This window comes from Micropruina sp., from assembly GCF_047606665.1.
Taxonomy (GTDB): Bacteria; Actinomycetota; Actinomycetes; order Propionibacteriales; family Propionibacteriaceae; genus Micropruina.
On sequence record NZ_JASGEF010000027.1, the window covers coordinates 1 to 57277 of the forward strand.

A 57277-nucleotide genomic window follows, 5' to 3' on the forward strand; every position below is an offset into this window, starting at 1 on the left:
AGGGCCGCCCGCACTCGCGGGCGGCCCTCTTCGCGTGCGCCTGGCGTTGCCGGATGCCGAACCGCGGCGGGATCTGGCGGCGGCGCACGCATTACCCTGTGGCCATGATCAGCGACATCCATGTCGGACGCACCTACCCACCGACCGCGCCCTACCTGGTGAGCGCCGCCAAGATCGCCGAGTTCGCGACGGCGCTCGGTGACGCGGACAATCCCGCCTACGCCGGTCCGGACGCCGTCGCCCCGCCCACCTTCGCAGCGGTGTTGTCCTCGGCCGCCTGGGGCGCCATGTTCGACGATCCCGAGTTGGAGCTGTCGCTGAGCAGCACCGTGCACACCGACCAGCGGTTCAGCTGGCGGCGTCCGCTGCGGGTCGGGGACGCGGTGACCGCCACCCTGACTATCGACCGGGTCCGGGCCCGCGGAACCAGCGCCTTCATCGCGATCACGGTCGCCCTGGACGCCGACGGCGAGCGGGTCTGCGACGCCGCGTCCACCCTGCTGCACAGCTGGCCGCAGGAGAAGGTGGCATGAACGACATCGAGGTCGGCACCGTCCTGCCCAGCATCACCGCCACCTTCACCCGCCAGACCTTGGTCCGCTACGCGGGTGCCTCCACCGATTTCAACCCGATCCACTACTCCGATCGGGCGGCCGAAGCGCTCGGCCTGCCCGGCGTGATCGCCCACGGCATGCTGACCATGGGCACCGCGCTGCGAGTGGTCACCGACTGGTGCGGCGACCCCGGCCGGGTGCTCAGCTACTACGTCCGGTTCGTGAAATCGGTCACCGTCGACGACACCGCGGAAGGCTCGACGGTCACCTTCGGTGGCACCGTCACCAAGGTTGAGGACGGCGTCGCCACCGTCACCATCGAAGCGCTGTTCAACGGCACCAAAGTGCTCGGCGGCGCGAAGGCGGAGGTGCGCGTTGACTGATCTGCTCGCCGGCAGCACGACCCGGCTGGCCGACCACACCACGCTCCGGGTCGGCGGACCGGCCCGCCGCTGGATCGAGGCCACCACCGAGGACGAGCTGGTCGCCGCCGTCCAAGCCGCGGACGCGGCCGGCGAGCCGCTGCTGATCCTCGGCGGCGGCTCCAACGTGCTGGTCGGCGACGACGGCTTCGACGGCACCGTGGTGCACGTCGCCACCAAGGGCATCGAACTGGCCGGCGGCTCCTGCACCATCGACGAGCCCGGCGCCGCGATGTGCGGCGGAGCCGTCATCGAAGTCGCCGCCGGCGAGAACTGGGACGACTTCGTCGCCCACGCCATCGCCCAGGAGTGGCGGGGAATCGAGGCGCTCTCCGGCATTCCCGGCAGCGTCGGCGCCACCCCGATCCAGAACGTCGGCGCCTACGGCCAAGAGGTCGCCGACTGCCTCTGGTCGGTGCGCACCTGGGACCGCCGGACCAACAGCTTCCGCACCTTCGCCGTCGGCGACTGCGGCTTCGGCTACCGGACGTCGCGGTTCAAGGCCGAGCCCGGCCGCTACGTCGTGTTGAGTGTCGCCTTCCAGTTCCGCCAGGGCACCTTGTCCGCGCCGATCCGGTTCGGCGAACTCTCCCGCCGGCTCGATCTGGACGCCCGCGGCCGGGCCCCGATGACCGACGTCCGGGAGGCCGTGCTGGAACTGCGCCGCGGCAAGGGCATGGTGCTGGACGCGGCCGATCATGACACCTGGAGCGCCGGCTCGTTCTTCACCAACCCGATCCTGGACGCCGAGGCGGCCGCCACCCTGCCCGAAGGCGCCCCGCGGTTCCCGCAGCCCGACGGACGGGTCAAGACCAGCGCCGCCTGGCTGATCGAGGCCGCCGGCTTCCACAAGGGCTTCGGCACTCCGCCGGCCACCCTGTCGACCAAGCACACCCTGGCCATCACCAACCGCGGCGGGGCCGGCAGCGACGACCTGCTCGCCCTGGCCCGCCGGGTCCGCGACGGCGTCCGGGATGCCTTCGGCGTCACCCTGGTCCCCGAACCTGTCTTGGTGGGCGCGGCCCTGTAGGTTGTGCGCGACCAGCGCTGACGCACCGATAAACTCGCCCCCATGTCCCTCTTCAGCGCAGTTCCGCTTGCCCCGCGCGACCCGATCCTGGGCCTCACCGAGGCTTTCGTCGCCGATACCAATCCGAACAAGGTCAACCTCGGCGTCGGCGTCTATCAGGACGCCACCGGCAAGCTGCCGCTGCTGGAATGCGTCCGGCGGGCCGAGCAGCGTCTGGCCGAGGACCCGAAGCCCCGCGGCTACCTGCCGATCGACGGGCTCCCCGGCTACACCAAGGCGGTCCGCGAACTGGTCTTCGGCGCCGACTCCCCGGCGGTCGCCGCCGGACGCGTGGTCACCGTCCAGGCCCTGGGCGGCACCGGCGCGCTGAAGATCGGTGCCGACTTCCTGCGCCGCTTCGATCCGGACGCCAAGGTACTGATCTCCGACCCGTCCTGGGAGAACCACGAGGCCCTGTTCAGCCGGGCCGGTTTCACCGTCGAGACGTACCGCTACTACGACGCCGACGCCAAGGGGGTCGACGTCGAGGGCATGCTCGCCGACCTGGCCGCCGCGCCGTCCGGAACCGTCGTGGTGCTGCACGCCTGCTGCCACAATCCGACCGGCTACGACCTCACCCCGCAGCAGTGGGAGCGGGTGATCGAGACGGTGACCGCCGCCGGCCTGGTGCCCTTCCTCGACATGGCCTACCAGGGCTTCTCCGAGTCGCTGGACGCCGACGGCGCCGTCGTCCGCCGGTTCGCCGAGACCGGCCTGCCGGTGCTGGTCTCCACCTCGTTCTCCAAGAGCCTCAGCCTGTACGGCGAGCGGGTCGGGGCGCTGTCGGTGGTCTGCGCGGACGCCGAGGAGGCGGCCCGGCTGCTCTCCCAGGACAAGATCGTGATCCGGACCAACTTCTCCAACCCGCCCACCCACGGCGCGCAGCTGGCCGCGACCGTGCTCGCCGACCCGGAACTGCGGGCGCTCTGGGTCGACGAGTTGGCCGCCATGCGCGACCGGATCAAGGCGATGCGGCTGCGGCTGGTCGCCGGCCTGGAAGCCGCCGGCATCACCGACATGGGCTTCATCGCCACTCAGGTCGGCATGTTCAGCTACTCCGGCCTGACCAAGGACCAGATGGTCGCGCTGCGGGAGCGGCGCGGCGTCTACGGCACCGACAAGGGCCGGATCTGCGTCGCGGCGCTCAACGACGGCAACGTCGACCACGTCTGCGCGGCCATCGCCGACGTCCGACGGGCCTGACCCACGCGGAGTAGCGGGCTCGGTTCGACGCGCCCCGGCAAGCCCGCTAGAATCCTTGTCTTGGTGGCCTCACCTCAGATGGCCCATGCCCCACAACGCTCACCAGGCGTACGGGCGCGGGGCTCACGAGGCGCCGGGCGCGATTTGAGGCCGGGCCACCACGAAGGGCAATAGCTCAATTGGCAGAGCAGCGGTCTCCAAAACCGCAGGTTGGGGGTTCAAGTCCCTCTTGCCCTGCTGGGACACCTCGAGTGCGAAGGATGATGTGTGGCGGACAAGGAAAATGCCGAGAGCGACAACGGCGTTCCGGCTGCCCACGATCCGGCACGCGAGGTAGCGCGGGCGGTCGCGAGCAGTCGTCCGGTTCGCAAGTCGGCACCGGACGCCGCCGAAGGCAAAGACGGCAAGAAAGACCACGCCACCCCGAAGCAGCGTGCGGCCGGCACCGCCCGGACGAAGAAGCGCACCACCCCGGCGTCCTTCGTCCGCGAGTCGGCCGGCGAACTGCGCAAGGTGGTCTGGCCGACGGCGACCCAGCTACGGCAGTACTTCGTCGTGGTGCTGGTCTTCGTTCTGCTGGTGATCCTCTACGTGAGCGCCCTGGACCTGCTGTTCGGCTGGGGTCTGCTGCAGATCTTCGGCTGAGCCCCGAGAAGTCAACGAGAGAAGCAATCTGTGTCTGATACGCATGCCACCAATGAGTCCGATTTCGAGATCGACCTCGGGCCGGCCGATGCTGCCGCGCCATCGGACGACTTCGAGGTGGACCTGGGCGTCGACTCCAACGACGAGCCCGACGACGGTGTCTCGATCGACCTGAGCGAACCCGAGGAGCCGGCCGACGACGAGGCCGATGCCAGCGACGAGGCGGTGCTCGACGCGCTGCGCGAGCAGCTGCGCGGCCAGGTCGGCGACTGGTACGTGATCCATACCTATTCGGGCATGGAGAATCGGGTGAAGCAGAACCTCGATTCCCGAGTGAAGACGCTCGGCATGGAGGAGTACATCTTCGAGACCGTGGTGCCCACCGAAGAGGTCGTCGAGACCCGCAGCGGCACCCGCAAGACCGTCACCCGGACGGTGCTGCCGGGCTATGTGCTGGTCCGCATGGAGTTGACCGACGCGTCCTGGGCCGCGGTGCGGCACACCCCGTCGGTGACCGGCTTCGTCGCGCACGCCAACGCCCCGGTGCCGCTGTCGCTGGACGAGGTGCACAAGATGCTGGCGCCGGCGGCGCTGGCCAAGGCCGCCGCGGCGGCGTCCGGGCCGAAGAAGCGTGCCCGCAAGGTCGAGGTCGCAGACTTCAAGGTCGGCGACTCCGTCATGGTCGTCAACGGCCCCTTCTCCGGGGTGCACGCGACGATCACCGAGATCAACGCGAACAGCCAGCGGCTCAAGGCCCTGGTGGAGATCCTGGGTCGGGAGACCCCGGTCGACCTGACGTTCAACCAGATCGCCAAGGTCTAGTTCGCGAACCCGAAACACAACGAGTTAAGGACCCAACACATGCCTCCCAAGAAGAAGGTAGCGGCCATCGTCAAGGTCGCCCTGAACGCGGGTGCGGCGACCCCGGCTCCGCCGGTCGGCACCGCGCTCGGCCCGCACGGCGTCAACATCATGGAGTTCTGCAAGCGCTACAACGCTGAGACCGAACCCATGCGCGGCAACGTGATCCCGGTCGAGATCACCATCTACGAAGACCGCACGTTCACGTTCGTCACCAAGACCCCGCCGGCCGCCGAGTTGATCAAGAAGGCCGCCGGTGTCAAGAGCGGCTCGGCCCGTCCACATCAGGACAAGGTCGGCAGCATCACCGCCGCACAGGTGCGCGAGATCGCCAGCACCAAGCTGCCCGACCTCAACGCCAACGACATCGAGGCCGCCGCCAAGATCGTCGAGGGCACCGCCCGCTCCATGGGCATCACGATCGACGGCTGAGACCGTCCCCACACCCCGCGGCAGGACGACGTCCGGACCGCACCTGGCAGATCGGCCACACGAGGCCGACATCACAAGGAGACCAGAACATGAAGCGCAGCAAGGCTTACCGGGCCGCCGCGGACAACCGCGACGCGAACCAGGTGTACACCCCGGAGGAGGCCCTGGCGATCGTCAAGTCCAACGCCAGCGCCAAATTCGACGAGACGGTCGAGGTCGCTATGCGGCTCGGCGTCGATCCGCGGAAGGCGGACCAGATGGTCCGCGGCACCGTGAACCTTCCCAACGGCACCGGCAAGACGGCAAGGGTCCTCGTCTTCGCCACCGGTGAGAAGGCTGCGGACGCCATCGCTGCCGGCGCCGACGAGGTCGGCTCCGACGACCTGATCGAGAAGATCACCGGCGGCTACTTCGACTTCGACGCCGTCGTCGCCACCCCGGACATGATGGGCAAGGTCGGACGCATCGGCCGCGTCCTCGGCCCGCGCGGTCTGATGCCGAACCCGAAGACCGGCACCGTCACCATGGACGTCGCCAAGGCCGTCACCGACATCAAGGGCGGCAAGATCGAGTTCCGGGTCGACCGGCACGGCAACCTGTGCTTCATCGTCGGCAAGGCCTCCTTCAGCCCCGAGCAGCTGAGCCAGAACTACTTCGCCGCCCTGGACGAGGTGCTGCGGCTCAAGCCGTCGGCGTCCAAGGGCCGCTACCTGAAGAAGGTCACGGTGTCCTCCACGATGAGCCCCGGCGTCGGCGTCGACCCGACCCGGGTCAAGCCCGCCGAGGCCTGAGCGGCAGCCGGCTGACCACCGATCCACAACCACCGGCAACGGCCCGGCGTCCCACCCGGACGCCGGGCCGTTCCGGTCCGCGAGGCATGGGCGACGGCGATTTGGCCGGGTTGGACGCCGTGTCATAGACTGAGCGGAGCCGAAGACCGCTGGTGGCACCACTCGGTGCCCTAAGGATCAACGATCGCCCGCGCAGGTACTCCTGAACAGCTCGTCAATGAGTTCGCCCCGGGTAGCCCTGCGCGCCGGGGTTTTTCCATGTCCGAGGCAATCAACGGAAGTGGGAAGGAGACTCATGGCGAGGGCCGACAAGGCCGCAGCCGTTGCGGAGCTGAAGGACAGCTTCACCAACGCGGCTGCCGCTGTACTGACCGAGTACCGCGGTCTCACCGTGAAGAACCTGCAGGAGTTGCGCAGGTCCTTGGGTGAGGACGCTACCTATGCCGTTGCGAAGAACACGCTGACCACGATCGCCGCCCGCGAGGCGGGCATCGATGGCCTGGAGGCTCAGCTCTCCGGCCCGACGGCGATCGCATTCATCTCCGGTGACGTCGCAGCCGTCGCCAAGGGGCTGCGTGACTTCGCGAAGGCGAACCCGCATCTGGTCATCAAGGGTGGCGTCATGGACGGTCGTGTCCTGGACGCCGACGGGGTCAAGAAGCTGGCCGATCTGGAGTCTCGCGAGGTCCTGCTCGCGAAGCTGGCCGGTGCCATGAACGGCAATCTGGCGAAGGCCGCTGGCCTGTTCGCCGCCCCGCTCAGCCAGGCCGCTCGCGTCCTGGCCGCCCTCACCGAGCAGAAGCAGGCCGGGGACGCCCCGGCAACCGATGCAGCACCCGCTGCGGAGGCCACCGAAGACGCGGCTGACGCTGCATCGAATTAGAACGAAAGGAACACCATCATGGGGAAGAAGATCACGACTGAAGATCTCATGGAGGCCTTCAAGGAGATGACCCTGCTCGAGCTCTCCGAGTTCGTGAAGGAGTTCGAGGAGACCTTCGGCGTCACCGCCGCGGCTCCGGTTGCCGCCGTCGCCGCCGCTCCGGCAGGCGCTGGCCCCGAGATCGTCGAGGCCGAGGAGGAGAGCTCCGAGGTCGACGTCATCCTCGAGTCCATCGGCGACAAGAAGATCCAGGTCATCAAGGTCGTCCGCGCGCTCACCGGTCTGGGCCTGAAGGAGGCCAAGGACCTGGTCGAGTCCGCTCCGAAGCCGGTCCAGGAGAAGGTCGCCCGCGACGCGGCGGCCAAGGCCAAGGAGGCCCTGGAAGAGGCTGGCGCCTCGGTCACCATCAAGTGATCTGAGTCATTCGCACCGATCGGCGGCGGAACCCGAAGGGGTTTCGCCGCCGATTCGCTTTCCGGACGTCCGGACGCACAACAGCGGTGTGGTGCGGTGAGTGGTCTGGTGGGTCACAGCCCAGGACGCCGGTGCGGGCTGAAGCACCAGTAGTCGGCGGCGGAACTCGAGGTTCCGCCGCCGATCTGCCTGCGGGGGTAGGTGTGGCTGGCTTGGGTGGCTCAGAGATACCCGATGCGCGCGCTTACGGGCCAGTCGTCGTATCCGCCGCGCCATGCCTGATTGGACGCGTGGGAGGCGACCGGCACGGTGGAGATGGCGAGCAGCGCCGCGACGGCCACGAGGGCCTTGCGGATCGACTTGTTCATCGTGGTCCCCCGGAAGGATTGGCGAGGATGCTGTTGACAAAAAGGCTATCTGCACTTGACGGATATGTCAACTAGTGGTCAGATTGGGTGGGAAGTCCGGAGGAGGTGCGTTTTGACCACTTCGCTGACCCGGGACGGGTTTGGCGCTCGGCTTCGTGCTACGCGTAAGCGGCTCGGTATGTCGCAGGCAGAGCTTGGTGGAGATCGCTACACAGGAAGCTACATCTCCCACCTGGAGAGCGGACGCCGCGCGGCCTCGCACGATGTCGTCGAGTTTCTCGCCATGCGCTTGGGGGTGACCGCCGACGAGCTCGGCATGGAGCCTTCGCTGCCCGAGCCGATTGACAATCTTGACAACACGCAGGCACTGGAGCACCTGCTGGTGGCCGAACGGGCCTGGTACGACCGTGACTGGGCGACTGCCGGCAAGCTGGCGACCCGCGCGGCGGCGTCCGCGCTGAGTGCGGGGCAACCCGAACGGCACTGGCAGGCGCTCTACGTGCGGGCGCAGGCGGCGCTCGCCGAGGGCGACTTCGCCGATGCGATCCACTTCGCCGAACGGCTGGCCGACCACCAGGTGGCCGCCACCTCGCCGACATTGCGGGCTCAGGCGTTGTCCTTGTCGGCCACCGCGCACCGGGTCGGCGACGAACTGCCGATGGCGCTGGTGCACGCCGGCCAGGCGGTCGAGCTAGCCCGCGAAGCCCCGCCGATCGTGCTGGCCGACGCGCTGATGTGCCTGATCAGCGCCGCATTGGAGGCCGGACGGCCGACTGCCGCGACCGACGCGCTGTGCACCCGGCTGGAAGACGTGCTGCCGCACGTCGAGTCGGCGCACGTCCGCGGAGTGGTCTACTGGGCGCTGGGCACCGCGGCGTTCAAGTCGGGAAACGTGCCGAAGGGCCTGGAACTGCACGATCTGGCCATGGAGTTGCTCAGTCCCCGGCGCGACCTGCGGATGTGGCTGCGGCTGAACCGCTCCGCTGCCAACTGCCGTCTGGACGCCGGCCTCACCGACGGCGTCCGGGAGATGCTGGAAGTCGCACGGGGTGGGCTCAGCTTGATCGGCACGGCCTTCGACATGTTCGAGTTGCGCCTCGCCGAGGCCAAGCTGACGCTGCTCGAGGGCCATCCGCAGAAGGCCGCCGGCATGGTCGAGGACCTGCTGGCCGATCCGGCCGTCCGCCCCGCGGTAATCAGCAACGGCAAGGGCGAAGAGCTGTTGGCCGAGATCGAACTCGACCTCGGACGCCCTGACCGGGCACGCGCGGCCTTCATCCGGGCGGCCGGGCTCTACGGCAAGCAGGAGCAGTTCCGCCGGGCCAGCCAGTGCTGGCAGCGCGCGGCGGAACTGGAGAACGTGACTGTCCAGAATGCGAGCGGCCTTGCGGCCGCGACTTGACAACCCTGTCAAGTCGATGGTTACCTAGTTTCTGTCGGCGACACGACCCCCCCGAAAGTGTCGTTGATGGGCACTGCTGATCGGTGCTCGCCTTGTGAGTTTCCTCCCGTTGCCCGAGGCGAGCACCGATTCGGTGTCTCCGGACGCGATTCGGCCGGTCGAACCACTTCACTTCATGATGCTGCCGGACCATCACCCCACCGGTTGGCGCGGTCAGGTCGAGAGCGGCGAGAGCCTCCGGCCAGCCGGCTGCAGCGACGAGGCAACGCGCCGATCCGAATCCCCACCTACCTGGGCCGCGACCGGGCTACGGTGGCCCGCGGCCGGGCGACGACCGTGACTTGGCAGCGGGCGTCCGATGGACTATAGTGTTTGTTTGCCCATCGCTCACCTACGACCCGTGACTTGACGCGGGCCGTTCTGCGTGCAAAGAACCGGCTTGACGCCGGGTTTCTTGGAAGGACCATCACCTTGGCCGTCTCGCGCTCCGCGTCGAAGAACACCAATGTCGTCTCCGCCTCCGGGAGGATCTCGTTCGCGAAGATCGCCGAACCCCTCGAAGTCCCGAACCTGCTCGACCTGCAGATCGAGTCCTTCGACTGGCTGGTCGGCAATGAGACTTGGCGGAATCGGGTAGCCGCTGCCCTCGCCGAGGGTCGCACCGACGTCAACACCAAGTCGGGCCTGGAGGAGATCTTCGAGGAGATCTCGCCGATCGAAGACCTGTCGCAGACCATGTCGCTGTCCTTCCGCGACAACCGCTTCGAAGACCCCAAGCACTCCGTCGAAGAGTGCAAGGACCGCGACGTCACCTACGCGGCGCCGCTGTTCGTCACCGCCGAGTTCATGAACAACGACACCGGCGAGATCAAGAGCCAGACCGTCTTCATGGGTGACTTCCCGCTGATGACCGACAAGGGCACCTTCATCATCAACGGCACCGAGCGCGTCGTGGTGTCGCAGCTGGTCCGCTCCCCGGGCGTCTACTTCGAGCAGACCCCGGACAAGACGTCCGACAAGGACATCTTCACCTGCAAGATGATCCCGAGCCGCGGCGCCTGGCTGGAGTTCGAGGTCGACAAGCGCGACATGGTCGGCGTCCGCCTCGACCGCAAGCGCAAGCAGAACGTGACCGTGCTGCTCAAGGCCCTGGGCTGGACCAACGAGCAGATCCTGGACGAGTTCGGCGAGTACGAGTCGATCCGGCTCACCCTGGAGAAGGACCACACCGCCAACACCGACGAGGCGCTGCTCGACATCTACCGCAAGCTGCGTCCGGGCGAGCCGCCGACCCGCGAGGCCGCGCAGGCGATGTTGGAGAACTACTACTTCAACCCCAAGCGCTACGACCTGGCCAAGGTCGGCCGGTACAAGATCAACAAGAAGCTTGGCCTCACCGAGCCGTTCGACAAGCAGGTGCTGACCGTCGACGACATCGTCGCGGCGATCCGCTACGTTGTCGCACTGCACGAGGGACGCGAGCAGCTCGGCGATCTGATCGTCGAGACCGACGACATCGACCACTTCGGCAACCGCCGGCTGCGCACCGTCGGCGAGCTGATCCAGAACCAGCTCCGGATCGGCCTCGGACGCCTCGAGCGCACCGTCCGTGACCGGATGACCACACAGGACATCGAGGCGATCACGCCGCAGACCCTGATCAACATCCGTCCGGTGTCGGCGGCGCTGAAGGAGTTCTTCGGCACCTCGCAGCTGTCCCAGTTCATGGACCAGACCAACCCGGTCGCCGGCCTGACCCACAAGCGCCGGCTCTCCGCGCTGGGCCCGGGCGGTCTGTCCCGCGATCGCGCCGGCATGGAGGTCCGCGACGTCCACCACAGCCACTACGGCCGGATGTGCCCGATCGAGACCCCCGAGGGTCCGAACATCGGCCTGATCGGCTCGCTGGCGTCGTTCGCCCGGGTGAACGCCTTCGGCTTCATCGAGACCCCGTACCGCAAGGTGATCGACGGCCGGGTGACCGACCAGATCGACTACCTGACCGCCGACGAGGAAGACCGCTACGTCATCGCGCAGGCGAACGCCGCGCTGGACGCCGACGGCAACTTCTCCGAGGACCGGGTGCTGGTCCGGGCCAAGCACGGCGACGCCGACGAGGTCGCGCCGGCCGACGTCCAGTACATGGACGTCTCGCCGCGCCAGATGGTGTCGGTGGCCACCGCGCTGATCCCGTTCCTGGAGCACGACGACGCGTCCCGAGCCCTGATGGGCGCCAACATGCAGCGCCAGGCGGTGCCGCTGATCCGCAACGAAGCGCCGTTCGTCGGCACCGGCATGGAGTACCGCGGGGCGGTCGACGCCGGCGACGTGACGGTGGCCGAGAAGGCCGGCGTGGTGACCTCGGTCAGCGCCGACATCATCGACGTGGCCAACGACGACGGCAGCTACCGCAGCTACCGGCTGTCGAAGTTCACCCGGTCGAACCAGGCCACCTGCATCAACCAGCGTCCGCTGGTCACCGAGGGCGACCGGGTCGAGATCGGCAGCCCGCTGGCCGACGGCGCCTGCACCGACAACGGCGAGATGGCGCTGGGCCGCAACCTGCTGGTCGCGTTCATGCCCTGGGAGGGCCACAACTACGAGGACGCGATCATCCTGAGCCAGCGGCTGGTGCAGGACGACGTGCTCACCTCGATCCACATCGAAGAGCACGAGATCGACGCCCGCGACACCAAGCTGGGCGCCGAGGAGATTACCCGCGACATACCGAACATCGGCGATGACATGCTGGCCAATCTCGACGAGCGCGGCATCATCCGGATCGGCGCCGAGGTCGGCACCGGCGACATCCTGGTCGGCAAGGTCACCCCGAAGGGCGAGACCGAGCTCACGCCGGAGGAGCGGCTGCTGCGCGCCATCTTCGGCGAGAAGGCCCGCGAGGTCCGCGACACCTCGATGAAGGTGCCGCACGGCGAGACCGGCACGGTGATCGGCGTGCGGGTGTTCGACCGCGAAGAGGGTGACGAGCTGCCCCCCGGCGTCAACCAGCTGGTCCGGGTCTACGTGGCCCAGAAGCGGAAGATCTCCGACGGCGACAAGCTGGCCGGACGGCACGGCAACAAGGGCGTGATCTCCAAGATCCTGCCGGTCGAGGACATGCCGTTCCTGGAGGACGGCACCCCGGTCGACATCGTGCTCAACCCGCTCGGCGTCCCGTCCCGGATGAACGTCGGCCAGGTGCTGGAGACGCATCTGGGCTGGGTCGCCAAGACCGGCTGGGACATCGCCGACGTGGACGAGCCGTGGGCGAACCGCCTCAAGGAGGTCGGGCTGGGCCGGGTCGAGGGCGATGCCCGGTTGGCCACCCCGGTGTTCGACGGTGCCAACGAGTACGAGATCGCCGGTCTGCTAGAGCACGGTCTGCCACAGCGCGACGGGATGCAGTTGGTCGACGCCGGCGGCAAGGCCCAGCTGTTCGACGGCAGGTCCGGCGAGCCGTACCCCGAGCGGGTCGGCGTCGGCTACATCTACATGCTGAAGCTGCACCACCTGGTCGACGACAAGATCCATGCCCGCTCGACCGGCCCGTACTCGATGATCACCCAGCAGCCGCTGGGCGGCAAGGCGCAGTTCGGCGGTCAGCGGTTCGGTGAGATGGAGGTGTGGGCACTGGAGGCCTACGGCGCCGCCTGGGCGCTGCAGGAGCTGCTCACCATCAAGTCCGACGACGTGCCGGGCCGGGTCAAGGTCTACGAGGCGATCGTCAAGGGCGAGAACATTCCCGAGCCGGGCATTCCCGAGTCGTTCAAGGTTCTGGTCAAGGAGATGAAGTCGCTCTGCCTGAACGTCGAGGTGTTGTCCTCCGACGGCCAGGTGGTCGAGCTTCGTGATTCCGAGGACGACTTCCGCTCCGCCGAGGAGTTCGGAATCGACCTGTCCCGCCGTCCGGGTGCCGATTCGTTCGCCGCCCTCGACGAGGTCTGAGTTCACGCTCAGTCGCAACCAACTCAGATCAGTTTTCGAAAGAAGAGAGAAAACACACGTGCTTGACGTCAACTTCTACGACGAACTGCGCATCGGTCTGGCCACCGCGGACCAGATCCGCGAGTGGAGCCACGGCGAGGTCAAGAAGCCCGAGACGATCAACTACCGCACCCTCAAGCCAGAGCGTGACGGCTTGTTCTGCGAGAAGATCTTCGGCCCCACCCGCGACTGGGAATGCTACTGCGGCAAGTACAAGCGGGTCCGGTTCAAGGGCATCATCTGTGAGCGCTGCGGCGTCGAGGTGACCCGCTCCAACGTCCGCCGGGAGCGGATGGGGCACATCGAACTGGCCGCCCCGGTGACCCACATCTGGTACTTCAAGGGCGTCCCGAGCCGGCTGGGCTACCTGCTCGACATCGCCCCGAAAGACCTGGAGAAGGTCATCTACTTCGCCGCGTACATGATCACCGCGGTGGACGTCGACGCCCGGCACCGCGACCAGCAGTCGCTGGAGGCCAAGGTCGAGGTCGAGCGCAAGCAGCTGGAGCAGCGTCGCGACAACGACGTGAACACCCGGCTGGCCAAGCTCGAGGAAGACCTGGCGCAGCTGGAGGCCGAGGGTGCCCGCGCCGACATCAAGAAGAAGGTCCGCGACGGCGCCGAGCGCGAGCTGAAGGCCGTCCGCGACCGGGCGCAGCGCGAGATCGACCGGCTGGACGCGGTCTGGAACCGGTTCAAGAATCTCAAGGTGCAAGACCTCGAGGGCGACGAGATCCTCTACCGCGAGATGAAGACCCGCTTCGGCAAGTACTTCGAGGGCTACATGGGGGCCGAGGCGATCAAGAACCGCCTGGCCACCTTCGACCTGCAGGCCGAGTCCGAGTCGCTGCGCGAGACCATCGCCACCGGCCGGGGACAGCGCAAGACCCGTGCCCTGAAGCGGCTCAAGGTCGTCTCGGCGTTCCTGAACACCGTCAACAGCCCCTCGGGCATGGTGCTGGACGCTGTCCCGGTCATTCCGCCGGACCTGCGTCCGATGGTGCAGCTGGACGGCGGCCGGTTCGCAACGTCCGACCTCAACGACCTGTACCGCCGGGTGATCAACCGGAACAACCGGTTGAAGCGACTGCTCGACCTGGGTGCGCCCGAGATCATCGTGAACAACGAAAAGCGGATGCTGCAAGAGGCCGTCGACTCGCTGTTCGACAACGGACGCCGTGGCCGTCCGGTGACCGGGCCGGGCAACCGTCCGCTGAAGTCCATCTCGGACATGCTGAAGGGCAAGCAGGGCCGGTTCCGGCAGAACCTGCTGGGCAAGCGCGTCGACTACTCGGGCCGTTCGGTCATCGTTGTCGGCCCGCAGCTGAAGCTGCACCAGTGCGGCCTGCCCAAGGCGATGGCCTTGGAGCTGTTCAAGCCGTTCGTGATGAAGCGTTTGGACGACCTGAACCTGGCGCAGAACATCAAGAGCGCCAAGCGGATGGTCGACCGGCAGCGTCCGGTGGTGTGGGACGTGCTCGAAGAGGTCATCTCCGAGCACCCTGTGCTGCTCAACCGTGCGCCGACCCTGCACCGCCTCGGCATCCAGGCCTTCGAGCCGCAGCTGATCGAGGGCAAGGCGATCCAGATCCACCCGCTGGTCTGCACCGCCTTCAACGCCGACTTCGACGGCGACCAGATGGCCGTGCACCTGCCGCTGTCCGCGGAGGCGCAGGCCGAGGCCCGCATCCTGATGCTGTCCACCAACAACATCCTGAAGCCGGCCGACGGGCGTCCCGTCACCATGCCGACCCAGGACATGGTGATCGGCCACTACTTCCTGACCATGGAGCAGCCGGACGCCATCGGCACCGGCCGGGTGTTCGGTTCGGTGGCCGAGGCGATCATGGCCTTCGACCGCAACGAGCTGGCGATCGGCGCCCCGTGCAGCATCCGGTTCCGCGACATCGTGCCCCCCGAGGGCATCGAGGCGCGGGCCGACGGCAGCCTGCTGCTGACCACCACGCTGGGCCGGGCGCTGTTCAACGAGGCGCTGCCGAGTGACTACGCGTTCGTGAACGTCGAGGTCGGCAAGAAGAAGCTGGGCCAGATCGTCAACGACCTGGCCGAGCGCTACCCGAAGATCGAGGTGGCGGCGACCCTGGACCGGTTGAAGGACCTGGGCTTCCGCTGGGCCACCCGATCCGGCGTCACGGTGTCCATCTCGGACGTCCAGACCCCGCCGAACAAGCCGGAGATCCTGGCCTCCTACGACGCCAAGGCGTCCAAGATCACCAAGCAGTACGAGCGTGGCAAGGTGACCGAGGAAGAGCGGCACCAGGAGCTGATCCAGCTGTGGACCGACGCCACCGCGGAACTCACCGCGGCGATGGAGGCCAACTTCACCCGGGACAACCCGATCTTCATGATGGTGCACTCCGGCGCGCGAGGGAATATGACCCAGATGCGTCAGATCGCCGCCATGCGGGGCCTGGTGGCCAACCCGAAGGGCGAGATCATCGCCCGGCCGATCAAGTCCAACTTCCGTGAGGGCCTGTCCGTGCTGGAGTACTTCATCTCCACCCACGGCGGCCGGAAGGGCCAGGCGGACACCGCGCTGCGGACCGCCGACTCCGGGTACCTGACCCGGCGGCTGGTCGACGTCTCCCAGGACGTCATCATCCGCGAGGAGGACTGTGGCACCGAGCGCGGGCTGACCAAGGTGATCTCCGCCGAGGGCCGCAACGGCAAGGCCGTGGCCGCCCGCAACGTGGAGACCGCGGTCTACGCCCGCACGCTGGCGTCCGACGTCACCAACGCCGACGGCAAGGTGCTGCTGCAGGCCGGGGTCGACCTGGGCGACGTGAACATCCGCAAGCTGATCAAGCACGGTGTCACCGAAGTCAAGGTGCGCTCCGTGCTGACCTGTGAGGCGGCGACCGGCACCTGCGCGATGTGCTACGGCCGTTCGCTGGCCACCGGCAAGCTGGTCGATGTCGGCGAGGCGGTCGGTATCGTCGCGGCGCAGTCGATCGGTGAACCCGGCACCCAGCTGACCATGCGTACCTTCCACACCGGTGGTGTGGCCGGTGACGACATCACCCAGGGTCTGCCGCGTGTGCAGGAGCTGTTCGAGGCCCGGACGCCCAAGGGCAAGGCGCCGGTCGCTGAGGCCTCCGGCGTGGTCCGGATCGGCGAGACCGGCCACGGCGGTCGCAAGCTCACCATCGTCCGCGACGACGGCGAGCCCGACATCGAGCACCTGGTGCCCCGGCGGGCCCGCCTCGACTGGGAGGACGGCGATGGCGAGCGGCACAGCGTTGTCGACGGGCTGCATGTCGCGGCGGGTCAGCAGCTGTGGGCGGGCATCCGGGATCCGCAGGACATCCTTCGGGTCAACGGTCTGCGTCGCGTCCAGGAGTACCTGGTGGACGAGGTCCAGGCCGTTTACCGGACGCAGGGCGCGCCGATCCACGACAAGCACATCGAGATCATCATCCGGCAGATGCTGCGCCGGATTACGGTGATCGAGTCGGGTGACACCTCGATGCTGCCCGGTGAGCTCGTCGACCGGAACATGTTCGAGACCCAGAACCGCCAGATGGTCACCGAGGGCCGGATGCCGGCCCAAGGGCGTCCGGTGCTGATGGGCATCACCAAGGCGTCGCTGGCCACCGAGTCGTGGCTGTCGGCGGCGTCCTTCCAGGAGACCACCAAGGTGCTCACCGACGCGGCGATCCACGCCAAGTCGGACAGCCTGGTCGGCCTGAAGGAGAACGTCATCCTGGGCAAGCTGATCCCGGCCGGCACCGGCCTGGAGCGGTACCGCAACATCCGGGTCGAGCCGACCGCGGAAGCGCGGGCCGCCGCCTACGAGCTCAGCTACGACCCGTACGACTATGACATCGCCAGCACCGGCATGTCGGTGTCGCTGGACGAGTTCGACATCGGCGACCTGCGCTGAGCGATCGCTGACAAACGGCCCCGGGGATTCCCGGGGCCGTTTCGCGTTGTCAGCCCGCCCTAACCCCCTCCCTAACTACTTCTGCCCTGCCACATGCGGGAGGGTCGAAGTAGTTAGGGAGGGCCCTGCGGTGGTGGGAGGTGGACGGGGGCCTGTGGCCGTCTCCACCGGCGTCCTAAGGTGGCCTCATGAAGATCGTTGCGCACAGCGACCACGCCGGGGTGGCGCTCCGCCAAGAGATGGTCGAGCAGGCTCGTGAACTCGGCCACGAGGTGGACGACCTGGGTCCGGCCGAAGGTGAGAAGGTTGACTACCCGTATGCCGGCGCGGTGGTCGGGCACAAGGTGGCCGCCGGCGAGTACGACCTTGGCATCCTGGTCTGCGGCACCGGCGTCGGCATCTCGATGGCGGCCAACAAGGTGGCCGGCGCGCGGGCCGTGGTCTGCTCTGAGCCCTACACAGCCCGGCTCTCCCGGCAGCACAACGCGTCCAATATCGTCGCGGTCGGTGAGCGGGTGGTCGGTCCGGGCGAGGCCCGGATGATCGTTGAGGCCTTCCTCACTACCGAGCCGGCAGGCGGACGCCACGCGCAGCGGGTCGAGATGCTGAAGGCGCTGGACACAGACATCAGCCTCGAGGACCTGCGGCAGATGGGTCCCGCCTGCGCCGGCTGAACAGCCCCGATCGACCGCCGGACGGCTCGTGCGACACAGTCGTGTGACGGTCGCCGCACGCGCGATCGACAACCCTGTCATTCTCCTGAAAATGCCGTGTCTACGGTGCTATCGTCCTGCCCGTGACGCAATTACGGATCTCTGAGGCAGCCGCGCTGCTCGGTGTCAGCGACGACACGGTTCGTCGCTGGGCCGACCAGGGCAGGCTCAGCCTGTCCCAGGATGCATCGGGACGCCAGGTCGTCGCCGGTGCGCAATTGGCCTCGCTGGCCCAGGAGGTGGCCGGCAACACCGACGCGCTCGATCCGGCCGCCGGTCATCGCTCGGCGCGCAACCACTTCACCGGCCTGGTCACCAAGGTTACTTCGGACGCCGTGATGTCACAGGTCGAGTTGCAGTGTGGCCCGTTCCGCGTCGTGTCGCTGATTTCCACCGAGGCCGTCCGGGAACTCGGGCTCGAGGTGGGATCTCTGGCCACCGCCGTGGTCAAGGCGACGAATGTGACCGTGGAGGCGTTTCGATGAGAAGACTGGTGGGGCTGTGCCTGGCCCTGGTGCTCGGCCTGGCGGTCAGCGGTTGTGGCAGCGCTCCGGCGTCGAGCGAGAAGACCGTGCAGGTGTTCGCGGCCGCTTCGCTGACCAAGGTGTTCACCGACCTGGGAGCGGCGTTCGAGAAATCCCACCCCGGCACCAAGGTGGTGTTCACCTTCGACGGCTCCTCGGGCCTGGTCGACCAGTTGAAGGGCGGCGCCAAGGCCGACGTCTTCGCCTCCGCCGACGAGAAGAACATGAACAACGCGGTTGCGGCCAAGCTGACCAGCGGTGAGCAGACGATCTTCGCCCGCAACGAGCTGACCCTGGTCGTCCCGCCGAGCAACCCCGGCAAGATCACCGGGCTGAACGACTCGCTGAAGGGCAAGAAGCTGGTGGTGTGTGCGCCCGAGGTGCCGTGCGGCAGCGCCACCAACACGCTGGCGCAGAAGCTCGACGTGACCTTGAAGCCGGTCTCCCAGGAGAGCAAGGTGACCGACGTCCTCGGCAAGGTGACCTCGGGTGAGGCGGACGCCGGCATCGTCTACGTGACCGACGCCAAGGGTGCCGGCGACAAGGTCGAGACGATCGCCATCGAGGGCTCCGAGCAGGTGGTGAACAACTACCCGATCTCGGTGCTGGCCAGCGCGCCGCAGCCCGCCCTGGCCGCAGAGTTCGTGACCCTGGTCACCGCGCAGACCGGCAAGGACGCCCTCAGCGCGGCGGGCTTCGTCACGCCGTGACCCGCACGGTGCCCCGCTGGATCGGGGCACTCGCCGTCGTGGGCGGCCTGCTGATGGCCGTCCCGCTGCTCGGACTGCTGGTGCGGGTGCCATGGTTGCGGGTGCCGGGCCTGCTGGCCAGCCGCGCGGCCCTGGACGCCCTCGGCCTGAGCCTGCGGACCTGCCTGGCCAGCACCGCGCTGTGCCTGGTGCTCGGGCTGCCGGTGGCGTTGGTGCTGTCCCGGCTGCGGGGGCGTTGGGTGGCGGTGGGCCGGGTGATCGCGACGGTGCCGATGGTGCTGCCGCCGGTGGTCGCCGGCCTGGCCCTGCTGGTCACCCTCGGACGCCGCGGCCTGGTCGGCCAGGTGCTCAGCATGGGCGGCATCGAGATCGGCTTCACCACGATGGCTGTGGTGGTCTCGCAGACCTTCGTCGCGATGCCGTTCCTGGTGGTGGCCGTCGAGGGTGCGCTGCGCAGCATCGATTCGGACGCCGAACTGATGGCCGCAACCCTCGGCGCCGGACCGTCCCGGGTGCTCTGGCAGGTGACGGTGCCGGCGCTGCGGCCCGCGATCGTCTCCGGCGCCAGCCTCGCCGCCGCCCGCGCGCTGGGCGAGTTCGGGGCCACCATCACCTTCGCCGGCTCGCTGCAGGGCACCACCCGCACCCTGCCGTTGGAGATCTATCTGCAGCGCGAGGTCGACACCGACACCTCGCTGGCGCTGGCCGCGGTGCTGATCGCGCTGGCCACCGTCCTGGTGCTGGCCACCACTCCGTTCGGCAGGAGGGCACCAGCATGACCGGGATGGAGGTGGACGTCGACCTGCCGGCGCGCGGCGTCCGGGTGGCGCTGAGCGTGGCGCCGGGGGAGACCTGCGCGCTGATCGGGCCCAACGGCGCCGGGAAGTCGTCGGTGCTGGAGTCGGTGATCGGGGTGCTCACCCCGGCCGCGGGACAGATCCGGCTCAGCGGACGGCTGCTCGCCGGCGCCGGCGTCCAGGTGCCGGTGCATCGCCGCCGGGTCGGTTGGCTGGCCCAGCGTCCGCTGCTGTTCGAGCACCTCAGCGTCCGTGACAACGTGGCGTTCGGCCTGGTCGCGGCCGGACGTCCGCGCGCCCAGGCCAGGGCGCGAGCCCTCGACGAGTTGGACCTGGTGGGAGCCCGCGAGCTGGCCGGACGGCGTCCGAGCCAGCTCTCCGGAGGTCAGGCGCAACGGGTGGCGATCGCCCGGGCGTTGGCCGCCGAACCGGACGCCCTGCTGCTCGACGAGCCGCTGGCGGCGATCGACGTCCAGGGCGCGGCCGAGATCCGGCAGGTGCTGGCCGAGCGGCTGCGGACGCTGCGACTGCCGGTGCTGCTGGTCACCCACGACCTGATCGACCTGTGGCGGCTTGCCGACCGGGTGCTGGTGCTCTCCGATGGACGCATCGTCGAGTCCGGCGCGGTGGCGGACGTTCTGGGTCGGCCCCGCAACCAGTTCCTGGCCCACCTCGGCGGGCGCAATCTGATCGCCGGTGTCGCACTGGAGCAGGACGCCCTGCAGGTCGGCGACCTGGTCGTGCACGGGGTCAGCGACACGCCGCTGACCAGGGGAGACGATACGCTGGCGCTACTCGATCCGGCGGCCATCGCCGTCCATCTCGGACGTCCCGAAGGCAGTCCGCGCAACGTCTGGCCGGCGGTGGTCACCGGGGTCGAACCACGGGGGGACGCCGCCCGGCTCAACTGCCGGGCCGAAGGGCATCCACTGGCGGTCGATCTGACTCTCGCCGCGGTAGCCGAACTCGGGCTGACCCCCGGCCTGGCCGTGTGGCTTTCGGTGAAGGCCAGCCAAGTGCTGCTCTACCCCCGCTGACCCGATATCGGCGTCAGGGCAGATCCAAGTCGAGATCGAACGCTTCGACGATGGGCGCGGGCCAGTTCGGCTTCCTGGTCGGCGTGCAGCGTCCCGATCTGCTGGCGGAGGTGGGCCTTGTCGATGGTCGCCAGGTTGTCGCAGTTCACCACCGACTCGTGATCGAGACCGTTGCGGGGCCCCACCAGGACCTCGCTGACCAGGCCTCGGACACGGGAGGTGATCGGCGCGACGGTGACGAACCTGCGATGCTCCCGGACGGCGTCACGGGTCAGCACTAGCACCGGCCTGACCTTGTCGTGCGGAAGATCGGCGAGATGGATCGCATGCATCAGTCGAGTTCCGACCAGGCGGCGCCGGCGTGCTCCTCGGCAGCCTGCTGCCATTGCGCCGACTCGGCGTCTTCTCCGTCGGCGGCGTAGATCGCCGCGTCCGCCTCGGCCCGGCGCCTGCGCGCCTCGCGTCGGAGCACCCGGGTGATGACCGCCGGACGGCTGATGTCGGACGCCGCCGCCTCCTGATCGAGGAAGGCAGCCGCGTCGTCGGCGATCCGGACGGTGATCTGGACAGTCATACCGCAATCATACCGTGATGGTATGGAGCCGGGCCCGAGACCGTCAGCGGAGGTGATGCGCTAGGAAGCCGTCTGTACCATGAGTGCGGCGTTGTGCAAGGGGGATGGTCATTGTGTCGTGGCGGGTGCTGCTGGCCGAGGACCACGCTCGGATCCGCCGCTTGCTGACCGACATCATCGACGCCGATCCGTCCTTCGACGTGGTCGGTCACGCGGTGGACGGCGCTCAGGCCGCCACCGAGTGCGAACGGCTCCGTCCCGATCTGGTCCTGATGGACGTGGTGATGCGCCCCGTGAACGGCGTCGACGGCACCCGGCTGATCATGCGACGAGTACCCGGCACGAAGGTACTCGCACTGACGTCGTACGCACAGTCGGAGTGGCTGGTCGAGATGCTCCGAGCCGGCGCCTGCGGGTATCTCGCGAAAGAGTCCACACCCGAGGAACTCGTCAAAGCGATGACCGCTGTCGTCACCGGGTCCGAGGACTACGCGTTCTCACCCGCGATCGTCAGCGTGATCGGACGCCATCTGTCGGCCCCCGCCCCAGGACCGCCTGCACCCCCGGCTCCCGGCCCACTCGGCGGGGTCTTGACCGATCGCGAACTCGAGCTTGTCAGCTGGCTTGCCGGGGGCCTGAGCAACCGCCTGATCGGCCAGCGGATGAGGCTCACCGAGGCTTCGGTGAAGACCGCATTGAGCCGAATCATGAAGAAGTTGGACGTTGCCGATCGGGTTCAGGTCGTGATCAGGTGTCACAAACTGGGCCTCGTGCACCTCAGCCTCGCACGCGATACCGAACCGCCGCATGCCGGGCGAGAACGAACTACGACGACGAGCTGAGCGGCAGAGTTGCGGTGACTTCCCATCGAGTTCCGCGTGGGCCGACCGCGAGCTTGCCGGAGATCAGGGTCACCCGCTCGGCGAGGCTGGCCAGGCCGATTCCCGACATCGCATCCGGTTGAGCCGGGCGAGTCCCTACCGCTCCGATGTCGTTGCTCACGACGATCTGCAATGTCGTGGCATCGGACTGCGCCATGACGTCGCAGACGGCGTGGGCTGGCGCATGTCGGATCACATTGGCCACGGCTTCTTGGAGGATTCGCTGCGCGGTGACCTGCGTCAGCGAAGGAATCGTGGCGTCGGGGGTGGCGGGGAGATCGACCCGTTCGTTGACGACGAAGCCATGGCGGCGAAGCATCGTGGTCAGCCGGCCGGTCTCGGTAGCCAGGTCGGCAGCGGGCGTCGACCTCCAGTCGTGGGTCGAGACGACCCCGTGGGTGCCGTCGGCAGATGGTGACAACAGGCCGAGCAGCACCCGTAGCTCACCCTGTGCGATCCGTGCGCTCGCACCGACGGACGCCACTGTCGCGCGCAGTGCCTCTGGGTCGTTCACGGTCGCGACGTGGGACGACTCCAGCGAGATCAGGGTCAACTCGCTGGCGACCGCGTCGTGCAACTCGGTGGCGAGTTGACGCTGCAGCTGCTCGCGCCGGCGGACCTCCTCCCGTAGCGCCTGCTCCGCGGCCTCGCGGGCGGCCGCGTCCCTCGCCCGCGCCGCCCGTGCCCGTCGGAGCAGGATGCCGACCGCGACGGCGACCAACTGAAGCAGCGTCGTCGTCCAGAGAAACAACCCCGAGGTGTCGCGTATCGTGCCTATGGCCAGCCAGGCAACAGTCACCGCCAGGTGGGTCGTGAGCCACCACCGGCGCCCCCAGACGATCAGCGTGAGCGTGACCAGCGGCAATCCGAACGCCGCGACGATGTTCAAGTGGGTTGCCGGAGCAAGCGTCATCACCATCCAGACCAGGACGGTGCTCCACGCCGGACGGATCGCCGCTAGCGACAAGGACGCGGTTGACAACACCAGCTGGCAGGTCAACAGAGCCGGCTGGGCCTTGGGCAGGTGAGATATTTCAGGCTGTATCCAGATCAGCCGCATGTCATTGAGGAGGCTAGCTGTCCAGAATGTGGACCATAGAAGGACGAACCACAGTGGAACTCCCCATGGGCCGACCTTTCGGTCGAAGCTCGCCTGCACGTCATAAGGCTAGCTGCAGAGCCAGGGCATAATCACGCAGTACCAGTCCGGGTCGCTGTGATCACTAGCCATGACCTTGTATCCGTTGCCCAGCGCGGCCGCAAGCGTCAACGCCAATACCCCTGCCACGACCCGTCTGCTGACCGATTCCATCTGTTCCTCCTTCGTCGAATTCTGGCACCGCCAGCGGAACGGCGAACCGGAAGAAGAGTAGAGCTCGCGTGGGAGCGGCGTCGCGCCGAGTTTGCGATTGACGACTTTAGTAAGCAGTGGGATGCAGGGGGTGGCGTGCGAGCTGGCGGGTCCGCTAGCTTCCGCAGCATGCGGCGTGACGGTACGCCGCAGGGACGGACTGGTCACCGGCTTCAGTCGGGCCGACCGTCCAGACAGTAGGAAGGATCTCCCATGAGACGACGGAAGTTCTCGTTCGTCGCGGTTGCGGCTCTCACGTTGGTGTTGCCGATCGTCGGCCCCGCCACCCAGTCCCAGGCTGCCAGCTGCGACTTCGGAATCAAGTGGACCTCGACGAGCCTCTCGAATTCCGAGAAGTTTGCCGCAAACGCAGGATGCAAGGGGGTGTGGGCGCACTACACCGCGACCTACACCGACTATATTCGAGGCTGGTACTACAGGGATGGATCCTGGAAGAAGAGTTCGTACGGATGGCAAGTGGTCTTCTGGTCTGGGGACTTGACTCCCAAGATCGTCGGCGACACCACAACCGGGCGCAACAGCAAGGGCCAATCGGCGACTTTTAACCAGGATGTGGTCTACGAATTCTAGTCCGTCGATGACTGCGAATTCGATGGAGCGACGCTCGCCGCGGAGGTGGAGGCCCGAAGGAGTGCGGGGAGCGGGAACAGCCAGGCTACGTCGCCGTCTGGTGGTGGGGCTTACGCTGGTGGTGATTTCCGAAGCCCTGGTTGGATGTGTAAGCGGGCCTCCAGTGCCGGATCCAACCGTGAGTGCGGGCGTTGATCCGCAGGTGATGCAGGACGTGATCGAGGCCACCTTCACGGTTCCCGGTCGGGGTGTTATCCGTGGCCTGCGGGTGACCGAGTTCGCCCGGCAGAACGGTATCCAGAAGTGTGGGGGAAAGGCGGGGCCCAGCGATTCGACTGCCAATCGACCGGACCAGAGCATGTTCCCCGATCTAGAGTTGATCCGTGAACGCGGGTTCGCCGAGAATGGATCGAGTTTGGAAGAAGACAAGCAACTCCAGGAATTGCCAAGGGACTGCAATCTTCTGCCTGACGTTCCGCGAGCCGAGGACTGGCACAATTTGAGCGCCTCGTGGGCGCGTGAGGTCGCTTCACCGGCGTTGGCAGACGCGAGCCTGTCGTCTTTGAAGGGCCCGATGGCTCAGTGTCTGACCGACCGGGTCGGGAAGGAGATTGACCCGGTCGATCCCGCGTCCAGTTTCCTGCGTACTGCCGACGTCACCATGTTGAGCACGGACGATTGGGAGACGGGTGGCGAGGCGCGGTATGCGGCGGCCTACGCCGACTGTGGAAAGGACTACTTCGCCAAATATGGTGAATTGCTGCTGGCGAAGCGTCCGGCTCAAGTGGAGCGGAACCGGGAGCTGCTGAACGAGTTCGCCGCAGGCCTGGTGAAGGCCGGCTATGTCCCGTAGCGGAAAAGGCTGGGTGGCGCTGAGTGGGCGGTTTGCCTGGGTGGTCGCTGGTGTGGCGCTGGCCTCGGTTGTGTGGCTGGTCGGGGTGCTCGCGTTCTCGCTGTCCCCCGAGCAGGCCGCGCAGCGGCGGGCCGCGCCAGAACTGCCGCCGCGGACGGTCGTGGTTCGAGAAGTCGCGTTGCGCCAGGTGGCCTGGTTCCCCTGCGTCCGGCGCGGGGTCACCGTGAACGTCGTCGTGCCGCAGGTGCCCAAGGGCTCGCGATCGGTGGTGACCGGTTTGCCTATGACCAGCTCCGCGGTACGCACCGGAACTGAGTTGGCACGGGTCGCCGCGGTGCCGCTGATCGCGGTCGTCACCGATGCCGTGTTCTACCGCGATCTGCGCGTCGGTGATCGTGGTGCCGACGTCCGTGGCTTCGAGCGGGCGCTGAAGCGGGCCGGCATCATCGCCACCGCCGACGGGGTGCTCGATGCCGCGACGGTCCGAGCCTGGCGCCGGCTCGACTCGACCAGCCCAGTGGACCGGATCAGGCTGCGCACCTTGGTGGCGGTGCCGTCCGGGGCCACCTTGGGGGCGAGAAAGGCCGAGGTGGGCGAGGTGGTCAAGCCCGGAACGGTGCTGCTCGAGGTCACCGCCGGCGCGGAGCAGTTCCGTTGCATGGTGCCCAACGCCGGGTCCGAGGTGACCCCGGCGAACACCACCTTCATGGTGGCCCGTGCGCCGGTGAAGGTGGCCTCGGTGATCGTCCGGCCGCGGACTGCCGACGAATCCGGATACGTGCTGGTCACGCCGAAGGAGCCGGTCAAAGAGAACCAGGCGCAACTCGGGGTGCAATCCGGGGGCAGTGACAAGCCGGTGCTCGCCGTTCCGGTGAGTGCCGTCCGGGTGGACGCCGGGGGACGTCCGATGGTCGTGATCGTCGCAGGACAGACTCAGCGAGAAGTGCCGGTCACCGTGGGGACCACCGCCCAGGGCCTGGTCGCGATCACCGGCGACGGGATCGGAGTCGGTGTCCAGGTGCGGCTTTTCGACCCCTCCGACCAACCCACCCCCTCCCCGGGCGCTACCGGGGCGCCGAGCCCGCAGCAGTCCCAGCCGAGCCCGCGGTGAGCAGGCACACGGGGCCGGTCGGCGACGACGCCGCAGGGTCGAGAGCCGGCGGAGGGGCGCTGATCGAACTGCGTCAGGTCGGATTCGCGGTGACGTCGCCGGTGCCGACCCGGATCCTGCACCCACTCGATCTGGACATCGCCGCCGGTACCGCCGTCGCGATCATCGGGCCCTCCGGTGCGGGCAAGACCACGCTGGCTTCGCTGATCGGGGCACTCCAGCAGCCGTCGGAGGGTTCTTATCGCTATGCGGGATGGGAGATGACCGGCCGGAACCTCGGTGAGTTGGCCTCGTTCCGCTCGCGGAGACTTGGTTTCGTCTTCCAGAACTCGCATCTGATCGATGAGCGGAGCGCGCTGGCCAATGTCGACCTGGGTATCACCGACCCGCGGGTTCCGGGGACGGACCGTCGACGCCGGTGCTGGGAGGCGCTCGACACCGTCGGACTCGCCGAGGTCGCCGAGCGGAAGGCGGCTCACCTCTCCGGCGGCGAACGGCACCGAGTGGCGGTCGCTCGTGCGCTGGTCAAACAGCCTGAGGTGGTCATCGCCGACGAACCGACCGCCGCCCTCGATCAGGCCACCGGCCAGTCGATTCTCGATCTACTCTCCGGGCTGACCGACGGCGGCACCACCCTGATCGTGGTCACCCACGATGCGCGTGCGGCCGGCATGGCCGATCAGGTGGTGTCGGTCGTGGACGGACGGCTGACGTGAGCCCCACCGAGTCCGATCGGGGCGGTCGGCGAGGCTGGTCGTGGCTGCGGGATCGGCTGCGTCCACTGGGGCTGATGGTCGGAGATGCCGCTGCTTCGCTGCTGTCTCGCCCGTGGCACGCGATCGGCATGATGTCGGGCATTCTGCTCGGCGTCGCAAGCGCCACCGCGGCCGTCGCGATCGCCGACACCCAACAGACCCAGATCGATCTGCGGTTCGACCTGCAACGCTCCAGCCACGTCGTGCTTTGGTCTCAGGCGCAGGCGCCGGACGGCTTCCCGCCCGAACAGGTGCTCCTGGTCGCCGGGCTGGAGCCAGTCGACGCCGTGGGGGAGTTCTCGCTGTGGAACACTCGGGCGTCGGTGACGCGTTCAATCGCGTCTCGCACCATCGTGGCGCCGGTCATCGTCGCCGATCCGGGGGGTCTGGACGCCAGCGAAACCACCACGCTGAGCGGAGCCACGCCCCGATTGCTGGCGGCCTCTGGCCGGCTTCCGCTGGCCTGGGTCGGCGTCCGGCTCGCCGCCGAGCTCGGCGTGGCGCCGGTCGGCGCCGGGGCGGTCGCCGCCGACGCCCAGGTGGTGGTCAGCGGGCGTCCGTTCAGCGTCGCCGGGATCGTCGCCAACCGTGCCGGATTCGACTACGTCGACGGTGCCGTCGTCATCGCTCGGGACGCCGCCGGCGACGTGCCGCTGGACGGTGCGGCGAACATTCGCCTGCTGGCCCATGTCCGGCCGGGTTCGGCGGCAGCGGTCGCCGACTACGCCTTGGCCGTCGTCGACCACGACCACACCCTGGCGCTCAAGGACGTCACTCCGCCCGACGGCGAACGGCTGCTCGGCGACGTCGCGGGCGATCTGCGCCAGGTCGGTGCCGCCCTCGGCGGTTTCGTCGGCCTGGTGGGGATGATCGCCATCGCCAATACGCTGATGCTGTCGGTGCACAACCGCAGCCGGGAACTGGGTCTCCGTTCGGCGATGGGCTGGAGCCGGCGCCGGATCGGCGTCCTGATCCTCACCGAGTCCGGCTTTGCCGGCCTGATCGCGGGCCTGACCGGTGCGGCAATCGGATTGGCCGCGGCAGCGCTCTGGTGCGCGTTTCAAGGCTGGGCGCTGGTGGTGTGGCCGGCGCTGCCGTGGCTGGCCACCATCGCAGGCATCGCGGCGAGCCTGGTCGGCGGGCTCATTCCCGCTCTGCGGGCCGCGTCGGTCACGCCCCTGACCGCGATGCGGTCGTGACCAATGCCGGGTCATCTTCTCCGGCCCGCTTTTTGCGCTGACGGACGGCAGCCGGTAACCTCGGTGGTTGTGTTCGGGCGACCGAACCATCGTGTGTGCCCGTCGCGACGGCAGATCGTCCGGCGACGTGACACCCCACAGCGAATCACGTTCGCCAGGACGTGCCTTCAACCACGACGGAAAGTGATACCAGCCGGTGCCCACCATCCAGCAGTTGGTCCGCAAGGGCCGCACTGACAAGGTCAGCAAGAACAAGACGCCCGCGCTCAAGGGCTCCCCGCAGCGCCGTGGCGTGTGCACGCGTGTGTACACCACCACCCCGAAGAAGCCGAACTCAGCGCTCCGCAAGGTCGCCCGCGTCCGGCTCTCCTCCGGTGTCGAGGTGACCGCGTACATCCCGGGTGTCGGGCACAACTTGCAGGAGCACTCGATGGTGCTGGTGCGCGGCGGCCGGGTGAAGGACCTGCCCGGCGTCCGCTACAAGATCATCCGCGGCTCGCTCGACACCCAGGGTGTCAAGAACCGCAAGCAGGCTCGCAGCCGTTACGGCGCGAAGAAGGAGAAGTAATGCCGCGCAAGGGCCCCGCACCGAAGCGCCCGGTCGTCGTCGACCCGGTCTACGGCTCGCCGCTGGTCTCCCAGCTGGTCAGCAAGATCCTGCTCGACGGCAAGAAGACCGTCGCGCAGAACATCGTCTACTCCGCTCTTGAGGGCACCCGGGCCAAGACCGGCGTTGACCCCGTGCAGACCCTCAAGAAGGCCCTGGACAACATTCGCCCTGCCGTCGAGGTGAAGAGCCGCCGCGTCGGTGGCGCCACCTACCAGGTGCCCGTCGAGGTGAAGCCCGGCCGCGCCACCACGCTGGCGATGCGCTGGCTGGTCAGCTTCTCCCGCGCCCGTCGCGAGAAGACCATGACCGAGCGGCTGATGAACGAGCTGCTGGACGCCTCCAATGGCCTCGGCGCCTCCGTGAAGCGTCGCGAAGACACGCACAAGATGGCCGAGGCCAACCGCGCCTTCGCCCACTACCGCTGGTGATCTGAGGCTCTCCGCCCCGCGGACGAATCCGTTCCGGGGGGAGAGCTTCTCGCCTGCCCGCCCACAACACAGAACCAGAGATCGAGGAAGTCACAAACGTGGCCATCAACGTGAACACCGACCTGGCCAAGGTGCGCAACATCGGCATCATGGCCCACATCGACGCGGGCAAGACCACCACCACCGAGCGCATCCTGTTCTACACCGGCATCACCTACAAGATCGGTGAGGTGCACGACGGCGCCGCCACGATGGACTGGATGGAGCAGGAGCAGGAGCGCGGCATCACCATCACGTCGGCCGCGACGACCTGTTTCTGGAAAGAGCACCAGATCAACATCATCGACACCCCTGGGCACGTCGACTTCACCGTCGAGGTGGAGCGTTCGCTGCGCGTGCTGGACGGCGCTGTCGCCGTGTTCGACGGCGTCGCGGGTGTCGAGCCGCAGTCCCAGACGGTGTGGCGGCAGGCCACCAAGTACGGCGTCCCCCGGATCTGCTACGTCAACAAGCTCGACCGGACGGGTGCGTCCTTCGACTTCTGCGTGAAGACGATCCGCGAGCGGCTGAACGCCACCGCGGCCGTGCTGCAGCTGCCGATCGGCGCCGAGGCCAACTTCATCGGCGTCGTCGACCTGGTCGGCCAGCGCGCGCTGACCTGGCGCGGCGAGACCAAGATCGGTGAGGACTACGAGGTCGAGGAGATCCCGGCCGACCTGGCCGACGCCGCCGCGACGGCGCGCGAGGAGCTCATCCAGGTGCTCGCCGACCACGACGACGAGTTCGCCGAGCTGTGGCTCGAGGCCGAGGAGACCGGCGAGGAGCTGACCGCGGAGCAGATCAAGCCGGCGATCCGCCGCGCCGTGATCGCCAACAAGATCACCGCGGTGATCTGCGGCACCTCGTTCAAGAACAAGGGTGTGCAGCCGATGCTGGACGCCGTCGTCGACTACCTGCCGTCCCCGCTGGACGTGCCGGCCATCGACGGCTTCAAGCCGGGCGACGAAGAGACCAAGATCGAGCGGCATCCGTCCAACGACGACCCGCTGAGCGTGCTCGCCTTCAAGATCGCCGCCGACCCTCACCTGGGGAAGCTGACCTTCGTCCGGATCTACTCCGGCGTGCTGAAGGCCGGCACGCAGGTGCTGAACAGCACCAAGGGCAAGAAGGAGCGGATCGGCAAGATCTACCAGATGCACGCCAACAAGCGTGAAGAGATCGAGTCGGTCGGCGCGGGCATGATCGTCGCGGTGATGGGTCTGAAGGACACCACCACCGGCGACACCCTGTGCGATCCGCAGAACCCGGTCGTGCTGGAGTCGATGGACTTCCCGAACCCGGTCATCGAGCAGGCCATCGAGCCCAAGTCGAAGTCCGACCAGGAGAAGCTGTCGGTCGCCATCCAGCGGCTGGCCGAGGAGGATCCGACCTTCCGCGTCCACACCGACGAGGAGACCGGGCAGACCATCATCGCCGGCATGGGCGAGCTGCACCTGGAGATCCTGATCGACCGGATGAAGCGCGAGTTCCGGGTCGAGGCCAACATCGGCAAGCCGCAGGTGGCCTACCGCGAGACGCTGCGGCGTGCGGTCGAGAAGATCGAGTACACCCACAAGAAGCAGTCCGGTGGCTCGGGTCAGTACGCCAAGGTGTTGATCAACCTCGAGCCGCAGGAGGCCGGCGCCGGCTACGCGTTCGAGAACGGCATCACCGGCGGACGCGTCCCGCGCGAGTACATTCCGGCTGTCGACAAGGGCATTCAGGAAGCGATGGCGTTCGGTCCGCTGGCCGGCTACCCGGTCGAGGACATCAAGGTCACCCTGGTGGACGGCGCCTACCACGACGTCGACTCCTCGGAGCTCGCCTTCAAGATCGCCGGTTCGATGGTCTTCAAGGAGGCCGCCCGGAAGGCCGACCCGGCCCTGCTGGAGCCGCTGATGGCCGTCGAGGTGACCACCCCGGACGAGTACCTGGGCACCGTCATCGGCGACATCAACAGCCGGCGCGGCCAGGTCCAGGGCATGGAGGAGCTGCACGGCAACCAGGTCGTCCGCGCGCTGGTGCCGCTGAGTGAGATGTTCGGCTACGTCGGCGACCTGCGCTCCAAGACCTCCGGTCAGGCGTCTTACTCGATGGAGTTCAGCCAGTACGGCGAGACTCCGAAGACGGTGGCCGACGAGATCATTGCGAAGGGTCGCGGCGGGGCCTGAGTTTGACTCTCCCGCGACCGTAGACAAGACTTGGTGGGTCCGCGCCCAGGGGGCGGGGACAGTGACCAGGGACATACACCCAACCCATACGACGCCGCGCGAACCGCGCGTGGCGACATCCAGAAGGAGCCTCAGTGGCAAAGGCCAAGTTCGAGCGGACCAAGCCGCACTGCAACATCGGCACCATCGGGCACATCGACCACGGCAAGACCACTCTGACCGCGGCGATCACCAAGGTGCTGCACGACAAGTACCCCGAGCTGAACGCGGTTTCGGCCTTCGATCAGATCGACAAGGCGCCGGAAGAGCGGCAGCGCGGCATCACCATCTCGATCGCCCACGTCGAGTACCAGACCGAGGCTCGTCACTACGCTCACGTGGACTGCCCGGGTCACGCTGACTACGTGAAGAACATGATCACCGGTGCCGCCCAGATGGACGGCGCGATCCTGGTCGTGGCCGCCACCGACGGCCCGATGCCGCAGACCCGCGAGCACGTGCTGCTGGCCCGTCAGGTCGGCGTCCCGGCGATCGTGGTCGCGCTGAACAAGTGCGACATGGTCGACGACGAAGAGCTCATCGAGCTCGTCGAGATGGAGGTCCGCGAGCTGCTGGACGCTCAGGAGTTCGACGGCGACAACGCTCCCGTGGTCCGGGTGGCCGCCTTCCCGGCCATGCAGGGCGACGAGAAGTGGGCCGAGTCGATCATCGAGCTGATGAACGCCGTGGACGAGTACATCCCGCAGCCCGAGCGCGAGACCGACAAGCCGTTCCTGATGCCGATCGAGGATGTCTTCACCATCACCGGTCGTGGCACCGTGGTGACCGGCCGGATCGAGCGCGGCATCGTCAAGACCGGCGAGACCGTCGACATCATCGGCATCGCCGAGAAGAAGCAGACCACCACCATCACCGGTGTGGAGATGTTCCGCAAGATCCTCGACGAGGGTCGCGCGGGCGAGAACGTCGGCCTGCTGCTGCGCGGCACCAAGAAGGACGACGTCGAGCGCGGCATGGTCGTGATCAAGCCGGGTTCGACCACCCCGCACACCGACTTCGAGTCCAACGTCTACGTGCTGACCAAGGAAGAGGGTGGCCGTCACAAGCCGTTCTTCTCCAACTACAGCCCGCAGTTCTACTTCCGCACCACCGACGTGACCGGCGTGGTTCAGCTGCCCGAGGGCACCGACATGGTGATGCCCGGCGACAACACCGACATGACCGTGCACCTGAACAAGCCGATCGCCATGGAGGACGGCCTGAAGTTCGCCATCCGTGAGGGTGGCCGCACCGTCGGCGCCGGCCGCGTCACCAAGATCCTCAAGTGATCTGACGGCTTCCGCAGGACCCCTCGCCCCTCGGGGCGGGGGGTTTCTGCTTGTTCGGACGCCTCAGGCAATCGATGTGACGAGGCCGCCAACATCTACTACAATATGTCGTAGATGATCGATCAGTGATCAGGCAATGCTGTCGACGGCGCCGGTCACATCCTTCGGGCAGCACTTCAGAACAGGAGTTCCAGCATGACGAAAGCCTCCGGCCCAGCTCGTCTGGTTGCCATCATCTGCATCATCTTCGGCCTGGTCGCCATTGGTGGCGGAGTCACCACCTGGGCCGTGGTGACCACACAGCTCTCCGCGGAGAACATCACCGTCCCCAAGGACTCGCCGCTGGTGCCCGGCGCCAAGGTGCAGGATCCGATCAGCGCCTACGCGCAGGCCGAGATCATCAATCACCACGCCCTGACCAGCAGCGGCGGCAAGACCTACGCCGAGCTCGGCGGGATGATCACCGAGGCCAAGAACGCCGGCGACAACGCGAAGGTCCAGGAGCTGACCAACACCCGCAACACCATGATGAACGCGTCCTTCTTGCGGGCGTCGCTGTTCACCTCGGTGCTCGCCTACGGCGTCTCGCTGCTGGTGATCGGGCTCGGCGTCATCTTCCTGCTGATGGGGTGGGCGTTCGGCTCGCTCGGCAAGCCGCGCGTCTGGCGTCCGCCGACCGGGTCTGATGAGCTGCGGTCGGGCCTGAGCTGGACCGTCGCTCAGTACCGCACCGCAAGGTGGCCGGGGAGATTCTCCCCGGCCACCTTTGTGTCTCACCCTGAGCGGGCGCGGCTGGTCAGGCCAGCCGGACGGCCTCCTGATCCGGCGCCGGAGTGAGCGGAGGCGCCGGATGTCGGGTTCGCCGGCCGAGGATCATGCTGACGAGTACCGGGAGCACGACCAGAAGGGTGTGCAGCTGGCCGAGCAAGGGGGTGGGGAGCGTCCAGCTGGGGTCGCCGAAGGTGTGCCTGAGTTCGGCGGTCACCATCGCGACCGGGGCCAGGGTGACCTGTTGCAGGAAGTGGATGCCGCAGCCGGCGGAGGCCAGCAGGATCAGTGAGGCACGCAGTCGGTAGCGGGTGTAGGTCATCGTCAGGTCGTGCTCGGATGGCGTCGCCGAGCGGCCGATGCGCGCAGGCTCCAGCCCGGAGGTCCAGAGCAGGGCGATCGCACACAGCAGGGCGACGTCGACGAGCAGTGCGGCGGCCATGCTCCACCCGACCCTGGATGCTGGGTTCAGCGGCTGGATGGTGGCGGCCAGACCGGTGCCCACGGTGAGGGCTCCGCTGAGCAGCGCCCAACCACGGGTCGTGCGGAGCCAGGGCTGGCGCAGGGCGAACTGCGCGACGGCGACTGCCATCACGATGGCGGCGACCAGGAACAGCAGGGTCGCCGGCGCGGTGTTCATGCCGGCCAGGCCGAGCGGCAGAGGCGGGAAGAAGGGGGCCAGTTCCCAGTCTTCCCAGCGGCCGAGGCACTCGTGAAGGGCGCCGTCGTCCATGCTGTCTCCTGCATGATCGCACGGTAGATCGTGCAGCAGGGTGGCCACGGCATAGGCCAGGGCCGCCAGGATCAGCAGCACCTCGGTGACCAGGAAGGGACGACGCGCCACGGTCACCAGGTCGCTCCCACGCAGCCAGCCCCGTGCGGCCCGGATGCTCCGGGCGACGGTGCGAGTGTCGCCCAGCCGTCCGATCGCCACCGCGTCGGCGCGTTCGGCGTCCATGCCGCGCCCGGTGAGGACTTCGCTGGACTCTCGCAGGTGGTCGCCGAGTTCGGCGACCACATCGTCCGCGCCGGGAACCCCGGTGAGCTGTCGGCGCAGGTCGGTGCGGTATTCCTCGATCGGATCGCTCATTGGGCACCTCCGGGGATCGCGAGTTCGGCGGGTTCTGCACGCGCCTGCGCGGCGTATTCGTCGAGGGTCACCGGGGGACGGGCGAAGAGTCCGACCAGCAGGCTGACGATCGCGCAGGCTGCGATCCATCCGGCGGTCAGGTAGCCGGTTCCGGGTGGGGTGTCCCAGTTCAGGTCACTGAGGCCGATCATCACCATGTACTCCGCGACGGCATGGGTGAAGCTCGGTGCGGACATTCCGAGCAGCAGCAGGGCGGCGCGCCACTGGGCGGCGGTGTAGCTGATGGGCGCTTGACCAGGCATATTGCGTACCCATCCGCCGGAGCCCTCATCGAGCGGAGCGATCACGGTGGCGACGGCGGCCAGTCCTACGCCGATGAGTACGTCCAGGGGCAGTGCGGCCGCAATCCCCAAATGCGGGTCGGTGGACGGGTCGAGGATTAGCCAGACGGTGTCGGCGGCCATCGCCAGGATGGGCAGGACGGGTGCGAGGATGGCCCAGCGCACCCGCCGACACCAGGGCTGACCGAGGCCGAGTGTCGCCCCGGTCAGGACCAACAGCAGGAGCCCGGCGAGGCGGAACAGGTCGGCGGCCGGGCTCCGTTCCCCAGCCTCGGGTGCGAAGGGGAACGCCCAGGAAGTATCCATCCGGGTCAGGCAGGCGTCCTGGATGGTGTCGGTGGTGATCGCGTCGCCGCCACAGGGCAGCCAGTGCAGGTAGATCGCCACCGCGGCCGCGCCGGCCGCCAGCATCAACAGCCCAGCGGCAAGGGTGAATATCGACCGGGACACCGGCGCGGGATCGCGGCCTCGCGGGTATCCGTGCTGGGCGCGCAGCCCGCCGACGACGGCTCCCGGCGCACCGAAGCGGCGAACCGCCTCGAGGGCCGCGTCGTCCGGTGTCGATCCGGACGCAGCCAGGGCGTCCGCGGTCTCGCGAAGATGGTCCTCGACCTCGGCGACCACCTCGTCGACATCGGTCACGCCGACGAGTCCGCGGCGCACCACGCGGCAGTAGTCGGCGATCGGGTCGGTCATCGCCGGTTCCCGGTGATCGATGCCACCGCGGCGGCGAAGCTGGTCCAGGCGCGATGCTCGTCGGCCAGTTGCCGGGTGCCGTTCTGGGTGAGCCGGTAGGATTTGCGTCGGCGTCCCTTGACCTCGCTCCAGCTGGCCGTGATCAGGCCGGCCTTCTCCAGCCGGTGCAGCGCCGGGTACAGGGTGCCCTCGGGGACGTCGATGATCGCGTCGCTGCGGCTGCGCAGTTCGTCGATGATCGCGTAGCCGTGCAGCGGGTTGTCGGCCAGGACCGACAAAATCAGGAAATCAAGGTGCCCCTTGAGCGCATCGCCCTTCATGCCCAGAAAGACTAGGCATAGGTTGTCTAGGTGTCAATGCGTGAGGGGTCTCGACACGCTCGACCAACGGCACGCTCAGCCCCGGTCGAAGGCGACTCCGGTGAGTTCTTCGGTGGCGTCCCAGAGCGCGGTGAGGGCCTTGGCGGAGCGGGCCGGACGGGGCAGGGGCGCCTTGCCAACTGGACCGGATGTGCCGAACAGGCCGATCGGACCGTAGTAGCCGCCGGCGGCGGCTTGCCGGCTGGCGGCGCAGAACACCACCGGTTGGGCGCCGTCCGCGGGGGATTGGATCGTCCGGGTGAGGCCGGCGAGGATGATGCCGAGCCGTTGCGTCGGCCCGTGTGGGAACAGTTCGCTCATCGCCCAGCCGGGATGCGCGGCGTGCGCGTTCAGGCCCCAGTCGCCGGCGGTACTGTGGCGCTGGAGTTCGCGGGCGAACATCACCATGGCGAGCTTGCTGTTCGCGTAGGCGCGCCGGGATGACCAGCGGTTGCGCAGGTCGAGGTCGGCGGGCTGGAGGTGGCCGTGCTTGGCCACCAGCGAGCCGAGGGCGACGACGCGTCCGCGGCTGGCGCGGCGCAGCGGCTCCAGCAGCCGTGCGGTCAACGCGAAATGCCCCAGGTAGTTGGTGGCCATCACCAGTTCGTGGCCGTCCACGCTCTCTTCGCGCTTCCGGGTGCCGCCGATGCCGGCGTTGAGGACCAGGATGTCGACCCGGCGTTCGGCGAAGCGATCCGCGAACGCGGCGACCGAGGAGAGGTCGGAGGTGTCCAGCGCGGCCACGCTGTGGGTGCCTTCGGGGTGTTCGGCGCGCAGTTCTTGGGCGACCGCCTCGCCCTTGGCGACGTCCCGGACGGCGAGCACGACGTCCGCGCCGGCCAGGCCCAACGCACGGGCGGTGGCCTTGCCGATGCCGCTGCTGGCGCCGGTGACGATCGCCAGGCGTCCCTTGCGGGACGGGATGGTGAGCGGCGTCAGGCGGTCTCTCACCGGGATGCCTGTCGTCTCTGGATCGCCGCCCATTCGTCGCGCAGGCCGACCGTGCGGTGGAACAGCAGCGGCTGTTCGGAGTCGTGGGCGAAGTAGCCGAGTCGCTCGAACTGCACCACCGCGCCCGGTTCGGTCTGCGTCAGGGCGGCCTCCAGCTGGCAGTCGGCGAGCAGTTCGCGGGACGCCGGGTTCAGGTCGTCCAGCGGTTCACCGGTCCGCTCGCCGGGCACGGACGCCGAGAACAGCCGGTCGTAGAGCGCGACCGTGCCTGGCACGGCGTGCCCGGCGGACACCCAGTGCATGGTCGACTTCACCTTGCGGCCGTCCGGCGCGTTGCCGCCGCGGGTGTCGGGGTCGTAGGTCGCGTTGACCTGGATCACGGTGCCGTCGGCGTCGGAGACCACGTCGGTGGCGGTGATCAGGTAGGCGCCGCGGAGCCGCACCTCGCGTCCGGGGGAGAGCCGGAAGAACTTCGGCGGCGGCACCTCGGCGAAATCGTCGGCCTCGATCCACAGCTCCCCGCTGAACGCGACCTCCCGGACGCCGTCCGCCGGGTTCTCCGGATTGTTGGCGACCTCGAAATGGTCCACCTGCCCCTCGGGCCAGTTGGTCAGCACCAGCTTCAACGGCTTCAGCACCGCCATCCGGCGCTGCGCGGTCGCGTTCAAATCGCGCCGCACATACGACTCCAGCGCCTCGATCGACTGCCGGCTGTTGGTCCGGGTGGTGCCGATGTCGCGGCAGAACGTCCGGATCGCCGACGCCGGGTAGCCGCGCCGGCGCAGCGCACGCAGGGTGGGCATCCGCGGGTCGTCCCAGCCGTCCACGACGCCGGTGTCGACCAGGGTCTTCAACCGGCGCTTGCTGGTCACGGTGTGGGTGAACTCGAGTCGGGCGAATTCGATCTGTTTGGGCTGATCGGACGGCAGCGGCAGCTGCTCCAGGTACCAGTCGTAGAGCGCCCGATGGGTGTCGAACTCCAGGGTGCAGATCGAGTGTGTGACGCCCTCGATGGCGTCCGACTGGCCGTGCGCCCAGTCGTAGGTGGGATAGATGTCCCAGCTGTCGCCGGTGCGGTGATGGTTCGCGTGTCGGATGCGGTACATCACCGGGTCGCGCAGCTGCATGTTCTCGTGCTGCATGTCGATCTTGGCGCGCAGCACACGGGAGCCGTCCGGGAACTCGCCGGCCCGCATCCGGCGCAGCAGGTCGAGGTTGTCTTCGACGCTGCGATCGCGGTATGCGCTCTCGATGCCGGGCTTGCCGAAGCCGCCGCGCTGCGCCGAGATGGTCTCGATGTCGGAGTCGTCGACGTAAGCCTTGCCCTGCTCGACCAGGTATTCGGCCCACTGGTACAGCTGTTCGAAGTAGTCGGACGCGTGCAGCACGCTGGTCGGCGTGTATCCCAGCCATTCGATGTCGGCGACGATCGAGTCGACGTACTCGGCCTCCTCGGTGTCGGGGTTGGTGTCGTCCAGCCGCAGATTGCAGACCCCGTGGAAGTCCTCGGCGACGCCGAAGTCGACCACGATCGCCTTGGCGTGACCGATGTGCAGGTAGCCGTTCGGCTCGGGCGGGAACCGAGTCTGGACGCGTCCGCCGTAGACGCCCTGCTGGTTGTCCCGCCGGACGATGTCGCGGATGAAATCGTTGGCGGCAACAGGCTCGGTCATGGCCGTAAACCTATCAATCGGACGCCCGGCGTACCGGCCGGACGAGGTCGGCGAGACCGGGCATCGGGATTCATAGCCGCAAGCCGGGTCGCCTCACAGCCGACCCACAGAGCCGAGCGTTTTCGTGGATGCAGGAGGACACGATGAGCACCAACTACCAGAACTACCCGGCCACCGGCACGGACGCCGTCGAGCGCTACCGCTACCTGTTGCGGACGGCGTCCCCGGACCAGATCGAGCAGGCCCACGCGGAGGCGTTCGCGAATCTCTCGCCCGACGAGCGGCGGGAGGTGTTGCGGGCGCTGGCCACCACCGACGAGGTGCCCTCGGATGATTCGCCGGCCGCGCTCGCGCGTTCGGCGACCCGATTGGAGGTGAGGCAGCCGGGGGCGTTGGACCGGCTGTTCGGCGGCCAGGGCAGCGGGCGCACCGTGCTGACCTCGCTGGCCGCCGGGTTCGCCGGCTCGGCCGTGTTCAACCTGCTGTTCGGCCGTCCGGGCGGACTGTTCGGCTTCGGGCACGGCTGGTTCGGTGGTCCGCCGCACGGCTTCGGCTTCGGTGGGCAGGGTTTCGGCGGTCCGGGTGGCTTCGGTGGCGGCCCCGGTGGCTTCGGCGGCGGTCCCGGCGGTCCATGACGAGCCCCCTTCTAGACTGGGCGCCGTGACCAGCCCAGCACAGCCCCCGGCATGACCCTGCTGGAGCGGCTGTGGGAGGGGCTGACCGGCGTTCAGCAGCCACCCTCGTCGGCGGCGATCTGGTGGACGGCGCTGGCGGTCGTCGCCGCGGTGGCGTTCCGCCCGGCATGGCGGATTCTGCGCCACCTGGTCACCATCGTGCACGAGGGCGGCCACGCGACCGCGGCCGTGCTGACCGGACGCCGGTTGCGCGGAATCAGGCTCCATTCCGACTCGTCTGGCGTCACTCTTAGCCAGGGTCGACCGCGGGGCTTCGGCATGCTCCTCACTCTGATCGCAGGCTACCTGGCGCCCGCGCTGTTCGGGCTGCTCGCGGCCGGCCTGTTGTGGCAGCGGCATGCTCTGGCGGTGCTGTGGGTGGCATTGCTGCTGCTCAGCCTGATGCTGCTGCAGATCCGCAACTTCCACGGGCTGTACTCGATGCTGGTCGCTGGCCTGGCCGTCTTCGCGGTGTCCTGGTGGGGCGCTGAACCCGTTCAGTCGCTGGCCGCCTACGGATTCACCTGGTTCCTGCTGCTCGCCGGGCCGGTCGGCGTGATCGACCTGCAACGCGCTCGGCGCGCCGGCCGCGCGCGGGGTAGCGATGCCGACCAGTTGGCCGGCTTGACCCGCGTGCCGGCCGCGGTCTGGGCGGGCGTGCTGTTCCTGCTCACGGTGGCCGCCCTGGTTGTCGGTGGCTGGCTGATCTGGCCGCGATAGCCGGCGGTGAGCTGTTCGCAGCACGCGACGTCACCCCGCGGTCGGATCCTCGCCAAACGAGCTCATGGCAGGCCGGGGTCAGCGACTGGACCGGGGCAGCGTCAGCCTGACCAGACCGTCGCCGGCGACCAGCCGTCCGCCGACGGCCTCGGCCCGTTCGCGCATCGAGGTCATCCCGACCCCCGGGCGTCCAGGTGCCGCCGATGCCGGGGTCGCGTACCTCCATCTGCCACCCGTCGTCGGTGCGGGTAAAGCCGAGCGTGGCCCGCTGAGCGCCCGAATGCCGGGCCACATTGGTCAGGGCCTCGACCGCGATCCGGTAGGCGGCGGCCTCGGCCGCCGCGCTCAGTCCGGCGACCTGACGCTCGCCCTCGAACTCGACCGCGATGGGCACGCCGCCGACGGAGCGCAAGCCGTTGCACCAGGTTCGCAGCGCCCCGATCAGGCCGAGTTCGTCCAGTGCCGGCGGACGGAGCCCCTCGACCAGTTGCCGCACCTCGACGATCGCCGCTGCGGCGTCCGCTCGCAGGTCCGCCAGCAGTCCGGCGGCGGCGGCCGGGTCGCGGTCGAGCAGATTGCCGGCGGCATCGGCGGTGAACACCACGCCGGACAGCAGCGGCCCCACGCCGTCGTGGAGATCGCGCCGCAACCTGCGGCGTTCGTCCTCGATGGCCGCCACCGCCTCACCTCGGGACGCGCTCACCTGTTCGGCCAGCAGTTGGGCGCGCACGGTGCTCGCGACGAGAGGCGCGACCAGGCTGACCACGCCCAGGTCGGCCCGCGACCAGGTGCGCTCGCCGGGTCGTAGGCCGATGACCAGGGTCGCCGTCCGGCCGGGGCCGACATCGAGCGCGAACTCGCTGAGGTGGGGCACCTCGGTTCCGCTGATCACCGGCGACCGGCCGGTCACGTCCAGTCGAACGAAGGGCAGCACCAAGGCCTCACGGATCGCGTCCAGGGCGTCGGCCAGGTCGCTGCCGATCCGGCCGGCGAACGAGGCCAACGCGCCGATCGGATCGGGACGTCCGCCGAACAGCATCCGCTCGAAGGAGCCATACAGCCAGCGACGCGCAGGGGCGACACCCAGGGCCAGCAGGGCGCAGACGGTCAGCACGGTGGAGGTGCTGAACGGCTGCCCGGTGAGCGCCTCGAGACCGAAGACCAGGGTCGAGGCGGCGGCCAGGAAACAGACGACCACCGCGACGGTCACGGTGATCGTGGTGACCAGCCAGCGCACGTCTACCAGTTCGGGTTCGACCACGCCGATCGTCATCGCCACCGGAATCAGCAGCGCCAGCAGGTACCCGACCGCCTCGACGGCGGCGCGATCACTGGAGGGAGCGACCGTGCCGTAGCCGAAGCCGAACAGACCGCCCGCAAGCAGAGCGAACACGACCGCGGCGATCATCCACTGCGCCGCGGAGCGATCGGCGGGCGTGGCCCGTTCGATCACCCACCAGGCATGACCGATCAACACGAAGGCGATCACGATGCCCAGCCCGTCGGCCGATTCCGGGCGCGCCAGCGCGACTGCGGCGCAGCCGGCGACCACCAGCAGGACCGTCCAGCCGACCAGCCGAGACCGTCCGGCCGCGAATCGGGGATAGCCGGCCAGGGCGATCGGGCCGAGCGCCAACCCGGCCACCGCCCTCAGGTCGACAGCGATACCGGCCGAGCGCAACCCCAACTCGGTCAACAGCACCGCCCCGGAGGCCGCCGTCGCAAGGCTCGTCACCCGGCCAGCATGAACCCGCCAGAGCACCCAGCCGGTGGCCAGGCATGCGATCGCACACAGCGCGATGGCAACCTGGACCGCGACGTTCATGGCCGGCCGAGTCCCTCGTCGCGGGCCCGGATGATCGCCTGGTGCCGGCCATCGACCGAGAGTTTGGCGAAGATCGACGACAGGTGGTTGGCGACGGTCTTCTGGGACAGGAAGAGCCGCTCGGCGATCATGGCATTTCGGAGTCCCGCGGCCACCAGGTCGAGCACCTCGCGTTCCCGCGGTGTGAGCTCGGGAAACGCCTCTGACGGTGCCGCCGCAGCGTCGGCACTGCTGAAGTGGCTGATCACCCGTTGGGCGACGCCAGGGCTGAAGATCACCTCACCGGCAGCGACTGCGCGGATGGCCCGGTCGATCTCCTGCTGGTCGGCGCCCTTGAGCAGGTAGCCGCGGGCACCCACCCGCATCGCGGCGAACACGGCGTCGTCCTCGTCGAGCATGGTCACCATGAGCACCGTCGTGGCCGGCACTGCGGACAGGACCGCACGAGTGGCCTCCAGGCCGTCCAGGCCGGGCATCCGGATGTCCATCAGCACCACGTCCGGCCTGGTCAACTGCACCTCGCGGACCGCGCTGATGCCGTCCGCCGCCTCGCCGACGACGGTATAGCCGGGCAGCGACTCCAGCAGCGAGCGCAGCCCACGGCGGACGACCGGATGGTCGTCGACCAGCACCACACGGATCGGGTCCACACCGGAAGTCTGGCACCCCGCGGCCGGGTCGGAGCGGGAACAACCTCCCATATCGGACAGGAGGATCGTCGGCCACGATAGGGAAGGAGAACCGATCCGCATCGACGCCAAGCGACCGAATGATCGAGGTGTCGGCAATCGGGCCGGCTCTCGCACACCGGAGGTTCTCCAGATGTCCACCACCACCAATACCCGCACCCCGCCGACCTGGACGACGACCAACCGCGTCGGGCTCGTGCTGACCCTGATCCTGGGACTGGGCAACGGTGCCAGCGCGTTCTTCCCGACCCCGGACGGCGAGGTCGGCCCGCCATTCGAGGTGCTGGTCGCCGACACCGTGCTCGCCGTCGTCGTCGTGGTGGGAGTGGTCGTCGCCTGGATGCGCGGCAGCCGGCTGGCGGCCAGGATCGCCGCCGGCTGCGCGATGCTGATCGCGATCTCGGCGATGCCGGCGTTCTTCGTCGAGGTGCCGCCCGTGGTCAAGGCACTGGCCGGCGCGATCACCCTCGTCACCGTGCTGGCCTGTGGCCTGATGCTCGCCCCCGCCAAACGGAAGGCCTGAGCGTTTGGGGGGCGCCGTGGATGGAGGGGGGAGGCGGCGTCGTAGATCCACCGGACCACCTCGTCGCCTTCCGGACGCGCCCGTTAGGCTGGTCCGGTTATGACCCAGATTCCCGCTCGCCTGCGCGTCGCGCCCTCGCCCACCGGGGACCCACACGTCGGCACCGCCTACATGTCCCTGTTCAACAAGGCCTACGCGCAGGCCACCGGCGGCCAGTTCGTGCTGCGGATCGAAGACACCGACCGGGCCCGCTACGTCGCCGATTCCGAGCAGCAGATCTTCGATACGCTGCGCTGGCTCGGCCTGCCCTGGGACGAGGGGCCGGACGTCGGCGGACCCTACGCCCCCTACCGGCAGTCGCAGCGGCTGGACACCTATCGGCCGTTCGTCGAGCAGCTGATCGAGTCCGGTCACGCCTATTACTGCTGGTGCTCGACCCAGCGGCTGGCCGAGTTGCGGGCCGAGCAGCACGACGCGAAGGCGTCCGTCACCGGCTACGACCGGCTCTGCTACGGCAAGACCCGCGACGAGCGGGCCGCGCTGCCCGGCTTCACCGAGACCCCAGTGGTGCGGATGCTGATCCCGGACGACGCGCCGCTGAGCTTCACCGACGTGATCCGTGGCGAGGTGAACGCGCCGCGTCCGGACGACCAGGTGATTCTCAAGGCGGACGGTTTCCCGACCTACCACCTGGCGGTGGTGGTCGACGATCACTTGATGGGCATCACCCATGTGGTGCGCGGTGAGGAATGGATCAGTTCCACCCCGAAGCACATCCTGCTGTACCAGTTCCTGGGGCTGACGCCGCCGGCGTTCGCGCACATGCCGCTGCTGCGCAACACCGACAAGTCGAAGATCTCCAAGCGCAAGAACCCGGCCGCTCGGCTGGTCTGGTTCCGCGAGCAGGGCTACCTGCCGGAGGCGCTGCGCAACTTCCTGCAGTTGCTCGCCTACCCGCCGGTGGGGGAGTCGGAGGTGGCCACCTTCGAGCAGTTCGTGGCGGCGTTCGACTGGGCCAAGGTCAGCACCGTCGGCCCGATCTTCGACCTGACCAAGCTGAACTGGCTGAACGGCGAATACATCCGTGCGCTGGCGCCGGACGAGCTCGCCGCCCGGATCGTCGAGCACCTGCGGTTCAGCGGTGAGTGGACGGCTATCGACCTGGCGAAGGCGGAGCTGCTGCGGCGTGCGACGCCGTTGATCCAGGAGCGGCTCGGGGTGCTTTCCGAAGCGTTGCCGAAGCTGGAGTTCCTGTTCACCGCGGACGTCGACCTGGTGGTCGCCGACGACGCACGGGCGCAGCTGGGCGAGAACGCCGGTGTCGTGCTGGACGCGTCCATCGCGGCATTGGAAGCTCTGGAGCCATTCGCCGCGGACGAGATCCAGGCGGCCTTGCGGGCGGCGCTGGTGGACGGGCTCGGGCTCAAGCCGCGGTTCGCGTTCGGCCCGGTGCGGGTGGCGATCACCGGTTCGCGGGTGTCGCCGCCGCTGTTCGAGTCGATGGAGCTGCTCGGCCGGGAGTCGAGCCTGACCCGCCTGCGGGCGCTGCGGGCAACGCTGTGAGCGTCGTCGCGATCTTCGGCGGACGTTCCGAGATCGGTCTGGAGATCGCCGCCCGGCTGGCCGCCGGGAACACGGTGGTGCTGGCATCCCGTCCCGGCGGTGAGCAGCCCGAGGTGGCAGGCGCCGAGCGGGTACTGCACGTGGGCTTCGACGCCGACGATGTCGCCACCCATGCGTCCGTGGTCGAGGCGATCGAGGCCGAGACCGGCCCGATCGACATCGCGGTGCTGACCTTCGGCATCCTCGGCAACCAGAAGCTGGCCGAGGCCGACTCGGCCGAGGTGGTCCGCATCGTGCACACCGACTTCACCGCGCAGGCGTCGCTGCTGACCGTGCTGGCGGACCGGCTGCGGGCTCGCGGCGCCGGCACGCTGGTGGCGTTCTCGTCGGTGGCCGGGCAGCGGGTGCGGCGTCCCAACTACGTCTACGGCTCGGCCAAGGCGGGTCTGGACGGTTTCGCGTCCGGAATGGCGGACGCCCTGCACGGCTCCGGCGTCGACCTGGTGATCGCCCGTCCCGGCTTCGTGATCGGACGGATGACGCAGGGCATGAGCCCGGCACCGTTCTCGTCCACCCCGGATCAGGTTGCCGAGGCGGTGGTGAGACGGATTCGGGACGGCGGCCCGGTCGAGGTCTGGATCCCCTGGCAGCTGCGGGTGTTGTGCTTCGTCGCCCGCTTCGTACCCCGCGCGATCTGGCGGCGGATGCCGCGATGACCTGCTCGGTCATCTGGGACGACACCGGTCTTCCGGCCTGGGGCACGGCGCCCCGAGCGGCGTTCTGGGTGGCCGTCGAACAGGCCGGACCGTGGGGTGCGAAGGCGTTCACCCAGTCCCGGCTGGACCCGGCGATCGGTGCCGCGATCGAGGCCGCGGCGTTGGCTGCCGGCGGGCGAGCACTGCTGATCCGGCGTCCGATCGCCCGGGGTGAGCAGGCCGACCGATCGGCGCGGCAGGTCTATCTGGCCGGTGGTTTGGCGGGACGTCCCTGGTTGCTGGCCGGGCAGGTCAGTGAGCCTGCTGAGGTGCTCAGTCTGCCCTGGGGTGAGCTGGCCGGCCCGGATGCGGTCGAGGTGCTGCGGCGGGTGGATTGGCTGGCGCCCCTGGCCGAGGGCGTGTTGCTGGTCTGCGGAAACTCCAAACGCGACCTGTGCTGTGCCCAGCGCGGGCGTCCGATCGCCCTCGAGTTGGAGCGGGAGCATCCCGGCCGGGTCTGGGAATGCACCCACACCGGCGGACACCGGTTCGCGCCCACCGGCGTCGTGCTGCCGTCCGGTCAGTCGCTGGCCCGGCTCACCGTCGAGGTCGCGCGGGCGGCGCTGGACGCCGCGGACGCCGGACGACTGGCGCCGGCGACCTTCGGACCTTGGCACGACCGCGGACGGGGCCACCTGACACCGGTCTGCGCGGTGGCCGAGGCACACGTCCGTGAGTTGACCGGCGAGACCGATCCGGCCGCGCTGGCCGCTGTGGATTCCGGTGACTCCACGGTCGAGGTCAGGCACAGCGACGGCCGGGTCTGGACGCTGCGGCTCGCCCTGCAGGACTGCCCCGAGCAGCTGGCCGAGTCCTGCGGCAAGGCAGCCGTCACCGCACGCTCCTGGTCGGTGCTGGCGGTCAGCTGATCGAATGTGGCGGATCGCTCGTCGATCGGCGACCGATTTGCGGGCCGATTCGCGGGACCAGGCTGGACGACCCCGGAATCGGTCGCTGATTCACGAGCGACCAGCGCGTTCTCGAAGGGCGGACGGATGTGCGGATCCGAGACGGCGCTGGTGGGGCCGCTGGGCTGCATCGCTACCGTTGGACATCACCGCAGCGGGGCGTCCGGTCGGATCGTCAACAACTCACCCACCTCGCACCCCAGTGCGTCGCAGATCGCGGTGAGCGTGGAGAACCGGATCGCTCGTGCCCGGTCGTTCTTCAGCACCGACAGGTTGACCAGGCTGATCCCGACCAGCTCGGAGAGCCTGGTGAGGGTCAGGCCTCGCTCGGCGAGGAGTTCGTCCAACCTGCAGTGGACGCGCCCCGCGTCGTCCTCGGGCGGCATCAGACCAAACCGGCGGTGTCGGTCTGCATCCGTTCCCCGGCCCGGAAGGCCAGCCCAAGCACGGCCAGGCCGAGCGCGACGGCGAACGGCGTCCAGGGGAACATGATGCGGAATGTCGCCGGCTCCGGCCAGCCGAGATAGCTCAACTGGTCACGGGTGACCCCGGTCTTCGGCCACGGCGAGGTTTCGTCGCTGCCCCATCCTTGGATTGCGAGCGCCTCCTGCCCGGCCAGGTCGGAGCCGATGGCGTTGACCAGCGCGTACAGCAGCGTGCCCACGAACAGGATGGCCGCGACGCGGAACAGCGGGCGCGAGAGGTCGGTGAACGGCTGTCCCGACCGCAGGTTGCGAGCCAGCCGGCGCATCGTCCAGGCGATCAACACGATGACCGCCGCCTGGATGGCCGTGCCTGCGGCGAGCGGCAGGCGGGCCTGCCAGGAGAGTCCGCGGAGTACCAGGGTGGCTTGATCGACCCCGCCGGAGAGGATCGTCGCCGGCGGCTTGTCCACCACCACACCGGGCACGATCACGTCGGGCGTCCGAACCACGAGCGGCACGGAGACGGTGGTGTAGTCACCACTCAACGAACCGGCGATCGTCAGGCCGGCACCGATGACCGTGAACACGATGACGACCAGGCAGGCGATGTCCACGAACCGGACCAGGCGAGGCCCTGGATTCGCCAGGCTTCGGGTCATCCGGACCAGACCCCAGACCACCAGCCCGGCGAAGATCGCCAGGATTGCCATGCCTGAACCAGCCATCGGAGACTCCTCTGTTATCGACAATCGATAGGTTAATGATTAACGATAACTCAATCCGATGGCGAGTCAAGGTGCGTCGCTAGATGCCCATGGCCGAGATGGTGTGGTTCACCAGCTTGTCCCAGGTGGTTCCGGATTGGGCCAGGACCTCTTCGACGTCGAACCACTGCCGCGTGGTGGGCGACTCGCCGCGCAGCACGGCCATGTTCGCACCGGCCAGCGAGATCACCGTCCAGAAGTCCTGTGCGCCATCTCGGTGGGCCTTCCGGTGACTCTTCTCGGCCTCACCTGCCCGGTTGTGCACGTTCGACTGGTCTGTTCCGCCCTTGATCTCGATCGCTGCCTTGACGATGGTGGCGCCGTTGACGACCTCTTTGATCACCACATCGGGATCGGCGGCTAGCTGCAGGGTGACGTCGCGGCCCGAGGAGTTCCGGGCGGTGATCGAGTGGGCCGTCTCGCTGAACTGGACCTTCTGCTGCCGAACCACCTCTTTCAGAGCGTCGAAGACTCCGGCGGTGGCCTCGCGTCCGATCAGATTCCGCCAGGAGCCGTCCGCCTGAGCGCCGAGGGTGAGCAGCGGAAGCTGGTCGATGTCCATCGCCAGCGAGGACGCCGGCAGCGACTCGAGCAGGGTGCCGAGCGAGAGATTCAGCGCGGTGCACAGGCCGCCGATCAGCGGCGCGACCGTGTTCCGGAGGGTGTTCCGCTCTTCCATCGCCTTGAACGCCGACAGGCCGGTCGCGGACGTGTAGAAGCGTTTCTGGGAGATGCCGAGCAGCAGCCGGTAGTACCCCAAGGCGCTCGGAGTGTGCCGCAGAATGCTCGGAGTCGCGAACACGAGCTCGTCGCGCACCGTGGTGCCTTGCAGCGCCCGCAGCCCGGCGGCCGGCGCGTACTGCGCGATCTCGCTGCGGAGAGTGGCCGGCGCAATGGCTGCGGCCGCCGTCTGGATCGCCTGGTGCAGCACGCGCGCCCGTGACCGGTCGAGGAAGGTGTGGACGTAGATCTGGCGTGCGGGAGGCGGAAGGTCATAGAGCGGCATCCGAACCAGCCTCTCCGCTGTCGTCGGGGGTGATGTCGACGAAGCCGGCCTTGGTCAGGCGCCGGGTGGCCATCGTGAGGTACTCCGGGTTGAGCTCGATTCCGATGAACCGCCGGCCGAGCGACCCCGCGACCAGCGGCGTGGTGCCCGAACCGACGAACGGATCGAGCACCAGGTCGCCGGGCTCGGAGGCGATCGTCACGCACGGTTCCACCAACGTCGGCGGGAAGGTCGCGAAATGACCGGAAGCCTCGCGGAATGCCTGCGTCTTGATCGGCCACACCGTCCGCAGCCGCCGTCCGTTCGGGCCGCGCACGGCGTCCACATCGTACTTGTAGCCCTTTTCCCGCTTCGAGAAGAAGAACACGAACTCGTGGGAGCGGGTCGGCCGGTCGCGGACGCTTTCGGGCTGGGCGTTCGGCTTCTCCCAGATGATGTCGCTGCGCAGATACCAGCCGCGTTCCTGCAGGGCGAACGCGAGCCGCCACGGCACCCCGATCAGGTCCTTCGGTTTGAGCCCGTCCGGGGTGGCCGGACGCAGCGACATGGCGCGGGCGACGTTCTTGCGGTCGGGTGCCCGCCAGGTGCGACCGCCGGAGGTGTAGGAGTCGCCGATGTTCAGCCAGAGCGTGCCGTCGTCGCGCAGCACCCGCCACACCTGGTCGAAGAGCTGCGCGAGGTGATCGATGAAGTCGTAGACCGACTCCTCGAGGCCGACCTGGCCGTCGATCCCGTAGTCGCGAAGGCTCCAGTAGGGCGGCGAGGTCACCACCGTCTGGACGCTCTGCGCAGGCATCGCCGACAGCACCCCGAGCGCGTCGCCGAGGATCAACGAGCTTCCCTCGACCGCGTCCGCATAGCCCCGGCCCAGGGTGTGCTCGTACCGGGCGAACCGCGGCGCGCGGAGCGGGATGAGGCTGTCGTCCATCGAATGAACCTCTCGGGAGATCGCCGGCGGCGGGTGCCACCGGGCTTCCCCGAATGCTAAACGCCCCCACCGACAGAACTCGGCACCCGCGCGAGGGGTCGGGGGCCGAGCCGTTCTACGGTCGGCTCGTGGTCCCGAGTTCGCGGGCTGCCCGGGCCACGTCGGCGCGGAAGTCGGCGACCTGGCGGTCCACCTCGGTGGTGCTCAGGCCCGACTCGGCGACGAGCAGTTCGCCGATCCGGGCAGCTGCCTGGGCGGCTGCGGCGGCGTGCAGGAAGCGCGCCGGGATGCGCCGGGTGAGGATGTCGGAGACGGTGCGGGCCATCTCGTGCCGGATGGCGAACACCACTTCGGCCCAGAGGTAGGGCAGTTCGGGGGCGATCGGTTCGGCCAGAGCCGGGTCGGCCAGCGCGATGTCCTCGACGAACCGCGCCTCGGTGCCGTACCGGCCGGAGAGATGGGCGAACCGGCCGCCGGTGGCCTCCACCGCCTCGGCGTCGAACCCGGCGCCGCCGACGATCGGGGCGTGGGTCGTCCGGCAGCGCTGCTTCACTTCCAGCAGGTCGCAGACCTTGTCAACCGCCTGTTCGGCCATGGACCGGGACACCGTCAGCTTGCCGCCGGCGACTGTCACCATGCCGTCGGCGACGGTGATCTCGTGCTCGCGGCTGAGCTCGGCGGTGTCGCCCTTGCCGGTGTCGATCAGCGGACGCAGCCCGGCCCAGGTGCCGGTCACGTCGTCCATGGTGAGGTTGGTGGTCAGCGTTTCGTTCAGCGATTCGAGCAGCAGTTCGGCCTCGTGCCGGTTGCAGCGGACGTCGTCCGGGTCGCCGTCGTAGGGGGTGTCGGTGGTGCCGATGTAGCAGTAGTCGCCCCAGCGGACGACGAACGCCCGGCCGCCCTTGCCGCGCAACCCGCCCAGCATCGGGAAGACCAGGGTGGACTGGCTGCGTACCTTCTCCCACGGCACCACGACATGGACGCCCTTGGCCGGCCGGATCCGGCTGTGATGAGTGGCTTCGTTCAGTGTGCTGACACCGTCGCTCCAGACTCCGGCCGCGTTGACCACGACCCGGGCCTGGACGGTCCGCTCGGTGCTGCTGCCGTCGGGATCGGTGACGATCAGGTGGGCGGTGCGTGGTCGTCCGGGCCGGAACGGTTCCAGCTCGGCCAGCCGGCAGTAGTTGGCCAGCATCGCGCCGTGCAGGGCGGCGGTGCGGGCCACCGAAACCGTGAGCCGGGCGTCGTCGGTGCGGGTGTCGAAGTAGAGCAGTCCGCCGATCAAACCCTCCGGTCGCAGGGTGGGGCAGTGGGTCAGGGTCTCGGCGGCGCCCATCCGGCGGTGCAGCTTGCCGATCCGCCAGCCGCCGACCGCGTCGTAGGCGACCAGCAGTGCCCGGAACGCCTGCGCCATCCGTGGTCCGAACACTGCCGATTCGCGGTAGATCGGGAACAGGAACGGCAGCCGGCTGACCAGATGCGGCGCCCGTTCGTACAGCCGTTGCCGCTCCAGCAAGGAGTGATAGACGATCCGGAACTCGCGCTGCTCGATGTAACGCAGCCCGCCGTGGATCATCTTCGACGAGGCGGACGAGGTGCCGCAGGCGAAGTCGCCGCGTTCCACCAGGCCCACCCGCAGGCCGCGCAGGGCGGCGTCCAGGGCGACGCTGACTCCGGTGATGCCGCCGCCTACGACCAACACGTCCAGCGGTGCCGCGGTCATCGCGTCCAAGGCGGTGTCTCGATCGAACGCCACTGGGGCGGTCTGGTTGGCGACGACGTCACGTGCCCGCATCTGCTCCTCCTGCATCTCCGCGCACGGACCAGCGGGTCCGCGCCGACCGGACCATGATGCGCCGGTGCCGTCGGCGGTGGCAGCCGAATGACACGGCATGTCATCGGGGGTTGTCCGGCTCGGGAGGGCTGCAAAGAATGGCCTCATGGCGCCGGAGGAACGCATCCCGACCGTGCTCCGGCATGCCTTCACCATCCTGACCGCGGTCGGCGAGGCGGGGCCGTCCGGCGCGGACGCCGTGGAACTGCACATTCAGACCGGGCTGAACATTCGCACCGTCTATCGCCATCTCGCCTCGCTGCGCACGCTCGGCATGATCGCCGGCGCCGGGGACGGCACCCGCTACCGGCTCGGGCCGGCCATCGCCGGGCTGGCGCAGAACGCGTCCGATCAGCGCGAATTCCTGCGCAAGGCCCGGCTGTTCGCCGAAGAGTTGGGGGAGCGGACCCAGGAACCGGTGCATGTCACCGTCTACGACCAGGGCACCGCGGTCACCGTCGCCAGCGCCACCAGGGAGGCGATCATCCGGCAGAAGTCGCCGCCGATCGTGGTCGGCTCGCGGCGTCCGGCGCATGCCAGTGCCAGCGGCAAGATCTTCCTGGCCGCCAATCCGTCTGCCCTGCAGGCCTACGCGGTGCGTCCGCTGCAACGCTTCACCCAGTACACGATCACCGATCTGCACGCGCTGGAGGCCGAATGCCTGGCCGTCCGCGCCCAGGGCTGGTCGGAGGATCGGCAGGAGTTCATGCTCGGCGTCACCTGTATCGCCGTGCCCGTGTACGGCATGAAGGGACGCGCGGTCGGCGCACTGGTGGTGTCGACCAAGTACCCCCGGCTGACCACCGCCCAGCGCAACGGGCTGCTGCAGGCGCTGCAGCCGGCGGCGCAGGAATTCACCGCGGCGATCGGTGGCTCGGCTCCCTGACCGGGACGTGACCGGCGCGGTGGCTACCGCGCCCCCGCCAGGTCCGCCCGCCGCCAACCCAGAGCCCGCTGGACGGCGTCCGCCCAGGCGGCGCGGCGCAGCTTCTGCTCGGCCTCGCTCATCTGCGGATGGAAGACCTGGCCCAGTTCCTTGGTGGCGTCCGCCTCTTCCGCGTTCGCCCAGACCCCGGTCGCCACGCCGGCCAGCCAGGCCGCTCCGCGGGCGGTGATGAACTCGGCCTGCGCGGCCCGCATCACCGGCACCTGCATCAGGTCGGCCTGGGCCTGCAGCAGGGCGTCCGAGAGGCCCAGGCCGCCGTCCACCGCGATGATCGTCGGCGATACCCCGGACGCCTCGCTCATCGCGCCGAGCAGGTCGGCGATGGTGTGCGCGATGCCGTCCAGGGTGGCCCTCACGACGTCGGCCTTGGTGGTGCCCCGGTTCAGGCCGATCAGCATGCCGCGGGCGTTGCCGTCCCAGTAGGGCGCGGCGAAACCGGCCAGGGCGGGGACGCAGACCACACCCGAGTTCGGGTCGGCGGCGGCGTAGGTGGCGTCGATGATGCTGGCCTTGTCGAGCACGCCGATGCCGTCGACCAGCCAGTCCACGCCGCTGCCGGTGACGAACGAGCCGCCCTCGAACAGATAGCTGGTGGTGTCACCGATCCGCCACGCCACCCGGCAGTCCAGGCCGCCGCCCGGCGCCCGGGCCTCGGTGCCGATATTGAAGTCGAGGAAGCTGCCGGTGCCGTGGGTGCACTTCACCGCACCCTCGCCGAAGCCGCCCTGCCCGTACAGCGCGGACTGCTGGTCGCCGACGATGCCGGTGATCGGCAGTTCGGCACCGATCAGGTCGGCGCGAGTGACGCCGAAGTCGGCGTCCTCGGAGATGATCTCGGGCAGCAGCCCGACCGGGACGCCGAGCTCGTCCAGGAACTCCTGCCACCACACGTGCGCGGTCAGCTCCATGCCGCCCGACGAGCCGGCGCAGGACGCCGAGGTGACGAAGCGGCCGCCGTCCGGGCCGCCGGTGAGCTTCCAGATCAGCCACGAATCGGGGGTTCCGCCGGACAGTTCGCCCGCGTCGGCCCGGCGTCGCAGCTCGGGGTCGTTGCGCAGGATCCAGCTCAGATGCAGCGGCACGTTGGCGGCGCCGAAGGACAGCCCGGTGGTCTGGGTGAACTTCTCACCCCAGGCCGGACGCAACTCGTCGACCAGGTCGGCGCACCGGGTGTCCTGCCAGCTGACGATCGGTGCCACCGGTTCGCCGGTCGTCCGGTCCCACAGCACGGTGGTGGTGCGCTGGGCGGCCATGCCGAGCGCGGCGATTCGGCGTCCGTCGCGCTGGGCCCCGGCGATCACGTCGCGCAGCGCAGCCTGCGACTTCTGCCAGATCTCGTTGGCGTCCTGCTCGACGGCACCGGACGGCTTGGTCTCGATGCCGAGCGGCTCGCCCTGGCTGGCCAGCACCGCGCTCGCCGCATCGAACAGCACCGCGCGGGTGCTCGTGGTGCCCTCGTCGAGAACCAGCACCGTCGGATCGTTGTCGCTCACCATCAGTTCCTCCGCTCCTTTGCGTGTCGCCGGACGTCGACGCAACCGGACGCCGACCCCTCGGGTGTTCTTGGCATGCTCGCCAGCGGTCGATTGCACGGTCAAGGAATGTGACGTCCGGCGTCACTGGTCTTGAGCGCCGGCAGCGGGCGGCGGCAGGGTCGGTGACGGAACCTCACCGGCACCCTTCCCGACCCGGAACCAGGAGCAGCCATGGACCACCTCACCCAGATCCCCTCGGATGTGCTCGCGACGTTGCGCGACGCGGTCGGCGAGCAGGCGGTCAGCACCGACGCCGCCCGGATCCGCGAGCTTTCCAAGGACAGCTCGGTGCGCAGCAAGAAGGCCGAGGCGGCGGACCGGCCGCTGGCGGCGGCGTCCGTGGTGGTCAGCCCTCGTTCCACCGAGCAGGTCTCGGCGGTGTTGTCGTGGGCGAGTGCTCATGGCGTCCCGGTGGTGGCCCGTGGCCTGGGCAGCGGTGTGGTGGGCAGTGGTCTGCCGGTGCGCGGTGGGGTGCTGCTCGATCTGGCCGGGCTGGCCGAGGTCGGCGAGGTGGACGTGGTGAACCGCACCGTGACCGTGGGCGCCGGGATCAACCTGGGCGACTTGGACACTCGGCTGCGCGAGCAGGGTCTGTCGGTGGGGCATTACCCGCAGTCGCTGTACCTGGCGTCGGTCGGCGGCTGTGTGGCGATGCGCGGCTCGGGCACCTTCTCATCCCTCTACGGCAACATCGAGGACCGGGTCGGTGAGCTGGAGATCGTGCTGCCGACCGGTGTGGTGGTGCAGACCCGTTCGCTGCCGCGGGCGTCCACCGGGCCGGACCTGCGACAGCTGGGGATCGGCTCGGAAGGCATGTTCGGGGTGATCACCAAGGTCACCCTCAAGCTGGTTCCGGTGCCGGCCGCGCAACGGTTCGCCGCCGTCCGATACCCGGGTTTCGAAGAGGCGCTGGAGACGGTGCGGCGTGCGTTGATCGCCGGCGTCCGGCCCGCCGTGGTGCGGATCTACGACCCGACCGAGGCGTCCGCGAAGCACGCCCGGTTCGCCCAGGACGCCGGCTGGTTGCTGGTGCTGGTCTTCGACGGTGACGAGCGGCTGATCGCCACCCAGGAGGAGATCATGCTCGACCTGGCGACTTCGCTCGGTGGCGAATCGCTCGGCCCGGAGCCGGCGGTGCACTGGGAGCAGCGGCGGTTCAACTGGTCCTGGTTCACCGACGCCGTCGACCACGAAGGTGGCATCGCCGAGGCGATCGAGGTGACCGCGACCTGGTCGGAGCTGCCCGGCCTGTACGAGCGGCTGAAGAAGGCCGTGTCGCCGCACATGCAGGAGTTCATGGCTCACGTCTCGCACGTCTACGACCAGGGCGCGGCGCTGTACACGATCGTCCGCGGCGAGTACGTCGACGACGCCGCCGCATTGGAGGCGTATGACGCGACCTGGGAAGCGGTGATGGCCGAAACCCTGACCTGCGGCGCCCGGATCTCGCATCATCACGGCATCGGTCTGGAGCGCGCCCGCTGGATGACCGACGAACTCGGCACCGGGCTGGATCTGCTGCGCGATCTGCAGAAGACCGTCGACCCGGCCGGGATCATGAACCCCGGCAAGCTAGGCCTGTAGCGGCCGGGTTTCGTTGGTCAGCGCGGCGTCAGCGGAGCGCCCGCATCCGGTTGTTCCGGGCGTCGTGGGTGAGTTCGGCCAGTCCGAGAGCCTCCAGCAGCGGCGGCAGGTACATACCGAACCGGCCGCGGTAGCCGTTGCGAAGCCCGTACCAACCACCGACCGGGTTCGACTCGGACCGTCCCCAGGCCTCGACGGTGCCGTCCGCCGCCGGTTTCTTCTCATCGGCGGCGCCGAGCGGCACCCAGTCGCCCTGCTCGACCAGCCAGGCGTGCAGATCCTCGATGGCGCGCAGCTGGTATTTCAGGGTGGTCGAGCCGACCACACAGACCAGGATCGGCGGGTCCGCCTCGGTGTCGCGATACATCGTGTACGAGCTGGAACCTGGTGGGGTGGTCAGCCGCCAGGGGTCGTCCTTGGTGCCGGTTCCGTCAGCCATGTGGGTGCCTCCCTGTTTGCGATGGGGCGCCGGTGACCGCGGACGGCGTCCCTGCCCGTTCGAGTGCGATGAGTGTAGGCCGCGCGGACCTGCGAGTTGAGGTCTCGTCTCGCTCGGCGCCGAACCACCGCTGGTTGAGCCTGTCGAAACCCTTGTGCGGCCGAGTTGGCGCAAGTCCCGGTCTCGACAAGCTCAACCAACGGTGAGTCAATGAAGTCATGAAGTCCTCGCCGGTGCGGATCGTCACCGCAGCAGCCCTGTTCGACGGACACGACGCCGCGATCACGGTGATCCGGCGGGTGTTGCAGGCGCGCGGGGCCGAGGTCGTCCATCTGGGCCACGACCGGTCCGTCGAAGACGTGGTGAACGCCGTCGTGGACGAGGACGCCCACGGCGTCGGGGTGTCGTCCTATCAGGGCGGACACCTGGAGTACTTCGGCTATCTGGTCGACCGGCTCGCCGAGCTGGGCTCGGACGCCAAGGTGTTCGGCGGCGGTGGCGGGGTGATCGTCGCCGACGAGATCGAGGCGCTGGCCGCCAAGTGCGTCACCATCTACAGTCCGGCGGCCGGTCAGCGGCTCGGCTTGATGGGCATGGCGGACGAGGTGATCGCCGCCTGCCGCGAGGTGCAGAGATCGCGGCAAGCGGTAGGCGATGAATCTGGACCGGGGGGACGGTTCTTTCGGTCCACTTCGCCCGAAAGTGGACCGAAAGAACCGTCCCCGCGTACCACTTTGCCGCGGGCGATCAGCGTGCTGGCCGAGGGCGGACGCCTCGAACTGCCGGAGGGGCGTCCACCGGTACTGGGAATCACCGGAACCGGAGGCTCGGGCAAGTCGTCGCTGACCGACGAGTTGCTGTTGCGGTTCCGACGGCATGCGCCGGGCGTCCGGATCGCGGTGCTGGCGATCGACCCGACCGCGCGGCGGGGTGGGGCGCTGCTCGGCGACCGGATCCGGATGAACGCCCTGGACGGCGTCTACTTCCGTTCGCTGGCTACCCGTGGTGCCCTCGGCGGCATCCCGAAGGGCCTGGACGACATGATCCGGGCCTGCGGGGCCGATCACGATCTGGTGATCGTGGAGACACCGGGCATGGGGCAGGGGGACGCCTCGATCGCCGATCATGCCGACGTGGTGCTGTATGTGATGACGCCCGAGTACGGTGCCTCGACCCAGTTGGAGAAGATCGCCGCGCTCGAGGTGGCCGACCTGGTGGCGATCAACAAATACGACCGGCGCGGCGCCGAGGACGCCCGCCGCGACGTCGGACGCCAGTTGATCCGCAACCGCGGCGTGTTCGGCGAATCCTGGCAGGACCAGCCGGTGATCGGCACCATCGCGTCCAGGGTCAACGACGACGGGGCGAACCAGCTGTTCGAGCGGCTGTGCGTGTTGCTGGCCGCGGAGGGGGTCTCGACCAGCCAGGTAGAGGTCTCGACAAGCTCGACCAGCGGTGAGGGCTCGACCGGCGGTGGCGCGATCATTCCGCGCGGCAAGGAGCGATACCTCGCCGACGTGGCAGAGACGATCCGTGAATATCACGCCGCCACCGTCGCCCTGGTGGACGCCGTCCGCCGCCACGAGCAGGTCGAGGCCGTCGCCGACCTGCTCGATGACCCGACCCCGCTGAGCGCCCTGCGCACCGAGCTGCCGGCCGAGGCGTCCGCACTGCTGG

General features: G+C 68.6%; 57 protein-coding genes and 1 tRNA gene (1 of these 58 cut by a window edge). 40 read left to right on the plus strand and 18 right to left on the minus strand.

The window, feature by feature from the left end; genetic code table 11:
- The first annotated feature begins 104 nt into the window (after positions 1-104).
- From QM619_RS06020 to rplL, 11 genes are all read left to right on the plus strand, one after another.
- Positions 105-533 (plus strand): MaoC family dehydratase N-terminal domain-containing protein, encoded by a 429-nt coding sequence (locus QM619_RS06020; protein ID WP_415105391.1) that lies wholly within the window; start codon positions 105-107, stop codon positions 531-533.
- Positions 530-937 carry a MaoC/PaaZ C-terminal domain-containing protein gene (locus QM619_RS06025; RefSeq protein WP_415105394.1) on the plus strand — a complete coding sequence of 136 codons (408 nt, stop codon included), beginning with the start codon at positions 530-532 and terminating at the stop codon, positions 935-937. The genes QM619_RS06020 and QM619_RS06025 overlap by 4 nt, the downstream gene beginning before the upstream one ends.
- Positions 930-2006, plus strand: a complete 1077-nt coding sequence (locus QM619_RS06030) for a UDP-N-acetylmuramate dehydrogenase (RefSeq protein ID WP_415105396.1) — start codon at positions 930-932, stop codon at positions 2004-2006. Before QM619_RS06025 ends, QM619_RS06030 begins: the two co-directional genes overlap by 8 nt.
- Positions 2007-2048: 42 nt before the next feature.
- Positions 2049-3248, plus strand: a complete 1200-nt coding sequence (locus tag QM619_RS06035; protein ID WP_415105399.1) for an aromatic amino acid transaminase — start codon at positions 2049-2051, stop codon at positions 3246-3248.
- A 164-nt stretch (positions 3249-3412) separates the two neighbouring features.
- A tRNA-Trp gene (locus QM619_RS06040) sits at positions 3413-3485 on the plus strand.
- 30 nt (positions 3486-3515) lie between these two features.
- Positions 3516-3893 (plus strand): preprotein translocase subunit SecE, encoded by a 378-nt coding sequence (secE, locus tag QM619_RS06045; protein ID WP_415105402.1) that lies wholly within the window; start codon positions 3516-3518, stop codon positions 3891-3893.
- Between the two features lie 30 nt (positions 3894-3923).
- Positions 3924-4715: a transcription termination/antitermination protein NusG gene (gene nusG / locus QM619_RS06050; protein WP_415105405.1), complete on the plus strand. Its 792-nt coding sequence runs from the start codon at positions 3924-3926 to the stop codon at positions 4713-4715.
- Positions 4716-4754: 39 nt separating this feature from the next.
- Complete coding sequence (gene rplK, locus QM619_RS06055) at positions 4755-5186, plus strand: 50S ribosomal protein L11 (RefSeq protein ID WP_415105408.1); 432 nt, start codon at positions 4755-4757, stop codon at positions 5184-5186.
- Between the two features lie 89 nt (positions 5187-5275).
- On the plus strand, positions 5276-5977 hold the full coding sequence (rplA, locus tag QM619_RS06060) for a 50S ribosomal protein L1 (RefSeq protein WP_415105411.1): 702 nt from the start codon (positions 5276-5278) through the stop codon (positions 5975-5977).
- A 295-nt stretch (positions 5978-6272) separates the two neighbouring features.
- Positions 6273-6860 (plus strand): 50S ribosomal protein L10, encoded by a 588-nt coding sequence (rplJ, locus tag QM619_RS06065; RefSeq protein ID WP_415105413.1) that lies wholly within the window; start codon positions 6273-6275, stop codon positions 6858-6860.
- An 18-nt stretch (positions 6861-6878) separates the two neighbouring features.
- A complete protein-coding gene (rplL, locus tag QM619_RS06070; RefSeq protein ID WP_415105416.1) occupies positions 6879-7274 on the plus strand; it encodes a 50S ribosomal protein L7/L12 in 396 nt (131 codons plus the stop codon).
- Positions 7275-7495: 221 nt separating this feature from the next.
- Here rplL and QM619_RS06075 read toward each other — a convergent pair whose 3' ends face one another.
- Positions 7496-7642, minus strand: coding sequence for a hypothetical protein (locus tag QM619_RS06075; RefSeq protein ID WP_415105418.1), 147 nt, complete (start codon positions 7640-7642; stop codon positions 7496-7498).
- Positions 7643-7706: 64 nt separating this feature from the next.
- Between QM619_RS06075 and QM619_RS06080 the strand changes: the two genes are divergently transcribed.
- The 8 genes from QM619_RS06080 (at position 7707) to QM619_RS06115 (ending at position 20713) form a co-directional block, all read left to right on the plus strand.
- Positions 7707-9044, plus strand: a complete 1338-nt coding sequence (locus QM619_RS06080) for a helix-turn-helix domain-containing protein (protein ID WP_415105421.1) — start codon at positions 7707-7709, stop codon at positions 9042-9044.
- A 471-nt stretch (positions 9045-9515) separates the two neighbouring features.
- A complete protein-coding gene (gene rpoB / locus QM619_RS06085; protein ID WP_415105424.1) occupies positions 9516-12989 on the plus strand; it encodes a DNA-directed RNA polymerase subunit beta in 3474 nt (1157 codons plus the stop codon).
- A gap of 58 nt (positions 12990-13047) precedes the next feature.
- Positions 13048-16932, plus strand: a complete 3885-nt coding sequence (locus QM619_RS06090; RefSeq protein WP_415105426.1) for a DNA-directed RNA polymerase subunit beta' — start codon at positions 13048-13050, stop codon at positions 16930-16932.
- A 188-nt stretch (positions 16933-17120) separates the two neighbouring features.
- Positions 17121-17606, plus strand: a complete 486-nt coding sequence (rpiB, locus tag QM619_RS06095) for a ribose 5-phosphate isomerase B (RefSeq protein ID WP_415105429.1) — start codon at positions 17121-17123, stop codon at positions 17604-17606.
- A 122-nt stretch (positions 17607-17728) separates the two neighbouring features.
- Positions 17729-18130, plus strand: a complete 402-nt coding sequence (locus tag QM619_RS06100; RefSeq protein ID WP_415105432.1) for a TOBE domain-containing protein — start codon at positions 17729-17731, stop codon at positions 18128-18130.
- Complete coding sequence (gene modA / locus QM619_RS06105) at positions 18127-18879, plus strand: molybdate ABC transporter substrate-binding protein (RefSeq protein WP_415105434.1); 753 nt, start codon at positions 18127-18129, stop codon at positions 18877-18879. Before QM619_RS06100 ends, modA begins: the two co-directional genes overlap by 4 nt.
- Positions 18876-19658: an ABC transporter permease gene (locus tag QM619_RS06110; protein WP_415105437.1), complete on the plus strand. Its 783-nt coding sequence runs from the start codon at positions 18876-18878 to the stop codon at positions 19656-19658. The genes modA and QM619_RS06110 overlap by 4 nt, the downstream gene beginning before the upstream one ends.
- Positions 19655-20713 (plus strand): sulfate/molybdate ABC transporter ATP-binding protein, encoded by a 1059-nt coding sequence (locus tag QM619_RS06115; protein WP_415105439.1) that lies wholly within the window; start codon positions 19655-19657, stop codon positions 20711-20713. Before QM619_RS06110 ends, QM619_RS06115 begins: the two co-directional genes overlap by 4 nt.
- Here the strand turns inward: QM619_RS06115 and QM619_RS06120 are convergent.
- Together QM619_RS06120 and QM619_RS06125 are read right to left on the minus strand one after the other, a co-directional pair.
- Positions 20701-21045, minus strand: coding sequence for a type II toxin-antitoxin system PemK/MazF family toxin (locus QM619_RS06120; RefSeq protein WP_415105442.1), 345 nt, complete (start codon positions 21043-21045; stop codon positions 20701-20703). The genes QM619_RS06115 and QM619_RS06120 overlap by 13 nt on opposite strands.
- The gene (locus tag QM619_RS06125; protein ID WP_415105445.1) at positions 21045-21287 is read right to left on the minus strand and encodes a hypothetical protein; all 243 of its coding nucleotides are present in this window, start codon (positions 21285-21287) and stop codon (positions 21045-21047) included. Before QM619_RS06125 ends, QM619_RS06120 begins: the two co-directional genes overlap by 1 nt.
- Before the next feature lie 113 nt (positions 21288-21400).
- Between QM619_RS06125 and QM619_RS06130 the strand changes: the two genes are divergently transcribed.
- A complete protein-coding gene (locus tag QM619_RS06130; RefSeq protein WP_415105447.1) occupies positions 21401-22129 on the plus strand; it encodes a response regulator in 729 nt (242 codons plus the stop codon).
- On the opposite strand, the gene QM619_RS06135 is transcribed toward QM619_RS06130, so the two are convergent.
- Complete coding sequence (locus tag QM619_RS06135) at positions 22113-23228, minus strand: sensor histidine kinase (RefSeq protein ID WP_415105450.1); 1116 nt, start codon at positions 23226-23228, stop codon at positions 22113-22115. The two genes, QM619_RS06130 and QM619_RS06135, sit on opposite strands and share 17 nt — an antisense overlap.
- 169 nt (positions 23229-23397) lie before the next feature.
- Here QM619_RS06135 and QM619_RS06140 point away from each other — a divergent pair, with 169 nt between their 5' ends.
- From QM619_RS06140 to QM619_RS06190, 11 genes are all read left to right on the plus strand, one after another.
- On the plus strand, positions 23398-23541 hold the full coding sequence (locus tag QM619_RS06140; protein WP_415105453.1) for a hypothetical protein: 144 nt from the start codon (positions 23398-23400) through the stop codon (positions 23539-23541).
- 191 nt (positions 23542-23732) lie between these two features.
- Positions 23733-24110, plus strand: a complete 378-nt coding sequence (locus QM619_RS06145; protein ID WP_415105455.1) for a hypothetical protein — start codon at positions 23733-23735, stop codon at positions 24108-24110.
- Positions 24111-24288: 178 nt separating this feature from the next.
- Positions 24289-24963 (plus strand): hypothetical protein, encoded by a 675-nt coding sequence (locus tag QM619_RS06150; protein WP_415105458.1) that lies wholly within the window; start codon positions 24289-24291, stop codon positions 24961-24963.
- A complete protein-coding gene (locus QM619_RS06155) occupies positions 24953-26074 on the plus strand; it encodes a hypothetical protein (protein ID WP_415105461.1) in 1122 nt (373 codons plus the stop codon). The genes QM619_RS06150 and QM619_RS06155 overlap by 11 nt, the downstream gene beginning before the upstream one ends.
- Positions 26071-26790 carry an ABC transporter ATP-binding protein gene (locus QM619_RS06160; RefSeq protein WP_415105464.1) on the plus strand — a complete coding sequence of 240 codons (720 nt, stop codon included), beginning with the start codon at positions 26071-26073 and terminating at the stop codon, positions 26788-26790. The genes QM619_RS06155 and QM619_RS06160 overlap by 4 nt, the downstream gene beginning before the upstream one ends.
- 74 nt (positions 26791-26864) lie before the next feature.
- The gene (locus QM619_RS06165) at positions 26865-28028 is read left to right on the plus strand and encodes an ABC transporter permease (RefSeq protein ID WP_415105467.1); all 1164 of its coding nucleotides are present in this window, start codon (positions 26865-26867) and stop codon (positions 28026-28028) included.
- Between the two features lie 196 nt (positions 28029-28224).
- On the plus strand, positions 28225-28596 hold the full coding sequence (gene rpsL / locus QM619_RS06170) for a 30S ribosomal protein S12 (RefSeq protein ID WP_020488528.1): 372 nt from the start codon (positions 28225-28227) through the stop codon (positions 28594-28596).
- Complete coding sequence (gene rpsG / locus QM619_RS06175) at positions 28596-29066, plus strand: 30S ribosomal protein S7 (protein ID WP_415105470.1); 471 nt, start codon at positions 28596-28598, stop codon at positions 29064-29066. The genes rpsL and rpsG overlap by 1 nt, the downstream gene beginning before the upstream one ends.
- A 98-nt stretch (positions 29067-29164) precedes the next feature.
- Positions 29165-31276, plus strand: coding sequence for an elongation factor G (gene fusA, locus QM619_RS06180; protein WP_415105474.1), 2112 nt, complete (start codon positions 29165-29167; stop codon positions 31274-31276).
- Between the two features lie 134 nt (positions 31277-31410).
- Positions 31411-32604, plus strand: coding sequence for an elongation factor Tu (tuf, locus tag QM619_RS06185; protein WP_415105477.1), 1194 nt, complete (start codon positions 31411-31413; stop codon positions 32602-32604).
- A gap of 195 nt (positions 32605-32799) precedes the next feature.
- On the plus strand, positions 32800-33441 hold the full coding sequence (locus QM619_RS06190; RefSeq protein WP_415105480.1) for a hypothetical protein: 642 nt from the start codon (positions 32800-32802) through the stop codon (positions 33439-33441).
- Here the strand turns inward: QM619_RS06190 and QM619_RS06195 are convergent.
- The 5 genes from QM619_RS06195 to QM619_RS06215 form a co-directional block, all read right to left on the minus strand.
- Positions 33401-34462, minus strand: coding sequence for a hypothetical protein (locus QM619_RS06195; RefSeq protein WP_415105483.1), 1062 nt, complete (start codon positions 34460-34462; stop codon positions 33401-33403). The genes QM619_RS06190 and QM619_RS06195 overlap by 41 nt on opposite strands.
- Positions 34459-35499: a permease prefix domain 1-containing protein gene (locus tag QM619_RS06200; protein ID WP_415105486.1), complete on the minus strand. Its 1041-nt coding sequence runs from the start codon at positions 35497-35499 to the stop codon at positions 34459-34461. The genes QM619_RS06195 and QM619_RS06200 overlap by 4 nt, the downstream gene beginning before the upstream one ends.
- A complete protein-coding gene (locus tag QM619_RS06205; protein ID WP_415105489.1) occupies positions 35496-35819 on the minus strand; it encodes a PadR family transcriptional regulator in 324 nt (107 codons plus the stop codon). Before QM619_RS06205 ends, QM619_RS06200 begins: the two co-directional genes overlap by 4 nt.
- A gap of 75 nt (positions 35820-35894) precedes the next feature.
- Positions 35895-36809, minus strand: coding sequence for an SDR family NAD(P)-dependent oxidoreductase (locus tag QM619_RS06210; protein ID WP_415105492.1), 915 nt, complete (start codon positions 36807-36809; stop codon positions 35895-35897).
- Positions 36806-38482, minus strand: a complete 1677-nt coding sequence (locus tag QM619_RS06215) for a glutamine--tRNA ligase/YqeY domain fusion protein (protein WP_415105495.1) — start codon at positions 38480-38482, stop codon at positions 36806-36808. The genes QM619_RS06210 and QM619_RS06215 overlap by 4 nt, the downstream gene beginning before the upstream one ends.
- A 143-nt stretch (positions 38483-38625) precedes the next feature.
- Here QM619_RS06215 and QM619_RS06220 point away from each other — a divergent pair, with 143 nt between their 5' ends.
- Both QM619_RS06220 and QM619_RS06225 read left to right on the plus strand, forming a co-directional pair.
- Positions 38626-39117, plus strand: a complete 492-nt coding sequence (locus QM619_RS06220; protein WP_415105497.1) for a hypothetical protein — start codon at positions 38626-38628, stop codon at positions 39115-39117.
- A gap of 51 nt (positions 39118-39168) precedes the next feature.
- Entirely contained in the window at positions 39169-39876 is a 708-nt protein-coding gene (locus tag QM619_RS06225) for a M50 family metallopeptidase (protein WP_415105500.1), read from the plus strand.
- Here QM619_RS06225 and QM619_RS06230 read toward each other — a convergent pair.
- Positions 39827-41611 carry a sensor histidine kinase gene (locus tag QM619_RS06230; protein ID WP_415105503.1) on the minus strand — a complete coding sequence of 595 codons (1785 nt, stop codon included), beginning with the start codon at positions 41609-41611 and terminating at the stop codon, positions 39827-39829. The two genes, QM619_RS06225 and QM619_RS06230, sit on opposite strands and share 50 nt — an antisense overlap.
- An 86-nt stretch (positions 41612-41697) precedes the next feature.
- Positions 41698-42351 (minus strand): response regulator, encoded by a 654-nt coding sequence (locus QM619_RS06235; protein ID WP_415105506.1) that lies wholly within the window; start codon positions 42349-42351, stop codon positions 41698-41700.
- A 172-nt stretch (positions 42352-42523) separates the two neighbouring features.
- Between QM619_RS06235 and QM619_RS06240 the strand changes: the two genes are divergently transcribed.
- The 4 genes from QM619_RS06240 (at position 42524) to QM619_RS06255 (ending at position 46100) form a co-directional block, all read left to right on the plus strand.
- Entirely contained in the window at positions 42524-42913 is a 390-nt protein-coding gene (locus tag QM619_RS06240; RefSeq protein WP_415105509.1) for a hypothetical protein, read from the plus strand.
- A gap of 171 nt (positions 42914-43084) precedes the next feature.
- Positions 43085-44476 (plus strand): glutamate--tRNA ligase, encoded by a 1392-nt coding sequence (gene gltX, locus QM619_RS06245; protein ID WP_415105571.1) that lies wholly within the window; start codon positions 43085-43087, stop codon positions 44474-44476.
- Complete coding sequence (locus QM619_RS06250; protein WP_415105512.1) at positions 44473-45192, plus strand: SDR family NAD(P)-dependent oxidoreductase; 720 nt, start codon at positions 44473-44475, stop codon at positions 45190-45192. The genes gltX and QM619_RS06250 overlap by 4 nt, the downstream gene beginning before the upstream one ends.
- Complete coding sequence (locus tag QM619_RS06255) at positions 45189-46100, plus strand: sucrase ferredoxin (protein ID WP_415105515.1); 912 nt, start codon at positions 45189-45191, stop codon at positions 46098-46100. Before QM619_RS06250 ends, QM619_RS06255 begins: the two co-directional genes overlap by 4 nt.
- A 185-nt stretch (positions 46101-46285) precedes the next feature.
- Here the strand turns inward: QM619_RS06255 and QM619_RS06260 are convergent, their stop codons facing one another.
- The 5 genes from QM619_RS06260 to QM619_RS06280 form a co-directional block, all read right to left on the minus strand.
- Entirely contained in the window at positions 46286-46525 is a 240-nt protein-coding gene (locus tag QM619_RS06260; RefSeq protein WP_415105518.1) for a helix-turn-helix domain-containing protein, read from the minus strand.
- Positions 46525-47289, minus strand: coding sequence for a hypothetical protein (locus tag QM619_RS06265; protein WP_415105521.1), 765 nt, complete (start codon positions 47287-47289; stop codon positions 46525-46527). Before QM619_RS06265 ends, QM619_RS06260 begins: the two co-directional genes overlap by 1 nt.
- A 79-nt stretch (positions 47290-47368) precedes the next feature.
- Positions 47369-48334, minus strand: a complete 966-nt coding sequence (locus QM619_RS06270; RefSeq protein WP_415105524.1) for an XcyI family restriction endonuclease — start codon at positions 48332-48334, stop codon at positions 47369-47371.
- Positions 48321-49262, minus strand: coding sequence for a DNA-methyltransferase (locus tag QM619_RS06275; protein ID WP_415105527.1), 942 nt, complete (start codon positions 49260-49262; stop codon positions 48321-48323). The genes QM619_RS06270 and QM619_RS06275 overlap by 14 nt, the downstream gene beginning before the upstream one ends.
- A 115-nt stretch (positions 49263-49377) precedes the next feature.
- Positions 49378-51057, minus strand: coding sequence for an FAD-dependent oxidoreductase (locus QM619_RS06280; protein WP_415105529.1), 1680 nt, complete (start codon positions 51055-51057; stop codon positions 49378-49380).
- 145 nt (positions 51058-51202) lie between these two features.
- Between QM619_RS06280 and QM619_RS06285 the strand changes: the two genes are divergently transcribed.
- On the plus strand, positions 51203-51982 hold the full coding sequence (locus QM619_RS06285; protein ID WP_415105532.1) for an IclR family transcriptional regulator: 780 nt from the start codon (positions 51203-51205) through the stop codon (positions 51980-51982).
- Positions 51983-52005: 23 nt separating this feature from the next.
- On the opposite strand, the gene QM619_RS06290 is transcribed toward QM619_RS06285, so the two are convergent.
- Positions 52006-53535 (minus strand): FGGY family carbohydrate kinase, encoded by a 1530-nt coding sequence (locus tag QM619_RS06290; protein WP_415105535.1) that lies wholly within the window; start codon positions 53533-53535, stop codon positions 52006-52008.
- A 213-nt stretch (positions 53536-53748) separates the two neighbouring features.
- Between QM619_RS06290 and QM619_RS06295 the strand changes: the two genes are divergently transcribed.
- Entirely contained in the window at positions 53749-55161 is a 1413-nt protein-coding gene (locus QM619_RS06295) for an FAD-binding oxidoreductase (protein WP_415105538.1), read from the plus strand.
- 28 nt (positions 55162-55189) lie between these two features.
- Here the strand turns inward: QM619_RS06295 and QM619_RS06300 are convergent, their stop codons facing one another.
- Positions 55190-55600, minus strand: coding sequence for a DUF6855 family protein (locus tag QM619_RS06300; protein ID WP_415105541.1), 411 nt, complete (start codon positions 55598-55600; stop codon positions 55190-55192).
- A 218-nt stretch (positions 55601-55818) separates the two neighbouring features.
- Here QM619_RS06300 and icmF point away from each other — a divergent pair, with 218 nt between their 5' ends.
- On the plus strand, positions 55819-57277 hold the beginning of the coding sequence (gene icmF / locus QM619_RS06305; protein ID WP_415105544.1) for a fused isobutyryl-CoA mutase/GTPase IcmF. It continues 1637 nt past the right edge of the window; the window shows 1459 of its 3096 coding nt (coding positions 1-1459); the start codon lies at positions 55819-55821; its stop codon lies off the right edge, out of view.

Coding starts and splice junctions, on each gene's coding strand:
- QM619_RS06020 (WP_415105391.1), top strand. CDS start 105: ATGATCAGCGACATCCATGTCGGACGCACCTACCCACCGACCGCGCCC.
- QM619_RS06025 (WP_415105394.1), top strand. CDS start 530: ATGAACGACATCGAGGTCGGCACCGTCCTGCCCAGCATCACCGCCACC.
- QM619_RS06035 (WP_415105399.1), top strand. CDS start 2,049: ATGTCCCTCTTCAGCGCAGTTCCGCTTGCCCCGCGCGACCCGATCCTG.
- rplK (WP_415105408.1), top strand. CDS start 4,755: ATGCCTCCCAAGAAGAAGGTAGCGGCCATCGTCAAGGTCGCCCTGAAC.
- rplA (WP_415105411.1), top strand. CDS start 5,276: ATGAAGCGCAGCAAGGCTTACCGGGCCGCCGCGGACAACCGCGACGCG.
- rplJ (WP_415105413.1), top strand. CDS start 6,273: ATGGCGAGGGCCGACAAGGCCGCAGCCGTTGCGGAGCTGAAGGACAGC.
- rplL (WP_415105416.1), top strand. CDS start 6,879: ATGGGGAAGAAGATCACGACTGAAGATCTCATGGAGGCCTTCAAGGAG.
- QM619_RS06075 (WP_415105418.1), bottom strand. CDS start 7,642: ATGAACAAGTCGATCCGCAAGGCCCTCGTGGCCGTCGCGGCGCTGCTC.
- QM619_RS06080 (WP_415105421.1), top strand. CDS start 7,707: ATGTCAACTAGTGGTCAGATTGGGTGGGAAGTCCGGAGGAGGTGCGTT.
- rpiB (WP_415105429.1), top strand. CDS start 17,121: ATGAAGATCGTTGCGCACAGCGACCACGCCGGGGTGGCGCTCCGCCAA.
- modA (WP_415105434.1), top strand. CDS start 18,127: ATGAGAAGACTGGTGGGGCTGTGCCTGGCCCTGGTGCTCGGCCTGGCG.
- QM619_RS06115 (WP_415105439.1), top strand. CDS start 19,655: ATGACCGGGATGGAGGTGGACGTCGACCTGCCGGCGCGCGGCGTCCGG.
- QM619_RS06120 (WP_415105442.1), bottom strand. CDS start 21,045: ATGCATGCGATCCATCTCGCCGATCTTCCGCACGACAAGGTCAGGCCG.
- QM619_RS06125 (WP_415105445.1), bottom strand. CDS start 21,287: ATGACTGTCCAGATCACCGTCCGGATCGCCGACGACGCGGCTGCCTTC.
- QM619_RS06135 (WP_415105450.1), bottom strand. CDS start 23,228: ATGCGGCTGATCTGGATACAGCCTGAAATATCTCACCTGCCCAAGGCC.
- QM619_RS06140 (WP_415105453.1), top strand. CDS start 23,398: ATGACCTTGTATCCGTTGCCCAGCGCGGCCGCAAGCGTCAACGCCAAT.
- QM619_RS06145 (WP_415105455.1), top strand. CDS start 23,733: ATGAGACGACGGAAGTTCTCGTTCGTCGCGGTTGCGGCTCTCACGTTG.
- QM619_RS06155 (WP_415105461.1), top strand. CDS start 24,953: ATGTCCCGTAGCGGAAAAGGCTGGGTGGCGCTGAGTGGGCGGTTTGCC.
- QM619_RS06165 (WP_415105467.1), top strand. CDS start 26,865: ATGGTCGGAGATGCCGCTGCTTCGCTGCTGTCTCGCCCGTGGCACGCG.
- rpsG (WP_415105470.1), top strand. CDS start 28,596: ATGCCGCGCAAGGGCCCCGCACCGAAGCGCCCGGTCGTCGTCGACCCG.
- QM619_RS06190 (WP_415105480.1), top strand. CDS start 32,800: ATGACGAAAGCCTCCGGCCCAGCTCGTCTGGTTGCCATCATCTGCATC.
- QM619_RS06195 (WP_415105483.1), bottom strand. CDS start 34,462: ATGAGCGATCCGATCGAGGAATACCGCACCGACCTGCGCCGACAGCTC.
- QM619_RS06200 (WP_415105486.1), bottom strand. CDS start 35,499: ATGACCGACCCGATCGCCGACTACTGCCGCGTGGTGCGCCGCGGACTC.
- QM619_RS06205 (WP_415105489.1), bottom strand. CDS start 35,819: ATGAAGGGCGATGCGCTCAAGGGGCACCTTGATTTCCTGATTTTGTCG.
- QM619_RS06215 (WP_415105495.1), bottom strand. CDS start 38,482: ATGACCGAGCCTGTTGCCGCCAACGATTTCATCCGCGACATCGTCCGG.
- QM619_RS06220 (WP_415105497.1), top strand. CDS start 38,626: ATGAGCACCAACTACCAGAACTACCCGGCCACCGGCACGGACGCCGTC.
- QM619_RS06225 (WP_415105500.1), top strand. CDS start 39,169: ATGACCCTGCTGGAGCGGCTGTGGGAGGGGCTGACCGGCGTTCAGCAG.
- QM619_RS06240 (WP_415105509.1), top strand. CDS start 42,524: ATGTCCACCACCACCAATACCCGCACCCCGCCGACCTGGACGACGACC.
- gltX (WP_415105571.1), top strand. CDS start 43,085: ATGTCCCTGTTCAACAAGGCCTACGCGCAGGCCACCGGCGGCCAGTTC.
- QM619_RS06255 (WP_415105515.1), top strand. CDS start 45,189: ATGACCTGCTCGGTCATCTGGGACGACACCGGTCTTCCGGCCTGGGGC.
- QM619_RS06260 (WP_415105518.1), bottom strand. CDS start 46,525: ATGCCGCCCGAGGACGACGCGGGGCGCGTCCACTGCAGGTTGGACGAA.
- QM619_RS06265 (WP_415105521.1), bottom strand. CDS start 47,289: ATGGCTGGTTCAGGCATGGCAATCCTGGCGATCTTCGCCGGGCTGGTG.
- QM619_RS06270 (WP_415105524.1), bottom strand. CDS start 48,334: ATGCCGCTCTATGACCTTCCGCCTCCCGCACGCCAGATCTACGTCCAC.
- QM619_RS06275 (WP_415105527.1), bottom strand. CDS start 49,262: ATGGACGACAGCCTCATCCCGCTCCGCGCGCCGCGGTTCGCCCGGTAC.
- QM619_RS06280 (WP_415105529.1), bottom strand. CDS start 51,057: ATGCGGGCACGTGACGTCGTCGCCAACCAGACCGCCCCAGTGGCGTTC.
- QM619_RS06285 (WP_415105532.1), top strand. CDS start 51,203: ATGGCGCCGGAGGAACGCATCCCGACCGTGCTCCGGCATGCCTTCACC.
- QM619_RS06295 (WP_415105538.1), top strand. CDS start 53,749: ATGGACCACCTCACCCAGATCCCCTCGGATGTGCTCGCGACGTTGCGC.
- QM619_RS06300 (WP_415105541.1), bottom strand. CDS start 55,600: ATGGCTGACGGAACCGGCACCAAGGACGACCCCTGGCGGCTGACCACC.